This window comes from Bradyrhizobium sp. Arg816 (assembly GCF_029989365.1).
Taxonomy (GTDB): domain Bacteria; phylum Pseudomonadota; class Alphaproteobacteria; order Rhizobiales; family Xanthobacteraceae; genus Bradyrhizobium.
The window spans coordinates 55,645-111,618 of the sequence record NZ_JAPRAQ010000002.1 but is presented as its reverse complement, the minus strand read 5'-3'; the positions used below and the strand labels follow the sequence as shown (position 1 = coordinate 111,618).

56 protein-coding genes (1 of these 56 only partly in view) are annotated in these 55,974 nt (G+C 63.2%); 29 read left to right on the top strand and 27 right to left on the bottom strand.

Annotated elements, in window-relative coordinates; all coding sequences use genetic code 11:
• Window positions 1–169: 169 nt before the first annotated feature.
• On the top strand, window positions 170–514 hold the full coding sequence (locus tag OWC48_RS05555; protein WP_282519062.1) for a hypothetical protein: 345 nt from the start codon (window positions 170–172) through the stop codon (window positions 512–514).
• Window positions 459–1,004 carry a hypothetical protein gene (locus tag OWC48_RS05550; RefSeq protein ID WP_282519061.1) on the top strand — a complete coding sequence of 182 codons (546 nt, stop codon included), beginning with the start codon at window positions 459–461 and terminating at the stop codon, window positions 1,002–1,004. Before OWC48_RS05555 ends, OWC48_RS05550 begins: the two co-directional genes overlap by 56 nt.
• Window positions 1,005–1,062: 58 nt before the next feature.
• Here the strand turns inward: OWC48_RS05550 and OWC48_RS05545 are convergent, their stop codons facing one another.
• Window positions 1,063–1,461: a RidA family protein gene (locus OWC48_RS05545; protein WP_282519060.1), complete on the bottom strand. Its 399-nt coding sequence runs from the start codon at window positions 1,459–1,461 to the stop codon at window positions 1,063–1,065.
• Window positions 1,462–1,608: 147 nt separating this feature from the next.
• Between OWC48_RS05545 and OWC48_RS05540 the strand changes: the two genes are divergently transcribed.
• Window positions 1,609–2,484 (top strand): DMT family transporter, encoded by an 876-nt coding sequence (locus tag OWC48_RS05540; RefSeq protein ID WP_282519576.1) that lies wholly within the window; start codon window positions 1,609–1,611, stop codon window positions 2,482–2,484.
• Between the two features lie 205 nt (window positions 2,485–2,689).
• Entirely contained in the window at window positions 2,690–4,111 is a 1,422-nt protein-coding gene (locus OWC48_RS05535; RefSeq protein ID WP_282519059.1) for a caspase family protein, read from the top strand.
• Between the two features lie 56 nt (window positions 4,112–4,167).
• On the opposite strand, the gene OWC48_RS05530 is transcribed toward OWC48_RS05535, so the two are convergent.
• Entirely contained in the window at window positions 4,168–5,127 is a 960-nt protein-coding gene (locus OWC48_RS05530) for a LysR family transcriptional regulator (protein WP_282519058.1), read from the bottom strand.
• A 125-nt stretch (window positions 5,128–5,252) separates the two neighbouring features.
• Here OWC48_RS05530 and solA point away from each other — a divergent pair, with 125 nt between their 5' ends.
• From solA to OWC48_RS05505, 5 genes are all read left to right on the top strand, one after another.
• The gene (gene solA / locus OWC48_RS05525; RefSeq protein ID WP_282519057.1) at window positions 5,253–6,422 is read left to right on the top strand and encodes an N-methyl-L-tryptophan oxidase; all 1,170 of its coding nucleotides are present in this window, start codon (window positions 5,253–5,255) and stop codon (window positions 6,420–6,422) included.
• A gap of 76 nt (window positions 6,423–6,498) precedes the next feature.
• Entirely contained in the window at window positions 6,499–7,311 is an 813-nt protein-coding gene (locus OWC48_RS05520; RefSeq protein WP_028152112.1) for a transporter substrate-binding domain-containing protein, read from the top strand.
• 98 nt (window positions 7,312–7,409) lie between these two features.
• The gene (locus OWC48_RS05515) at window positions 7,410–8,153 is read left to right on the top strand and encodes an amino acid ABC transporter permease (RefSeq protein ID WP_282519056.1); all 744 of its coding nucleotides are present in this window, start codon (window positions 7,410–7,412) and stop codon (window positions 8,151–8,153) included.
• Window positions 8,150–8,992, top strand: coding sequence for an amino acid ABC transporter permease (locus OWC48_RS05510; RefSeq protein WP_282519055.1), 843 nt, complete (start codon window positions 8,150–8,152; stop codon window positions 8,990–8,992). Before OWC48_RS05515 ends, OWC48_RS05510 begins: the two co-directional genes overlap by 4 nt.
• Window positions 8,993–9,003: 11 nt before the next feature.
• Window positions 9,004–9,756 (top strand): amino acid ABC transporter ATP-binding protein, encoded by a 753-nt coding sequence (locus tag OWC48_RS05505; RefSeq protein ID WP_085404707.1) that lies wholly within the window; start codon window positions 9,004–9,006, stop codon window positions 9,754–9,756.
• A 25-nt stretch (window positions 9,757–9,781) separates the two neighbouring features.
• Here the strand turns inward: OWC48_RS05505 and OWC48_RS05500 are convergent, their stop codons facing one another.
• Both OWC48_RS05500 and cysK read right to left on the bottom strand, forming a co-directional pair.
• Window positions 9,782–10,021 (bottom strand): BrnA antitoxin family protein, encoded by a 240-nt coding sequence (locus OWC48_RS05500; RefSeq protein ID WP_282519054.1) that lies wholly within the window; start codon window positions 10,019–10,021, stop codon window positions 9,782–9,784.
• A gap of 3 nt (window positions 10,022–10,024) precedes the next feature.
• Entirely contained in the window at window positions 10,025–11,002 is a 978-nt protein-coding gene (gene cysK / locus OWC48_RS05495) for a cysteine synthase A (protein WP_282519053.1), read from the bottom strand.
• Between the two features lie 223 nt (window positions 11,003–11,225).
• Here cysK and OWC48_RS05490 point away from each other — a divergent pair, with 223 nt between their 5' ends.
• Window positions 11,226–11,444, top strand: a complete 219-nt coding sequence (locus tag OWC48_RS05490; protein ID WP_282519052.1) for a hypothetical protein — start codon at window positions 11,226–11,228, stop codon at window positions 11,442–11,444.
• Here the strand turns inward: OWC48_RS05490 and tgt are convergent, their stop codons facing one another.
• Entirely contained in the window at window positions 11,445–12,593 is a 1,149-nt protein-coding gene (gene tgt, locus OWC48_RS05485; protein WP_282519051.1) for a tRNA guanosine(34) transglycosylase Tgt, read from the bottom strand.
• A 243-nt stretch (window positions 12,594–12,836) separates the two neighbouring features.
• Between tgt and OWC48_RS05480 the strand changes: the two genes are divergently transcribed.
• From OWC48_RS05480 to OWC48_RS05465, 4 genes are all read left to right on the top strand, one after another.
• Window positions 12,837–13,991, top strand: coding sequence for a patatin-like phospholipase family protein (locus tag OWC48_RS05480; protein ID WP_282519050.1), 1,155 nt, complete (start codon window positions 12,837–12,839; stop codon window positions 13,989–13,991).
• A 135-nt stretch (window positions 13,992–14,126) separates the two neighbouring features.
• Window positions 14,127–14,873, top strand: a complete 747-nt coding sequence (locus OWC48_RS05475) for a TetR/AcrR family transcriptional regulator (RefSeq protein ID WP_282519049.1) — start codon at window positions 14,127–14,129, stop codon at window positions 14,871–14,873.
• Between the two features lie 252 nt (window positions 14,874–15,125).
• Window positions 15,126–15,728 (top strand): PepSY domain-containing protein, encoded by a 603-nt coding sequence (locus OWC48_RS05470; RefSeq protein WP_282519048.1) that lies wholly within the window; start codon window positions 15,126–15,128, stop codon window positions 15,726–15,728.
• Window positions 15,729–15,946: 218 nt separating this feature from the next.
• Window positions 15,947–16,984 carry an aspartate-semialdehyde dehydrogenase gene (locus OWC48_RS05465; protein WP_282519047.1) on the top strand — a complete coding sequence of 346 codons (1,038 nt, stop codon included), beginning with the start codon at window positions 15,947–15,949 and terminating at the stop codon, window positions 16,982–16,984.
• A 114-nt stretch (window positions 16,985–17,098) separates the two neighbouring features.
• Here OWC48_RS05465 and queA read toward each other — a convergent pair whose 3' ends face one another.
• The 5 genes from queA to coaD all read right to left on the bottom strand — a co-directional run bounded on the left by queA (window position 17,099) and on the right by coaD (window position 20,309).
• Window positions 17,099–18,172 (bottom strand): tRNA preQ1(34) S-adenosylmethionine ribosyltransferase-isomerase QueA, encoded by a 1,074-nt coding sequence (gene queA, locus OWC48_RS05460; protein WP_282519046.1) that lies wholly within the window; start codon window positions 18,170–18,172, stop codon window positions 17,099–17,101.
• A 145-nt stretch (window positions 18,173–18,317) separates the two neighbouring features.
• Window positions 18,318–18,782, bottom strand: coding sequence for a peptidylprolyl isomerase (locus OWC48_RS05455; protein ID WP_282519045.1), 465 nt, complete (start codon window positions 18,780–18,782; stop codon window positions 18,318–18,320).
• Entirely contained in the window at window positions 18,779–19,189 is a 411-nt protein-coding gene (locus OWC48_RS05450) for a hypothetical protein (RefSeq protein ID WP_282519044.1), read from the bottom strand. Before OWC48_RS05450 ends, OWC48_RS05455 begins: the two co-directional genes overlap by 4 nt.
• A gap of 9 nt (window positions 19,190–19,198) precedes the next feature.
• A complete protein-coding gene (locus tag OWC48_RS05445; protein ID WP_063983168.1) occupies window positions 19,199–19,774 on the bottom strand; it encodes a peptidylprolyl isomerase in 576 nt (191 codons plus the stop codon).
• A gap of 37 nt (window positions 19,775–19,811) precedes the next feature.
• Window positions 19,812–20,309 carry a pantetheine-phosphate adenylyltransferase gene (gene coaD / locus OWC48_RS05440; protein WP_014495113.1) on the bottom strand — a complete coding sequence of 166 codons (498 nt, stop codon included), beginning with the start codon at window positions 20,307–20,309 and terminating at the stop codon, window positions 19,812–19,814.
• A gap of 249 nt (window positions 20,310–20,558) precedes the next feature.
• Here coaD and OWC48_RS05435 point away from each other — a divergent pair, with 249 nt between their 5' ends.
• Together OWC48_RS05435 and OWC48_RS05430 are read left to right on the top strand one after the other, a co-directional pair.
• Window positions 20,559–20,816: a hypothetical protein gene (locus tag OWC48_RS05435; protein ID WP_014495112.1), complete on the top strand. Its 258-nt coding sequence runs from the start codon at window positions 20,559–20,561 to the stop codon at window positions 20,814–20,816.
• A 192-nt stretch (window positions 20,817–21,008) separates the two neighbouring features.
• A complete protein-coding gene (locus OWC48_RS05430; RefSeq protein ID WP_085404697.1) occupies window positions 21,009–22,862 on the top strand; it encodes a potassium transporter Kup in 1,854 nt (617 codons plus the stop codon).
• A 108-nt stretch (window positions 22,863–22,970) separates the two neighbouring features.
• Here OWC48_RS05430 and gyrA read toward each other — a convergent pair whose 3' ends face one another.
• Together gyrA and OWC48_RS05420 are read right to left on the bottom strand one after the other, a co-directional pair.
• On the bottom strand, window positions 22,971–25,718 hold the full coding sequence (gene gyrA, locus OWC48_RS05425; RefSeq protein WP_282519043.1) for a DNA gyrase subunit A: 2,748 nt from the start codon (window positions 25,716–25,718) through the stop codon (window positions 22,971–22,973).
• A 180-nt stretch (window positions 25,719–25,898) separates the two neighbouring features.
• Window positions 25,899–26,297, bottom strand: coding sequence for a DUF2306 domain-containing protein (locus OWC48_RS05420; protein ID WP_282519042.1), 399 nt, complete (start codon window positions 26,295–26,297; stop codon window positions 25,899–25,901).
• A 305-nt stretch (window positions 26,298–26,602) separates the two neighbouring features.
• On the opposite strand from OWC48_RS05420, the gene OWC48_RS05415 reads away from it, so the two are divergent.
• A complete protein-coding gene (locus tag OWC48_RS05415) occupies window positions 26,603–26,953 on the top strand; it encodes a low molecular weight protein tyrosine phosphatase family protein (RefSeq protein ID WP_282519041.1) in 351 nt (116 codons plus the stop codon).
• A gap of 253 nt (window positions 26,954–27,206) precedes the next feature.
• On the opposite strand, the gene OWC48_RS05410 is transcribed toward OWC48_RS05415, so the two are convergent.
• The 4 genes from OWC48_RS05410 to OWC48_RS05395 all read right to left on the bottom strand — a co-directional run bounded on the left by OWC48_RS05410 (window position 27,207) and on the right by OWC48_RS05395 (window position 31,356).
• Window positions 27,207–29,120: an AAA family ATPase gene (locus OWC48_RS05410; RefSeq protein WP_282519040.1), complete on the bottom strand. Its 1,914-nt coding sequence runs from the start codon at window positions 29,118–29,120 to the stop codon at window positions 27,207–27,209.
• A gap of 66 nt (window positions 29,121–29,186) precedes the next feature.
• Window positions 29,187–29,591, bottom strand: a complete 405-nt coding sequence (locus OWC48_RS05405; RefSeq protein ID WP_282519039.1) for a DUF6262 family protein — start codon at window positions 29,589–29,591, stop codon at window positions 29,187–29,189.
• A gap of 32 nt (window positions 29,592–29,623) precedes the next feature.
• Window positions 29,624–30,142, bottom strand: a complete 519-nt coding sequence (locus OWC48_RS05400) for a hypothetical protein (protein ID WP_282519038.1) — start codon at window positions 30,140–30,142, stop codon at window positions 29,624–29,626.
• Window positions 30,143–30,354: 212 nt separating this feature from the next.
• Entirely contained in the window at window positions 30,355–31,356 is a 1,002-nt protein-coding gene (locus tag OWC48_RS05395; protein WP_282519037.1) for a GSU2403 family nucleotidyltransferase fold protein, read from the bottom strand.
• A 428-nt stretch (window positions 31,357–31,784) separates the two neighbouring features.
• Here OWC48_RS05395 and OWC48_RS05390 point away from each other — a divergent pair, with 428 nt between their 5' ends.
• Window positions 31,785–32,582 (top strand): hypothetical protein, encoded by a 798-nt coding sequence (locus OWC48_RS05390; protein WP_282519036.1) that lies wholly within the window; start codon window positions 31,785–31,787, stop codon window positions 32,580–32,582.
• Window positions 32,583–32,917: 335 nt separating this feature from the next.
• On the opposite strand, the gene OWC48_RS05385 is transcribed toward OWC48_RS05390, so the two are convergent.
• Together OWC48_RS05385 and OWC48_RS05380 are read right to left on the bottom strand one after the other, a co-directional pair.
• Window positions 32,918–33,100 carry a hypothetical protein gene (locus tag OWC48_RS05385; RefSeq protein WP_282519035.1) on the bottom strand — a complete coding sequence of 61 codons (183 nt, stop codon included), beginning with the start codon at window positions 33,098–33,100 and terminating at the stop codon, window positions 32,918–32,920.
• 52 nt (window positions 33,101–33,152) lie between these two features.
• Window positions 33,153–33,344, bottom strand: a complete 192-nt coding sequence (locus tag OWC48_RS05380) for a hypothetical protein (protein ID WP_282519034.1) — start codon at window positions 33,342–33,344, stop codon at window positions 33,153–33,155.
• 252 nt (window positions 33,345–33,596) lie between these two features.
• Between OWC48_RS05380 and OWC48_RS05375 the strand changes: the two genes are divergently transcribed.
• Entirely contained in the window at window positions 33,597–33,830 is a 234-nt protein-coding gene (locus OWC48_RS05375) for a hypothetical protein (protein WP_282519033.1), read from the top strand.
• A 148-nt stretch (window positions 33,831–33,978) separates the two neighbouring features.
• Here OWC48_RS05375 and OWC48_RS05370 read toward each other — a convergent pair whose 3' ends face one another.
• From OWC48_RS05370 to OWC48_RS05355, 4 genes are all read right to left on the bottom strand, one after another.
• Window positions 33,979–35,910 (bottom strand): hypothetical protein, encoded by a 1,932-nt coding sequence (locus tag OWC48_RS05370; protein ID WP_282519032.1) that lies wholly within the window; start codon window positions 35,908–35,910, stop codon window positions 33,979–33,981.
• Complete coding sequence (locus OWC48_RS05365) at window positions 35,910–36,851, bottom strand: hypothetical protein (RefSeq protein ID WP_282519031.1); 942 nt, start codon at window positions 36,849–36,851, stop codon at window positions 35,910–35,912. The genes OWC48_RS05370 and OWC48_RS05365 overlap by 1 nt, the downstream gene beginning before the upstream one ends.
• A 592-nt stretch (window positions 36,852–37,443) precedes the next feature.
• Window positions 37,444–38,667 carry a tyrosine-type recombinase/integrase gene (locus OWC48_RS05360; protein ID WP_282519030.1) on the bottom strand — a complete coding sequence of 408 codons (1,224 nt, stop codon included), beginning with the start codon at window positions 38,665–38,667 and terminating at the stop codon, window positions 37,444–37,446.
• A 247-nt stretch (window positions 38,668–38,914) separates the two neighbouring features.
• Entirely contained in the window at window positions 38,915–39,415 is a 501-nt protein-coding gene (locus OWC48_RS05355; protein ID WP_212451249.1) for a single-stranded DNA-binding protein, read from the bottom strand.
• 448 nt (window positions 39,416–39,863) lie between these two features.
• On the opposite strand from OWC48_RS05355, the gene OWC48_RS05350 reads away from it, so the two are divergent.
• The 7 genes from OWC48_RS05350 to OWC48_RS05320 all read left to right on the top strand — a co-directional run bounded on the left by OWC48_RS05350 (window position 39,864) and on the right by OWC48_RS05320 (window position 48,040).
• Window positions 39,864–40,625, top strand: a complete 762-nt coding sequence (locus OWC48_RS05350) for an outer membrane protein (RefSeq protein WP_282519029.1) — start codon at window positions 39,864–39,866, stop codon at window positions 40,623–40,625.
• Between the two features lie 234 nt (window positions 40,626–40,859).
• Window positions 40,860–41,549: an outer membrane protein gene (locus OWC48_RS05345; protein WP_282519028.1), complete on the top strand. Its 690-nt coding sequence runs from the start codon at window positions 40,860–40,862 to the stop codon at window positions 41,547–41,549.
• A gap of 224 nt (window positions 41,550–41,773) precedes the next feature.
• Complete coding sequence (locus tag OWC48_RS05340; RefSeq protein WP_282519027.1) at window positions 41,774–42,520, top strand: outer membrane protein; 747 nt, start codon at window positions 41,774–41,776, stop codon at window positions 42,518–42,520.
• A gap of 190 nt (window positions 42,521–42,710) precedes the next feature.
• Window positions 42,711–43,475: an outer membrane protein gene (locus OWC48_RS05335; protein WP_282519026.1), complete on the top strand. Its 765-nt coding sequence runs from the start codon at window positions 42,711–42,713 to the stop codon at window positions 43,473–43,475.
• A 145-nt stretch (window positions 43,476–43,620) separates the two neighbouring features.
• Window positions 43,621–44,379 carry an outer membrane protein gene (locus OWC48_RS05330; protein WP_282519025.1) on the top strand — a complete coding sequence of 253 codons (759 nt, stop codon included), beginning with the start codon at window positions 43,621–43,623 and terminating at the stop codon, window positions 44,377–44,379.
• Window positions 44,380–44,683: 304 nt separating this feature from the next.
• Window positions 44,684–47,662 (top strand): excinuclease ABC subunit UvrA, encoded by a 2,979-nt coding sequence (gene uvrA, locus OWC48_RS05325; protein WP_282519024.1) that lies wholly within the window; start codon window positions 44,684–44,686, stop codon window positions 47,660–47,662.
• Window positions 47,663–47,707: 45 nt separating this feature from the next.
• Window positions 47,708–48,040, top strand: a complete 333-nt coding sequence (locus OWC48_RS05320; protein ID WP_282519023.1) for a hypothetical protein — start codon at window positions 47,708–47,710, stop codon at window positions 48,038–48,040.
• Between the two features lie 28 nt (window positions 48,041–48,068).
• Here the strand turns inward: OWC48_RS05320 and OWC48_RS05315 are convergent, their stop codons facing one another.
• Window positions 48,069–48,350: a DUF433 domain-containing protein gene (locus tag OWC48_RS05315; RefSeq protein WP_282519022.1), complete on the bottom strand. Its 282-nt coding sequence runs from the start codon at window positions 48,348–48,350 to the stop codon at window positions 48,069–48,071.
• Between the two features lie 11 nt (window positions 48,351–48,361).
• Here OWC48_RS05315 and OWC48_RS05310 point away from each other — a divergent pair, with 11 nt between their 5' ends.
• A complete protein-coding gene (locus OWC48_RS05310; RefSeq protein WP_282519021.1) occupies window positions 48,362–49,003 on the top strand; it encodes an HAD-IA family hydrolase in 642 nt (213 codons plus the stop codon).
• A gap of 35 nt (window positions 49,004–49,038) precedes the next feature.
• A complete protein-coding gene (locus OWC48_RS05305) occupies window positions 49,039–49,974 on the top strand; it encodes a nucleoside hydrolase (protein ID WP_282519020.1) in 936 nt (311 codons plus the stop codon).
• An 82-nt stretch (window positions 49,975–50,056) separates the two neighbouring features.
• Here OWC48_RS05305 and OWC48_RS05300 read toward each other — a convergent pair whose 3' ends face one another.
• The 3 genes from OWC48_RS05300 to OWC48_RS05290 form a co-directional block, all read right to left on the bottom strand.
• Complete coding sequence (locus OWC48_RS05300) at window positions 50,057–51,010, bottom strand: cytochrome D1 domain-containing protein (protein WP_282519019.1); 954 nt, start codon at window positions 51,008–51,010, stop codon at window positions 50,057–50,059.
• A 2-nt stretch (window positions 51,011–51,012) separates the two neighbouring features.
• On the bottom strand, window positions 51,013–51,582 hold the full coding sequence (locus OWC48_RS05295; RefSeq protein ID WP_282519018.1) for an SRPBCC family protein: 570 nt from the start codon (window positions 51,580–51,582) through the stop codon (window positions 51,013–51,015).
• 881 nt (window positions 51,583–52,463) lie between these two features.
• Window positions 52,464–53,231 carry an AAA family ATPase gene (locus tag OWC48_RS05290; RefSeq protein ID WP_282519017.1) on the bottom strand — a complete coding sequence of 256 codons (768 nt, stop codon included), beginning with the start codon at window positions 53,229–53,231 and terminating at the stop codon, window positions 52,464–52,466.
• 273 nt (window positions 53,232–53,504) lie between these two features.
• On the opposite strand from OWC48_RS05290, the gene OWC48_RS05285 reads away from it, so the two are divergent.
• Window positions 53,505–55,583: a DUF1217 domain-containing protein gene (locus OWC48_RS05285; protein ID WP_282519016.1), complete on the top strand. Its 2,079-nt coding sequence runs from the start codon at window positions 53,505–53,507 to the stop codon at window positions 55,581–55,583.
• Between the two features lie 16 nt (window positions 55,584–55,599).
• On the opposite strand, the gene OWC48_RS05280 is transcribed toward OWC48_RS05285, so the two are convergent.
• Window positions 55,600–55,974, bottom strand: the end of a protein-coding gene (locus OWC48_RS05280; protein ID WP_282519015.1) for a PCC domain-containing protein. The gene runs 486 nt beyond the window's last position; 375 of the gene's 861 nt are visible here — the last part of the coding sequence; the start codon falls outside the window, past its right edge; it ends in the stop codon at window positions 55,600–55,602.

Below are 55,974 nucleotides of genomic sequence, written 5' to 3'. Positions count from 1 at the left end.
TTACCCTTAACGTGAAGCCGCGTTGATTCTGCTTCGAAAATTGGAGCCGGAAACACAAATAAACCATTGTTTCCACAGGAACAATTTTCGCTTTGGCATTGCAACAAATTTCCGTCACATTTGGGCCGAATAAGCGTCAGCATATCAGACAGATTCAAGGACGGAATTCATGCGTTTTGGTCGCATTGCGGCATTCTGTGCCGCTTCAGTTATCACCCTCGCCGCTCCCGCTTTCGCCCAGACCCCTTATGATGGCAACTGGCACGTCACCATCGTCACCAAGAGCGGCACCTGCGAGCCGACCGCGAGCTCCATGCTGACGGTTGCCGACGGCAAGATCACCGCGCCCGGCGCTAACGTTTCCGGCACCATCGGCAGCGGGGGACTTGTGAAAGTTTCGATCAATGGTGCATATGCCAACGGTCAACTCAGCGGCAACGCCGGATCGGGGAAGTGGAATGGAGCATCTGCAGGCATACCGTGCAGTGGGCGGTGGGAAGCATCGCGCCAGTAAGAAGTTCGGGACCAGCGTCGTAAGCCGGCGGCTGCTGATCGCGGCCGCCGTTTTGTTTGCGGTGGGGATCACCAGCTCTGAGAGCAAGGCCCAGTCCAGCCCGTTCGCCCCGCTGGCGGGCAACTGGAGCGGTGCAGGCACCGTCACGCTGGATGACGGCTCGACCGAGCGGATCCGCTGCCGGGCCAGATACGCCCCGATCGGACCGACGATGGAGATGTCGCTGACCTGCGCCAGCGACGCCTACAAGTTCAATCTCGGCGCCAATGTCAGGGCCGAAGGCGGCGCCATCGCCGGCAGCTGGTCCGAGGCCAGCCGCAACATCAGCGGCTCCCTCCAGGGCCGCGGCGCTGGCGGAAACTACGAGCTGGTCGCCTCGACCGCCGGCTTCAACGCCAACATCTCGTTGAAGACGTCCGGCAACAAGCAGAACGTCACGATGCGCGCGGACAGCCAGTTCCGCGGCGCCAACATTTCGCTGTCGCGCTAAGGCGGGCCGCGTTCAAGCCAAAAGCCCCGGCGATTCCGCCGGGGCTTTTTTATGCGTTTTATGCGTTCGGCACGAACGCCGTGACCTCGATCTCGACCTTGGCGCGCTCGTCCACGAGACCGCCGATGTAGAGCAGCGTCGAGGGCGGAAAATTGCGCCCCAGCGTTTCCTTCCAGGCCGCGCCGATGCCCGCGCCCGCGGCCTCATATTCGCTGCGGCTGGTCAGGTACCAGGTCAGGCGGACGATGTGCTCCGGACCGGCACCGGCCTCGCCCAGCAGCTTGATGATGCGCTTCAGCGCGGTTGCGACCTGCGGCGCCATATCAGGCGCGTAATTGCCGGTCTCGTCGCCGCCGGTCTGCCCGGCCAGCACCACCCAACGGCCCGGCCCTTCGGCCACCACGCCGTGAGAAAAGCCCCGCGGTTTCTTCCATTCGGCCGGCTGCAAGATTTGCATGAGCGAAGATCTCCCTTTTCTTGTTGTTCAATGATGCCTTAGCACGCCGCCACGCATCGCTGCATCCGCAGTTTTGGCCGTTGCAAACGCCGGCGATGTCGCCGATACCGGCCCTCCCCTCAGGCTCGATCGCCCGCGCCAGCAATGATGACCGCGACACCGTCCAAAACGATGGCTGCACTGTGGATGGCCGGCTGGCTGGCGCTGATGCTGGTCATGGCGGTTGCCGGCCGCGAGACTACGCGCGAGCTGAACGTCTTCCAGATCATGGAAGTGCGCTCGGTGATCGGGTTCACGCTGCTGCTGCCGATCATCTACCGGGCCGGCGGTTTCGAGGCGGTCGCGACCAAACGCCTGCCCCAGCACCTCGCGCGCAACGGCGTCCATTATTTTGCGCAGCTCGGCTGGTTCTACGCACTGATGCTGATCGGGATCGGCCAGGTCGTCGCGATCGAATTCACCATGCCGATCTGGACCGCGGTGCTGGCCGCGACCTTCCTGTCCGAGCGCATGACCGTCTGGAAGATCTCCGCCATCGCGCTCGGCATCGTCGGCGTCGTCATGATCGTGCGGCCTGCCACCGGCGAGATCAATCCGGGCCAGCTGATCGCGCTGGGGGCCGCGATCGGCTTCAGCATTTCAATGATATTAGCGAAATCGCTGACGCGGACCGAGAGCGCATTGTCGATCCTGTTCTGGATGATCGTGGTGCAGATGGTCGTGGGCCTGCTGCCGACGCTCTATGTCTGGACCTGGCCGTCAACCACTCTCTGGGGGTGGCTCTTCGTCATCGGGGTCTGCGGCACATTCTCGCACTATTGCCTCGCCAGCGCGCTCCGCTACGCGGACGCAACCATCGTGGTGCCGATGGACTTCCTGCGGGTTCCGCTCACCGCGACTGTCGGCTGGCTGCTGTATTCGGAGCGGCTCGACGCCTGGACCGTGCTCGGCGCGACGCTAATCCTGTGCGGCAATCTCCTGAACCTGAAGCCGACCGCCCCGGTTCCTGCCCGCGCGCAGTGAACCCGCGCGCAGCCTCGCACGACAAAAACCAAGTGGCCGTGTGATTTGGATCACGTTGGAGGGTCCTTCCATCGTGCACATTCGGCCACACAGCAGTGGGTTGAATACGACGTACTGCCGTTTTGGTGGCGCGAAGTCGGGCACTTCGTGTAGGTTCGTTGCCAATTTGTTGCTGCCTGCAATTCGATTCTGTTGGGGATTTCAGATGCGCACTCTCACCCTGCTCGCTTCGCTGATGTGCATGGCACTGTCGGTCAGTGCCGCGAAGGCCGACCGCCGTGTCGCTTTCGTCGTCGGCAACGGCTCCTACAAGAACGTCGCACAATTGCCGAACCCGCCGATCGACGCCAAGGCGATGGCGGCGACCCTGCGCAATGTCGGCTTCGAAGTGATCGAAGGATCCAACCTCAGCCGTGATCAGATGACCGAGAAGCTGCTCGACTTCGGCCGCAAGGCGCAAGGCTCCGATGTCGCAGTGTTCTATTACGCCGGCCACGGCATCGCGGTCGGCGGCAGCAACTACCTCCTGCCTGTCGACGCCGACATCAAGTCGGAGATGGACGTCAAGCTCGGCGCAGCCATCAATATCGACCTGACGCTCGAGCAGACCATGGGCGACGCCAAGGTCAAGCTCGTCTTCCTCGATGCCTGCCGCGACAATCCGTTCGCCGCCAAGATCAAGTCGAACTCGGCAACGCGCAGCGTCAACGTGCAGAGCGGTCTTGCCGAGATGAAGTCGGGCGAAGGCACGCTGATCGCGTTCGCCACCGGCCCGGGCCAGACCGCGCTCGACGGCCAGGAGGGCAACAACAGCCCGTTCACCCGCGCGCTGATCGACAACATCACCAAGCCCGGCGTCGAGATCCAGCAGGCGATGACGTCGGTGCGTGCCCAGGTCAACGAGGAGACCCACAAGGGCCAGCTTCCCTGGGGCCACACCAACCTGATCGGCGCGGTCTATCTCAACCAGGCCCCGACGACCCAGGTTGCCAACGCCGCGCCGACGGCAGGCATCACGCCGGCGGCGACCGGCGGCAGCTCGGACGGTGTCGAGCTCGAATACTGGCGCTCGGTCAAGGAGAGCAACAAGCCGGAAGAGCTCAACGCCTATCTCTCGGCCTACCCGAACGGCCAGTTCAAGGCGCTGGCGCTGGCGCGGCTTGCCGCGATCAAGAGCGGCCCGTCGACCACGACCCGCAACCTCAACTCCGGCATCGATCCCGCGACCTTCACCGATGACGCCAGTCAGCTCACCGAGGACCAGATCGGCCTCGACAAGGGCCAGCGCCGCGACGTGCAGCGTCGCCTGACGGGACTCGGCTTCGACACCAAGGTGACCGGCGCGTTCAGCGACGACACCCGTTCGGTGCTGAAGCGCTGGCAGGCCGCGCGCGGCTACCCCTCGACCGGCTATCTCAACAAGAACCAGCACAAGGCCCTGCTCTCCGAGATCGTGGCGGGCGCACCGGCCACCGCGAGCGACGAGAGCCAAAAGCCGGCCCGGCGTGCGCCCTCCCAGGCTCAGCAGAGCGCACCGGCCCAGCATCGCGGCGGTGGCGGCGATGCCGGCGCGGCCTTCGTCGGCGGTGTCGTCGGTGGCATGATGGGCGGCATGTTCCGCCGCTGAGGCGCAAGGCCAGAGCTCAAACGGAAAAGCCCGGTGCCAGCCGGGCTTTTTCGTTGCTAGTAGTCCTGGGTGAACCACGGCACGAGCGTCCGGATCCGCGGCATCGCCTGCATCGTAATGCTCGTCCGAGCCATCTCCGCGATGCGCGGCGCCAGTGATGAGAGATCGCCACGGCGGGTCACCAGAAGCAGCTCACGAAAAAATCCGGGGCCCGGCAGAGGGAGAGCGCTGACCTGACCAGCGTGAGCGAGCCCCTGCAACAGACACAGCGGCGTGGTGATCGCCACGCCCATCCCGGTAGCGACCATGGCGACCAGGCTGTCCGAGGTGTCAAACTCGAAGGCCCGCGGCGGTCGAATGCCCAAACGGCTCAGGTGGCGCTCGACCTGAGCGCCTGCATAGGAGCGTTCGCTGTACCGGACCAGGCGATGCCGGGTCAGGATCTCCCGCAAATCAAGGTCAGCAAATTCGGCTTCCAATCCGCGCGGCACTACCAGCAGATTTGGCTCGCGGTAGAATGGGAAGCGCTCGATATCATACAGGTCATCCATCGCATCGCAGGTGATCGCCGCGTCGATCGTTCGGTGGACCAGCGCCTCGGCATGCGAGTGAGCAAGGCCAGACCAAACGGACAGACTCAGTGCGACCTCGCCCGTCATGAGCTCCTTGACGAGGTGTGCGCCAACCGTGGCAGCATAGGAGTCGATGAGGCCGAGCCTCAGATCGACACGCTCAGGCAGTTTCGCTGCGTCCCGGAGTGCACTGAGTAATGCGTCAAAGTCGCGATTCAGATCGCGAACACGGCCAGCAAGGATGCGGCCCGCCCGCGTCAGTGTAAGGGGCCTCCGGCTGCGGTTGAAGAACGCGACGCCGATCGAGGCCTCGGCCCGCCGCACAGCCTGAGAGACCGCTGATTGCGTCATCCCGAACTGACGCGACGCCTGAAGCATGCTGCCGGACTCCGCGACGGCAGCGACAATCTGCAAGCTTCGCAAGTCTGGGCTGGGTGGCGTCATATCTCCAGCTTAAGCAGAAGTCATATTAACATGCAAATTGCCTTCATTATATGAATTATCCTTGTAGGAGAGCCGCATCCGAAAGCAGACTTCGGATCGTCCTAACAATTAAGCAGTCCCGATCGATGAGCGAGAAAGCGGATATTCTGGTGATCGGCCTCGGTGCCATGGGCAGCGCGGCCCTCTATCAACTGGCCAAGCGAGGGGTAAGGGCGGTCGGCCTCGATCGCTTTGCCCCGCCCCACACGATGGGATCCAGCCATGGCGAAACCCGCATCACCAGGCAGGCGGTCGGCGAAGGCCGCGATTACGTGCCCCTGGTGCTGGATACCCACCGGATCTGGCGTGAGCTCGAGGCCGAGACGTCTGCCGAGCTGCTGAACCCATGCGGCCTCGTCGTCATGGCGCCCGGTGTCGGCGAGACGTCGCACCATGGCAAGCCGGATTTCGTCGCGCGCTCGATTGGAGCGGCGCGTGACTTCGGCATCGCGCATGAAGTGATCGACGGCCGAGAGGTGGCTCATCGCTTCCCGCAGTTCCTGAATCTCCAGGGCAACGAGAAGGCCTATTACGAGCCCGGCGGAGGGTACGTTTTTCCCGAGCGCTGCATCAAGGCGCAGCTGACGCGCGCGGAGCAGCTCGGAGCAACGATCCGCACGGGAGTTGAGGTTCTCTCGATCGCGCAGCGCGGCTCCGCCGTTCGGGTGGAAACGTCCTCGGGCACATTCGAGGCCGACCAGGTCGTGGTGTCGGCCGGCGGCTGGAATTCCCACCTGCTCGGCGCGCCGTTTGATCGCGTGCTCACGGTGAAGCGGCAGGTGCTGCATTGGTACGAGCTCGAGGATACCAGCGCGTATCGCGCCGACGCCCCTGTGTTCATCTGGATGCACGGCGCGACGGATGTCGACTACCTCTACGGCTTCCCGCCGCTGCCTGGCGATCGTCGTCTCAAGGTCGCGACCGAGCAGTACGAGACCAACACGACGGCCGACGCCATCGACCGCACCGTCGATCCCGCGGAATCGGCTGAAATGTACCGGAAGCACGTCGCGGGGCGGCTCGCCGGCGCCACGCCGCGCGTCGCGCAGGCGGCCGCCTGCATCTACACGGTGACGCCCGATCGGGGCTTCATCATCGGCCGCCATCCCGACCATGACCGGATTTGTGTCGTCTCGGCGTGCTCGGGGCACGGCTTCAAGCACTCTGCAGGTATCGGCAATGTCGTGGCCGGGATGGTGACCGACGGTCGCAGCGCGATCGACCTCAGCCCATTCTCCATCTCACGATTTTCGTGACGTTTGGCACGAGCCTTGTATCTTGAAAAAGCACGCGCAACGCGCGTCGTGATCACAATCCTGGAGGCGTCATCCGATGAGAGACATTGTCCGTTCCATGATGACAGGCATCGCGGCGCTGCTGATGCTTGGCAGTGCCCAAGCCGCCGATGGCGTCGATGCCATCAAGCAGCGCGGCACGTTGAATGTCGGCGTCAAGGCTGACTACAAGCCCTTCGGGTTCCGCGATCCCACGGGAAACGTGGTCGGCATCGAGCCGGATCTCGCCGCGGACATCGCCAAGCGCCTCGGCGTCAAACTCGAACTCGTTCCGGTCGCGGCCTCCAACAGAATCGAATTTCTTCAGCAGGGAAAAGTCGACCTGCTGATCGCGACCATGTCGGACAGGCCGGAGCGCCGTCGCGTGGTTCAAGCCATCGAACCGCTATACTACTCGGACTACGTGAACATCCTTCTCAACAAGAAGTCCGGCATCAAGGACTGGGCCGAGCTCAAGGGAAAACCCGTCTGTGCAACGTCGGGAGCCTGGTACAACAAGGACGTTGCCAAATCCTACGGCCCCGAAATCGTTGCGTTTGACGGCTCGGAGAAGCCTCTGTTCGCCATGAAGCAGGGCAACTGCATCGGCTATGTCTACGATCAGACCTTCCTGCAAGGAAAACTGCTCGAGGACGAGTGGAAGGCGGACTACGACTTGCCCCTGAAAGGTATTTTGCCATCGCCATGGATGATCGCTGTCGCGCTCGATAATGCCAGCCTTCAGAAGCTGCTCGAAGATACGACAAAGGACTGGATGAAGACCGGCTTCATCGTGGCAGCGGAAAAGAAATGGGGCATTACGCCGACCGAGTACTCGCTGCTCATGCACGAGCAATACAAGGACAAATAGACGCGCAGAGCGGAGCGCCAGATCCATCTTGCGCTCCGAACAGGTCGAGCCAATGCACTGATACGAGGCATCGCCTCAACAGTTTGGTGTCGCGCAAAATGCACGAAATCGGCGACTGGTTTCAACGGCTCTACGAAACAACGGGGCTGAATTTCTCCGTATTCTACGATGCCTACGATTGGGATCGCTATTTCGGCGGGCTCAAGATGACGTTGCTTCTGAGTGTCACGACCATCCTGCTGAGCCTCATGATCGGCGCGGTTGGCGCCTTGCTGCAGGGCAGTCCGTCGATGTTGTTGCGGTTGCCCGTCAATGCTTTCGTGGTGGTGTTCCGCAACACGCCGCCGCTGGTCCAGATCTTCTTTTTCTATTTCGGCCTCGGCACCATGCTCCCAGCGGTCGAGGCGGCGGGCATGCGCGTTCCGCTGCTGAGCAACGTCCAATGGGCCATCATTTCGCTGTCACTGTTCGCGGCCGCCTTCAACGTCGAAATCTTCCGCTCCGGTATCGAGGCGGTGCCGAGGACGACGCTGGAAGCCGCGGAAGCGCTCGGATATACGCGCCTCAAGGCTTACGTCCATATCGTCCTTCCGCTGGCCATTCGCGTCTGCCTTCCCGCACTGAACAACAACCTCGTCAACCTGCTCAAGACGACGACGCTCGCCTACGCGATCGCCGTTCCCGAGACGCTGTATGCGGTCAAGCAGATCTGGTCGGAATCGCAGAACGTCTTCGAAATGATGGTCGTATTGCTGGCGACCTACGGCATCCTTGTCGGCGTCCTCGTCTGGCTGATGCATCGCTGGGAGCGGGCGATGCGCATCCCGGGATATGCCCGATGAAAGACGCCCAGGCCGAGCACAGGCTTGCCGTCCTTCTGCCGTATCGTCCCATGCAGGCCCGGATGTCCGTTCGGATCGGCCCGCTGGCCGCAGCGATCCTCTGTTTCTGCGCCATCATGGCCGCGTCCACCGCGTGGGCGCAGACCGGACCGGCGGTGCTATCCCCGCTGCAAGTCATCGTGAAATGGTCGCCGCTGCTGCTGCGAGGGTTCGCCTTCAATATCCTGATCTCCCTGCTGGCCATGCTGCTGGGGACCATCGCCGGGCTTGGCCTGGGTCTGGGGTTGCTGTCGGAGTTTCGACCGCTCGCAACCGTCAGCTGGCTCCTGACTCAATTCTTCCGCAACGCGCCCTGGCTGGTGCTGCTGTTCTTCGTCATGTTTCTGGTGCCCTTCCAGATCACCCTCTTCAAGACGACCATCCCCTTGCCGGACTGGATCAAGGCAACGGTGGGCTTCGCATTGCCCGTGATGGCGAATGTCGCGGAGGTCGTGCGCGGTGCCGTCCGCTCCATTCCGTCGACGCAATGGGAGGCGGCGGAATCGCTCTCGTTCACGCGGCGCCAGACGATGTGGCTGATCATGCTGCCACAATGCATCAAGCGCATGCTGCCGCCCTGGATGAACGTCTATGCGCTGGTCGCGATGTCGACGGTGCTGGCATCGATCGTCGGTGTTTCGGAAATGCTCACGCTGACGGCGCAGGTGCATGCCGCCGAAGGCGGCAGGCCGGAGCTGTTCGCGCCGCTCTATGGTTTCGCGCTGCTGTGTTTCTTTCTCTACTGTTATCCGATCAACCTCTGGACCGCTCGTCTCGAGCGCCGGTTCCGCATACGCTGAGGGAGCAGAGCATGGCCACGAGCTGGACTCCGGATCAGCCCATCGTCCAATGCGTCGACGTCAGAAAGTCGTTCGGAGCTCTCGAGGTTCTGAAAGGCATCAGCCTGTCGGTCAAAAAGAGCGAGGTGATCTGTATCATCGGCCCGTCCGGATCAGGAAAATCCACGCTGATCCGCTGCATCAATGCGCTCCAGCCGATTACGTCCGGCAGCATTCAGATCGAAGGCATCGAGGTGTCCGATCCCAGGCTCGACAAGCTGGCGCTGCGCCGCAAGGTCGGGATGGTGTTTCAGCAGTACAATCTTTTCCCGCACAAGACCGCGCTCCAGAACGTGATGATGGCGCCGATCCATGTTCTCGGCCAGAAACGTGCCGAGGTCGAAGCCCGCGCCCGGGCGCTGCTTGCCAAGGTGCGGCTCGCGGGGAAGGAGGATACCTATCCCGGCGAACTCTCAGGCGGACAGCAGCAGCGCGTGGCCATCGCCCGCTCGCTGGCGATGCGACCGGACATCATGCTGTTCGACGAAGTGACGGCCGCCCTCGATCCGGAAACGGTCAAGGAGGTCCTGGTCACCATCCGGGAGCTTGCCGAGGATGGCATGACCTGCCTCCTCGTCACCCATGAAATGAACTTCGCGCGTGAGGTCGCCGATCACGTCTACTTCACCGACCGCGGTGTGATCGTCGAGCACGGGCCGCCGGAAGCCTTGTTTACGGCAGCCAAGGACGAGCGAACGCAGCGGTTTCTGTCGCAGGTCCTCTGAATTCCAGCGCCCCGGCGGCCGGCCCTTACTTCCCCGCCGCCTTGCGCAGCGCCTCGTTGATGCGGTCCTGCCAGCCCGGTCCGCCCTGCTGGAAGAACTCCAGCACGTCCTGGTCGATGCGCAGCGTGACCTGCTCCTTGATACCCGGCGCCACGTTCGGCTTCGGTGGCGCCACGGTGACCTTGGCGGTCACCTTCTTGAACGCCGCCTCGGCCTCCGACCGCGCATCGCCCAGCGTGCGCGGCCGCCTCGGTTGATCCGTCATGTCCTAGATTCCCTCAAACAGAGCCGTCGAAAGATACCGCTCGGAGAAGGACGGCACTATAGCCAGAATGGTTTTTCCCGCAGCTTCCGGCCGCTTGCCGATCTGGAGCGCAGCCGCGATCGCCGCGCCCGAGGAGATGCCGCCGGGAATGCCCTCATGCCGCGCCAGCGCCCGTGCGGTCTCGATCGCGGTCGTCGAGTTGATCTTCACGATCTCGTCAATCACCGAGCGGTCGAGGATTTCGGGCACGAAGCCGGCGCCGATGCCCTGGATCTTGTGCGGCGTGTGCTGGCCGCCTGAGAGCACCGGACTTTCCTCCGGCTCGACCGCCACCACCCGCAAGGACGGCTTGCGCGGCTTGAGCACCTGGCCGACGCCGGTGATGGTGCCGCCGGTGCCGACGCCGGCGACGAAGATATCGACGTTGCCGCCGGTGTCGTTCCAGATCTCCTCGGCGGTGGTCCGGCGGTGCACCTCGGGATTGGCGAGGTTCTTGAACTGCTGCGGCATGACCGAATTCGGCGTCGTCTTCAGGAGCTCCTCGGCGGTCGCGATCGCGCCCTTCATGCCCTGTGCCGCTGGCGTCAGCACCAGCTCTGCGCCGAGAAAGGCGAGCATCTTGCGCCGCTCGATCGACATCGATTCCGGCATCACCAGCTTGAGCCGGTAACCACGCGAGGCCGCGACGAAGGCGAGCGCGATGCCGGTGTTGCCCGAGGTCGGCTCGATCAGCACGGTGTCGGGCTTGACGATGCCGGCCTTCTCCATCGCGATGATCATGGCCGCGCCGATGCGATCCTTCACGCTCGCGGCGGGATTGAAATATTCAAGTTTTGCCAAAATCGTCGCGTTGACGCCGTGCATGCCCGGCAGCCGCTGCAAGCGCACGATCGGCGTGTCGCCAAAGGCCTCGACGATCGAAGAGTAGATCCGGCCGCGGCCGGGCTGGTGCGCTGCACCCGTGTTGGACGATGCGTCCATGATGAACTCCCTGTGACGACAATTTCTGTTTCTGCAGCGTCTCTTGCGCAGTAACGGACAGCTTGGGACGACACGCAAGCGACAATGCGGCACATGTTAAATACGCTGCATCGCAAAATCGCGTGAGCTGTAATTATCAGAAAACCAACGCATTTGTGTTGCGACCTCGTCAACTGATTCGGTCTATGTTAGACTTAGGTCTCAAAGCAGAGAGGTCACCACGATGCCAGCAGTTGCTGAAGTGTTGTCGACCGTCGCATATCACCGCGACCCGCGTTGCAGCGAGTTGCCCACCTGCCCCGTCTGCGCTGACTCGATGGTCGCCGCCGAAGCATCCGCCTACATCTCTGACCGCCTGATCAGCTATCTCTGGACTTGCGACAATTGCGGCTACGGCTTCGTGACCAAGCACGCCGTCAAGCAGCGGATCGTCTGCAATTGATTAGCGCGCGGCGATGTCGCCCCTCGCCCAGTCCTGGCGCGTACGCTGGTAGAATTCGTCGAACGTCCCGTGTGCGATCGCGTCCCTGATGCCCTGCATCAGGAACTGGTAGTAGGCGATATTGATCTCGGAGAGCAGCATGGCGCCCAGCGTCTCGCCCGCCTTGACGAGATGATGCAGGTAGGCGCGCGCGTAGTTGTGCGCCGACGGCCAGGAACTCTCTTCGTCGAGCGGGCGCGGATCATCGGCATGGCGCGCGTTGCGCAAATTGACCTGGCCGAAGCGCGTGAAGGCAACGCCATGCCGGCCATTCCGCGTCGGCATCACGCAATCGAACATGTCGATGCCGCGCTTGACCGCCTCGAGGATGTCGTCCGGCGTGCCGACGCCCATCAAATAGCGCGGCCGCTCCCTCGGCAGCATCGGTGCGGTCTCGTCGATCATCGCCAGCATCACCGCCTGCGGCTCGCCGACGGCAAGTCCGCCGATGGCATAGCCGTGGAAGCCGATTGCGACGAGGCCTTCGGCGCTGGCGTGGCGAAGCTGCGGCACGTCGCCGCCCTGCACGATGCCGAACAGCATGTAACCGTCGGGCGCACTCTCGAATGCGCGCTTGCTTCGCTCGGCCCAGCGCAGCGACAGCTGCATCGCCCGTTCGATGTCGTCCCGCTCGGCCGGCAGCCGCACGCATTCGTCCATCTGCATGGCGATGTCGGAGCCGAGGAAGCGCTGCACCTCGATCGAGCGCTCCGGTGACAGCTCGACCTTGGCGCCGTCGATATGCGAACGGAATGTGACGGCGTTCTCGGTGACCTTGCGCAGGTCCGACAGCGACATCACCTGGAAGCCGCCGGAATCCGTCAGCATCGGCCCGTTCCAGCCGGTGAACCGCTGCAGGCCGCCGAGCGCCGAGATCCGCTCGGCGCCGGGACGCAGCATCAGATGATAGGTGTTGCCGAGCACGATGTCGGCGCCGGCCTCGCGCACCTCGCGCCAGTGCATGCCCTTCATGGCGCCGGCGGTTCCGACCGGCATGAAGGCCGGCGTCCGCACCACGCCGTGCGGCGTGGTCAGGCGCCCGGTGCGCGCGGCGCCATCGGTGGCGAGCAGCTCGAAATGATTGGGTAGACCGGTGTCGGGAAGATTCATGGTCGTGCTTATTGCGTGTCGGAAGAGGCTGATCAACCCGCCCGGACCACGCCAGAGCCGGCTTGTGGTTCAGACCGGGACATATTTGACGCCGACTTGATCGCCCGGCGGGCTTGCCAAACAAAACGATACAGTGTAGTTTTTACGCGGGGCTGGACGAGATGCCGCGGTGAATAATGCCGGCGGCAGTATTTGCGTGATCGTCAGCCACCGACAATGCCCTCCGCTTCATGTTCGACCGAAATGTCCGGCCCCTCGCGCGGCTGGATCAGACAGACAGGCGTCCGCCTGACCGGATTCCTGGTTCTGGCGTGCAGCCTGGCACTCGGCGCCTGCACCTCCCTGCCCCGCACGCCCTATACGGCCGCCGAGGCCAGCACGTCGCGCGTGCTCGATATCGACGGTCTCAGGCGCTACGCCGACGAGCCCGTCACGAAATTCAGCTTCGAGAAGGACACCAGCACCGCCACGAAATCCTATCTGGCGCTCTCCGGCGGCGGCGCTGACGGCGCCTATGGCGTCGGCGTGTTGAGCGGTTGGACCGCCGCCAGAACCCGTCCCACCTTCTCGGTCGTCTCGGGCGTGAGCACCGGCGGCCTGATCGCGCCCTTTGCGTTCCTCGGCTCGCAATATGACGACACGCTGAGGGAGGTCTACACCAGCGGCATCGCCGAGAGCCTCCTGAACGATCCCAGCATCATGCGCGTGCTGTTCGGATCCGGCCTGTTCGGCAACACGCGGCTGCGCGAGCTCGTCGCCCGCTATGTCGGGCCGGAGATCATGGCACAGGTCGCGCGTGAAAATGCCAAGGGGCGAAGGCTGCTGGTGGTGACCACCGATCTCGACACCCAACGGACGGCCATCTGGGACATGGGCAAGATCGCAGCGGTCGGAACACCCGAGGCGCTCAAACTGTTTCGCGACGTGATGGCGGCCTCCGCCAGCATTCCCCTGGTGTTTCCGCCCATCATGATCGACGCCGAAGGCCAGGGCCGCAGATTTCAGGAGATGCATGTCGACGGCGGCGTGACCGCGCCGGTGCTGACGCTGCCGGAAGCCCTGCTCTCCCAGGACCGCCTGCCCGGCAACGCGCGGATGAACATCTACATCCTCGTCAACAAGAAGATCGAACGCAATTTCGAGCTCGTGTCCAACAGCACCATCGACGTCGCCTCGCGCAGCCTGTCGTCGATCACCCAGTCGCAGACGCGCTCGATCATCTTCTCGACCTATGACTTCGCCAAGCGCAACAATCTCGGCTTCCACCTCTCCTACATCGCGCGCGATTATCCCGCGCCGCCTTCGGAAGGGTTCGACACCGCCTATATGCGGGCGCTGTATCAATACGGATATGAGAAGGCTGCCTCCGGCCAGGCCTGGACTTCGAAGCTGCCGTGATCTCTCGTGACGGAACGAGACCGTGCCGAAACCGTTGACGATATGGCCAATTCGGCCAGATTCGCGATGACGCCCCCGCTCCTGCGCGATATAGAGCGAATGTCGACGATTAGAAGCGCGCAGGAATCATTGGGCATGGGATTGACTGCGACCAGGACAAAACCAGCAACGCCACGGCGCGAGGTGCCGAAATCGCGCGGCGGCCGTCCGACGAAAACCGCTGCGATCGAGCGCGATCAGCGGCTGATCGAGGTCGCCACCCGCCTGTTCCTGGATCGCGGCTTCGACGCGACCTCGCTCGACGCGGTCGCCGAAGCGGCCAGGGTCAGCAAACCCACCGTCTATTCCCGTTACGGGGACAAGCGCGGCCTGTTTGCCGCCGTGCTGAGGCGCGAAATCGCGCGCTGGCTTGCGCCGCTATCGGCAGCCGCCGAGACCCAGCTCTCCAGCGCCTCGGACATTTCGGTCGAGCAGCGGCTGGTCGAGATCGGGCGGGAGATGCTGACCTTCACCTGCGGGCCCGATGCTGTCGCATTCAGCCGCATGATGACGTCACAGGCCATCAACTTCCCCGACATCGCCAAGCTCGGCAAGGAGGAAGGCTGGCTGAAGGCCGTCGCTACCACGGCCCGCTTCTTCGACCATCTGGTGGCGCAGGGCGCACTCGACGTCGACGACACCACGATCGCGGCAGAGGTGTTCCTCGACGTCGTCGTCGGTCACACCCACCGCCTGGCGACGTTCGGAACGGCGCTGGAATTGAAGGCCGCCGAGAAGCGCATGCGCGCGGCGATCAAGCTGTTCCTGGCTGGTGCGCTGGGACCAGCAGACCGCATCCAGAGCGCCGCAAAGGGCACCCAGCGGCGGCGCCCATCCCGCTGACAATTCCGTGAGGTAGCGACGTTTCCCCTTCGAGGTTACGCCCGCGTCATTGACCAAAACAAAACGATACGGTATGGTTTAGTTATAAGCGATACGGACCGCTTTTTCACCGGCCCCAAGGTCGTCCGCACCGCCCAAGATCGCCGTGCCGGGGTACAGCCCGCTGCGACGCTCCGCGGCCGGCCGATGCCCAAGGCCGGCCGCGAATTCTTTACGATCATCCGGCACACTCGCTGGCCGAGGGTTTCGAGCATGACGACAGCCAAACGATGGATCTCGGTATTACTCGCGATCGCCTTGCCCGCGCTGCTCCTTGCCGCGCCGGCGCAGGCGACCGTGACCGGAGGCACGCCGACCGCGCTTCACGGCGACACAGATGGTGATGCCGGGGTGGACCGCCAAGCGGTCAGCCGCGAAATCGAACGATTCCGCAGCTCGTCGATCTCGATCAGCCAGGCCATGGCGATCGCGGAAGCCCGTCACGCCGGCGCCACGACGGCGGATGTGAGTTTCGACGGAGGCTCCGGCGTGCCGGTCTACCGGGTGAAGACCCTGCACAACGACCGCATCTGGCGCCACACCATCAACGCCGCGACCGGCGAGCTCGTCGGCGGCGAAGCCGCCCTCCCCCTGGCCGAACTCGATCTCGACGACCGCAGCAACCTCGCGGCGCTCGGTGCCATCAAGCACCGCCTTGCGGATGCCGTGCACGTCGCCGAACGTGCGGCCTCCGGCAAGGCGATCAGCGGCGGACTGGTGCGCGAACAGGGCCGGCTGAATTTCGCGATCGTCGTCATCAGCGGCGACAACCTCAAGGAGGTCATCCTGGAGCCGCCGGGCGCCCGGGTGAAATAGCGGCAGCCACAATCCCGCCGAAAAGCCATTGACGGGCGCAAAACTCTCCCGCATAAGTCGCCGCCATGTTCACGACCACCAAACGCACGACCAAAACCACCACGGCCTTCGGGGCCCGGGGAGGCGTGCGCGCGTAGGTCGTCGACTTAAACGCAATCCACTCTACCGAAGCTCCGACCTCTGGTCCGGGGCTTTTTTGTTGTCTTCAGCTCAATGCAATGGAGGAGAATGTGAGTAACGATCCCGTCGTCGCGATTGTCGGCGTCACCGGTGCGGTGGGCGCCGAATTCATCGCCACCATGGACAAGCGCGGCTTTCGCGTCGGCAAGCTCAAGGCGCTCGCCAGCGCCCGCTCGGCCGGCAAGACGGTGTGGTTCCGCGGGCAGAACGTCGTCATCGAAGAGCTGACCGAGCGCGCCTTCGGGGACGTCGACATCGCTCTGTTCTCCGCCGGCGGCAGCATCTCCAAGAAGTTCGCGCCTGTAGCGGTCAAGGCCGGCGCCGTCGTGGTCGACAACTCCTCGGCCTTCCGCATGGACCCGAACGTGCCGCTGGTGATCCCCGAGATCAACGCCAACCGCATCCGCGACCACAAGGGCATCATTGCCAACCCGAACTGCGCCGCGATCACCGCGCTGGTGCCGCTCTGGCCGATCCACCAGAACAACCGCATCAAGCGCGTCATCATCTCGACCTACCAGGCGGCCTCCGGCGCCGGCGCCGCCGCGATGGACGAGCTCGTCGAGTCCACCCGCGCCAATCTCAACGGGCAGGTCTATACGCCCAAGGTCATGCCGCACCCCTACGCCTTCAATCTCTTCAACCACAACACCGCCGTCGATCCCGAGACCGGCTACAACGACGAAGAGACCAAGGTCATCAAGGAAACCCGCAAGATCTTCGAGGACGACAAGATCGCGATCGGCGTCACCTGCGTCCGCGTGCCGGTGCTGCGCGCCCATTGCGAGGCCATCACCTTCGAATGCGAGAAGCCGATCACCGAGGACCAGGTCCGCGCCATCATGGCGCAGGCGCCCGGCGTGAAGCTCGTCGACGACCGCGTGAAGAACTACTTCCCGATGCCGATCGACGCTTCGGGCCAGGACGACGTCCTGGTCGGCCGCATCCGCAAGGATCTCAGCGATCCCTCAGGGCATTCGATCTCGATGTTCGTGGCGGCGGACCAGCTGCTCAAGGGCGCCGCGCTGAACGCCGTGCAGATCGCGGAGCTGTTGCCACAGCGCGTGATGGCGTAACGCAAGGTGTCGTAGGGTGGGCAAAGGCGCGCAAGCGCCGTGCCCACCACTTCCCTCGCGCATCTACGAAAGATGGTGGGCACGCTTCGCTTTGCCCACCCTACGGCGCCGAAATTAGTCGCGCGCGCGGAACAACAAGCACGCATCCCCGTACGAATAGAACCGGTAGCCTTTCGCGATCGCGTGCGCATACGCTTGCTGCATCGCTTCGAGCCCGGAGAACGCCGACACCAGCATGAACAGCGTCGACTTCGGCAAATGGAAATTGGTCAGCAGGATATCGACGGCACGGAAGCGATAGCCGGGGGTGATGAAGATCGACGTCTCGGCTGTGAACGGCTGGATGGTGCCGTCCTCGGCCGCAGAGCTTTCCAGAAGCCGCAGTGACGTCGTGCCGACGGCGATGATGCGCCCGCCGTTCCGCCGTGCGGCGTTGAGCCGCTCCGCCGTCTCGGCCGAGATCGTGCCCCATTCGGCATGCATCTTGTGGCCTTCGGTGTCCTCGACCTTGACCGGCAGGAACGTCCCTGCCCCGACATGCAGCGTGACGCGGTTGATGCCGACGCCGCGGTCGCTCAGCGCCTGCTCCAGCGCCGGAGTGAAATGCAGTCCCGCAGTTGGGGCTGCGACCGCGCCCTCGTTCGCAGCGAACATGGTCTGGTAGTCCGCGAGGTCCTGATCGTCGGGCGTGCGCTTCGAGGCGATATAGGGCGGCAGCGGCGGGCTGCCGAGATCTGATATCGCCTGGTCGAGCGCAGGACCGTGGAAACTAAACGAGAGTGTCACCTCGCCCTCCGCGCCCTTCGCCTCGACCTCGGCGTCGAGATGGCCGAGCAGGCAGACCTTGCCTTCATTGCCGAAGCGGATGCGGTCGCCTGCCACGAGCTTCTTCGCCGGCTTCACCAGCGCCTGCCAGCGCGAGCCGTCGAGGCGCTTGATCAGCGTCGCCTCGATCTTGGGCTCGGTCTCGCGGCCGATGCGGCGCCCCTTGAGCTGCGCCGCGATCACCTTGGTGTCGTTGACGACGAGCTGGTCGCCCGTCTTCAGCCATTGCGGCAGCTCGGTGATGATCTGGTCGCGCAGCGCACCACCTTCCACGACCAGCATCTTCGCAGAGTCGCGCGGGCTCGCCGGGCGCAACGCGATGCGCTCGGCGGGCAGATCGAAATCGAAGAGATCAGTGCGCATGATAGGGCCTAGCGCGACACAGCCAGACCCTCATGGTGAGGAGGCGCGCTAGCGCCGTCTCGAACCATGAAGGCCGAGCTGCAGCAGCGGGGCCTTCATCCTTCGAGACGCGCGTTCCGCGCTCCTCAGGATGAGGGTCTACCGCTTACTCCGCGTCCGCTGCCATCCGCGCCTTGACGATCTTGTCGGGGTTCTGGACGGGCTCGCCGCGCTTGATCTTGTCGACGTTCTCCATGCCCTCGGTGACCTTGCCCCACACCGTGTACTGGTTGTCGAGGAAGCGGGCGTCGTCGAAGACGATGAAGAACTGGCTATCGGCGGAGTCGGGGCTCGCTGCACGCGCCATCGAGGTGACGCCGCGCACGTGCGGTTCCTTGTTGAACTCGGCCTTCAGCTTCTTGCCGGAGCCGCCGGTGCCGGTGCCCTGCGGGCAGCCGGTCTGCGCCATGAAGCCCTCGATCACGCGGTGGAACACGATGCCGTCGTAAAAGCCCTCGCGGACCAGTTCCTTGATGCGCGCGACGTGGCCGGGCGCGAGATCGGGCCGCATCTCGATGGTAACGGGGCCCTGCGTGGTCTCGAGGATCAGGGTGTTTTCGGTGACGCTCATACTCGTCTCTCTTGCGTTGGGGGTGAAGTCTTCCGGTTACGGAACTGGATCGCGAATGGACGACCCGCGGCGGCGCCGGCCATTGCATCGGTAAATGGCATCGGCGTGCAGCGTTGCAGCGCCTCCATCACCGCGACCCGGTATTGCAGCCGGTCATTGTCGGAGGCCTCCGCGGATTCATAGGTAATCCTCGGATGGCCCAGAATGTTTCCGGCCCGGTTAAAGCTCACGACGACGGTGATGTCGATAGGGCGAGCTTTGTTGGGCGGCGGCGGCTTCCAGCAGGTCCGCAGGTGCTGGAAGATGTCCTGGATGGTGTTGACCTGCGCGTCCTCGGCGGTCGCGCCGGAAACGCCTGAAAGCAGCAGCGCGGCAGCCAGTAGAAGCCCATTGCCACAGCGCGCCATGTTCTCATCCTATTTGATGTCGGAGGCGACCTGGACCTTCACCATCTTGTCGGGATCGGTGACGGCACCGCCGGCCGAACCGGGCGGTGCCTTCTTCAGCTTGTCGACGACGTCCATGCCCTGCACGACCTCGCCGATCACAGTGTACTGGTTATCGAGGCTGCCGCCGTCCGCGAACATGATGAAGAACTGCGAGTTGGCGCTATCGACGCTGTCGCCGCGCCGCGCCATCCCGACAATGCCGCGGGCGAAATGAACCTTGGAGAATTCCTGCTTCAGGTTCGGGTATTTCGAGCCGCCGGTGCCGTTGAATTTCTCGCCGTCGCCGGTCTGCGCCATGAAGCCGTCCATGACGCGATGGAACGGCACGTTGTTGTAATAGCCCTCGCGCGCGAGCTGCTTGATGCGCTCGGCATGCTGGGGCGCGATGTCGGTCCGCAGCTTGATGACGATGCGGCCCTTGGTGGTGTCGATGACGATGGCGTTGGCCTTGTCGAGGTTCGCCGGCAGCTGCTGCGCCACCGCCGGGACCGCGCTGAAGAGCGCGGCAAAGATCGTGGCAAGAATTGCGAGACGACGGATCATGAGAACTCCGGATCAGGTAGGATGAAGAATTGCGCCGTTATCCGGCGAATTTGGCCTTGAGCAGGTTGGCGACGAGCGGCGGCACGAAGGTCGAGATATCTCCGCCCATGGCCGCGATTTGACGCACCAACGTGCCGGTAATTGGGCGGACGGCCGGGGAGGCCGGCAGGAACACGGTTTGGACGTCGGGCGCCATGGCGCCGTTCATCCCGGCGAGCTGCATCTCGTAGTCGAGGTCGGTGCCGTCGCGCAGACCTCGAATCATGACGGTCGCGCCGTGCCTGCGTGCCGCAGTGACCGCAAGATCGTCGTAGGTCACGGCATCAAGCGTGCAGCCGACCTGGGCCGCGACCGGCCCGCAGACGTCATGGAGCATCTTGAGCCGCTCCTCAGTCGAGAACAGCGGCTTCTTGCCGGGATGGACCCCGATCGCGACCACGAGCCGATCGCACAGGGGGACACTGTTCCGGACCACGTCCAGATGGCCGTTGGTGATGGGGTCAAAGGAACCCGGGTAGAAGGCAATGCGCGGCATGACCCCGTCCTACCGCGCCCGGCCCGGCCCGGCAAGCCAGACAGGTTCCCTGCCGGTTTTTCGGCGGCGCCGTGTCGGAATCCCCCGAATTGTTTCGTCCTCCGGGCGGCCATGAAACAAAACGGAGTGCGAACGAAACCATTTCGGGCGTCCGCGAAGACGTCCGGAAACTGGCCATGGTTACTAATCCGCCCAACGAATGACGGGCCGCACAACTGGGCGTAGCGGCCGCATCACAGGGGACCGTCAATGATCAAGACCATCTCGGCCATCGCCATTGCTGCGTTCGTTGCCGCCGCTCTCACCGTCCTTCCCGGTTTCGCTCCGACCGTCGAAGCGAGCGTCCCGCAGCCGCTGGCCAAGAGCGACCGCCTCGATATCCGCACCATCGGCAAGGACTGCTCGCAGCAGGCTTGGCCGAACTTCGAGGCGTCCTGCCTGCGTCAGGCCGGCACCAAGGCCAATATCCGCGAGGCGCGCCTCGTGACCGCCGACCGGACCCCGTAGTCGACGCTGTCAGCTTCGCGTCATATAAAGCCCGAGATAAATCCCATGGATATTTGCGACGTCTCGTCGCAGACTGTCTGATGCTCGCGCCCGTCGGAATGGCCCGGCGGGCGCGATCCCATCGGGGGGTCGACCTTGTCCAGTACGCCCGCAGTCGTTTCCGGCCATCACCCTGACCCTCTGCCGATTGCCATGACCATGGGCGCCCTCGGGGTGGTCTATGGCGATATCGGCACCAGCCCCCTCTACGCCCTGAAGGAAGCCGCCAAGGCGGCCGCCCATGGCGCGACGGTGACTCCCGAAGCTGTCCTGGGCGTTGCCTCGTTGATCCTCTGGGCCCTGCTGCTGATCATCTCGTTGAAGTATGCGCTGCTGATCCTGCGCGCGGACAATCGCGGCGAAGGCGGCATCGTCGCGCTGCTGGCGCTGCTGCATGCCCGCCACGCCCAGTCCGGCACCTGGCGCGCGCATCTCCTCGTCGTCGGACTCGTCGGCGCCGCCCTACTCTATGGCGACGGCGCGATCACCCCGGCGATCTCGGTGCTCTCAGCCATCGAGGGTCTCAAGGTCGACGCCCCCTCGCTCGCGCCTGTGGTGGTGCCCATCACCGTCGCGATCCTGATCGGGCTGTTCATGATCCAGAAGCAGGGCACGGGTTTCATCGGCCGCATCTTCGGGCCGGTGATGCTGGCCTGGTTCTTCGTGCTGGCCGCGCTCGGCGTCCACGGCATCGTCAAGGCGCCGGCGGTGCTCGCGGCACTGAGCCCGCTCTATGCCTTCAACTTCCTGATCCACCAGGACTTCCACATCTCCTTCGCGATCCTCGGCGCCGCCTTCCTGGCGGTGACCGGCGGTGAAGCCATGTACGCCGACATGGGGCATTTCGGACGCTTCCCGATCCGGCTTGCCTGGTTCGCGATCTGCCTGCCCGCGCTGGTGCTGAACTATTTTGGACAGGCCGCGCTGCTGATCACCGATCCCGCGATGATCGAGAACCCATTCTTCCAGCTCTGCCCGGACGCCCTGCACTATCCGCTGGTCGCCTTCTCGGCGCTCGCGACCGTGATCGCCTCGCAGGCGATCATCTCCGGCGTGTTCTCGCTGACCCAGCAATCGATCCAGCTCGGCTTCCTGCCGCGCATGCAGATCCGCCACACCACGAGCCATGCGATGGGCCAGATCTACGTGCCGCTGGTGAACTGGCTGCTCGCTGCCGCAACGCTCGGCGCGGTCCTGAGCTTCGGCACCTCGGAAGCGCTCGCCGGCGCCTATGGCATCGCGGTGTCGCTGCTGATGGCGATCACCACGCTGCTCGCGGCCCTGGTCGCGATCCAGTGGGGCTATTCGCCGTGGATCGTGGTCGCCGTCAACGGTTTCTTCTTCGTGATCGACGTGATCTTCTTCTCCGCCAATTCGATCAAGCTGTTCGAGGGCGGCTGGTTTCCGCTGCTGCTCGCGGCCCTCGTCGCCTTCATGATGCTGACCTGGCGCAGCGGCGTGAAGCTGGTCGAGGCGGCGCGCGCCAAGCTGCGCCAGCCCGAGGAGGACCTGATCGAGACCGCGGTCAACAAGTGCCGCGCCAGACTGCCCGGGACCGCCGTCTTCCTGGCATCCGCGCCGCGCGGCGTGCCGCTGGCGCTGACGCAATTCGTCAAGCACAACCACGTGCTGCATGAGCGCATCGTCCTCGTCACCGTGCTGATCGAGGAATCCCCGCACATCACCGATGAGGACCGTGCCGAGGTGATCGAGATCGTTCCCGGTATCACCCGCGTGGTCCTGCACTACGGTTTCATGCAGAATCCGACGATCTATGCGGGCCTGACGCTCGCCTGCCGCCAGGGCAAGCTGCCCGGCATCGACCTCTCCGACATCACCTACTATGTCGGCCGCGAAACCATCATCCCGAGCGAGGACATCCCGGGCATGTGGGTCTGGCGCGAAGGACTGTTCGCCTTCCTCCAGCGCAACGCCGAACGCTCCGCCGCGTTCTTCGGCGTGCCGACCAGGCAGGTGGTGGAGTTCGGCACGGAGCTGGAGATTTAGCTAGTCAGTGCAGTAGCCCGGATGGAGCGAAGCGCAATCCGGGTTTCTTGCCAAGCATGCGGAGCCCCGGATTTCGCTTACGCTCCATCCGGGCTACGGGGCCACGCGTCACTCCCCGTTTGACTCCCCATTTGCCCCATTCCCGCTCTCGGCCTCTTCCGTGATGTGCTCGACCGAGACGACGTGCTCGTCCTCGGCGGTGTCGAACACGATCACGCCCTGGGTCGAGCGGCCGGCGATGCGGATGCCTTCGACCGGGCAGCGGATCAGCTGGCCCTTGTCGGTGACCAGCATGATTTGATCAGCATCCTCCACGGGGAAGGACGCCACCAGATTGCCGTTGCGGTTGTTGACGCTCATGGCGACGATGCCTTTGCCGCCGCGGCCCGTGGTGCGGTACTCGTAGGACGAGGTCCGCTTGCCGTAGCCGTTGACGGAGACGGTGAGCACGACCTGCTCGGCCGCCGACATCTCGACATAGCGCTCCTGCGGGAGCTGGAAGCTGCCGGAGGTCGTCTCTTCGCCCTCGGCATCCGCCGGAGCCTCGTCGGCCACGGCTTCGCCGGCCACCGCACGGCGCATCTTCAAATAGGCCGAACGTTCGTCCGAGGTGGTCTCCATGTGGCGCAAGATGGCCAGCGAGATCACCTTGTCGCCTTCGGCAAGTGCAATGCCGCGCACGCCCATCGAAGTGCGGCCGGTGAACACGCGCACGTCGGGGACAGGGAAGCGGATGCACTGGCCGCCGGCGCCCGTCAGCAGCACATCGTCGCGCTCGGTGCAGATCTGCACGTCCACGATCGCTTCATTCTCGTCCAGCTTCATGGCGATGATGCCGGAGCGGCGGACGTCGACGAAATCGGACAGCTTGTTGCGCCGGACGTTGCCGCCGGTGGTGGCGAACATCACGTCGAGGTTGCCCCAGGTCGATTCATCCTCCGGCAGCGGCATGATGGTGGTGATGCGCTCGCCCTGCTCCAGCGGCAGGATGTTGATGAGCGCCTTGCCGCGCGCGTTCGGCGCAGCCATCGGCAGGCGCCAGACCTTCTCCTTGTAGACCTGGCCGCGCGACGAGAAGAACAGCACCGGCGTGTGCGTCGACGCCACGAACAGGCGGCTGACGAAATCCTCGTCGCGGGTCTGCATGCCGGCGCGGCCCTTGCCGCCGCGGCGCTGCGCCCGGTAGGCCGACAGCGGCACGCGCTTGACGTAGCCGGCGTGGGAGACGGTGACGACCATGTCCTCGCGCTGGATCAGGTCCTCGTCCTCGACCTCGCCCTCCTGCTCGATGATCACGGTGCGGCGCGGGGTCGCGAACTCGGCCTTCACTTCGGCGAGTTCGGACTTGATGATGCCCAGCACGCGGGCGCGCGAGCGCAGGATGTCGAGATAGTCGGCGATCTCGCCGGCGAGCTTGTCGAGCTCGTCGCGGATTTCGTCGCGGCCGAGTGCGGTGAGGCGCTGAAGGCGCAGGTCGAGAATGGCCCTCGCCTGTTCCATCGACAGCCGGATCGTGCCGTCCTCGCTGATGCGGTGGCGCGGATCGTCGATCAACGTGAGCATGTCCTCGACGTCCCGTGCCGGCCAGTCGCGCGACATCAGGGTGTCGCGGGCAGTGGTCGGGTCGGGCGAAGTCCGGATGACGCGGATCATCTCGTCGATATTGGCGACCGCGATCGCCAGTCCAACCAGGATGTGGGCGCGATCGCGCGCCTTGGCGAGCAGGAACTTGGTGCGTCGCGTGACGACCCGCTCGCGGAAGTCGACGAAGATCGCCAGCAGGTCCTTCAGATGCATGATCCGCGGACGGCCGCTGTCGAGCGCCACCATGTTGACGCCGAAGCTCGTCTGCAGCGGCGTGAATCGGTACAGCTGATTCAGCACCACATCCGGCACGGCGTCGCGCTTCAATTCGATGACGACACGGTAGCCGTCGCGGTCGGATTCATCGCGCAGGTCGCCGATGCCCTCGATCTTCTTTTCCTTGACCAACTCGGCGATGCGCTCGACCATCGTCGCCTTGTTCACCTGGTAGGGAATCTCGGTGATGATGATCGCCTCGCGCTCCTTGCGGATGGTCTCGATCGCGACCTTGCCGCGCATGACGATCGAGCCGCGGCCGAGGTGATAGGCGGCGCGGATGCCCGCCCGCCCGAGAATGACGCCGCCGGTCGGGAAATCCGGTCCCGGAACGATGTTGATGAGTTCGTCGATGGTAAGCGCGGGGTTGTCGATCAACGCGACGCAGGCGTCGATGACCTCGCCGAGATTGTGCGGCGGGATGTTGGTCGCCATGCCGACCGCGATGCCGCCGGCGCCGTTGACGAGGAGGTTCGGGAACTTGGCCGGCAGGACCGACGGCTCGGTTTCGTTATTGTCGTAGTTCGGCTGGAAGTCGACGGTGTCCTTGTCGATGTCGGCCAGCAGAGCCAACGCCGCCTTCGTCAGTCGCGCTTCGGTGTACCGATAGGCCGCCGGGGGATCGCCGTCGACCGAGCCGAAATTGCCCTGGCCGTCGATGAGCGGCACGCGCATCGAGAAGTCCTGCGCCATCCGGACCATGGCGTCGTAGATCGACTGGTCGCCATGCGGATGATACTTACCGATGACGTCACCGACCACGCGCGCCGACTTGACGTACTTCTTGTCGGGCGTGTGCCCCTGCTCGTTCATCGAGTAGAGGATGCGACGATGAACCGGCTTCAACCCGTCGCGCGCATCAGGCAGCGCACGCGCCACGATCACGCTCATCGCGTAATCGAGATAGGACTTTTTCATCTCCTCGTAGATGGAAACGGGGCGAATGTCCGAGGGTTGCGCCGGCTGGTCGCCGGGCTTGTTGTCGTCGTCAGCCAAGGGGAAATCCGGTGAGATTTTATCTGGGAATCATATAGCGCATCGAGCCCCTGATAACCACCCTTGCGAGGCCAAGGGAAGCGCTTTTTCCCTTCGTTTTTTCATGCACTTACCGGGTTGGCGGGAGACTGTTCGCGCGCTCCATTTCGGGTACTGGCGGGACCTCGATTTCGGCGATCGCTACGGCCCGAAAACCACGGCATGCATGATCCGTCCAGGCATGAGGGTGAACAGCCCGGCAATGACGAGCGCGCCGACGAACGTCATGATCATGATGCGCCGGTGATCGGCGACCCGATGGGTGTGCGCGCGCCACACCGCGAGCGGTAGCATCACCAGCGTGAAGATCGATAGGAGATGGATCGGGCTGAACGGCCCGACCAGGCGGATCTGGTGGATCCAGAACGACGATGCCGCCACGACCGCCATGAGCCCCAGCCAGATCCAGCCGATCGTCCGGTGCGGCAGCGTTCCCTTGGGGGCGGCAAACTGAACGAGGCCGAGCACGAAGGCGGCCATGGCGGCAAAGGCGTGCAGCGGGATCGCTGGGGCGGCCTCAAGCAGCGGCGCAACGCTCATGCAGGACTTTCTCCGATCGACGGCCGACCCATGTGAATAGAATTAACATCAAGTTAGTACTATTCACATCCCCCCTCGTCAAAGGCTTGAGGGCAGCACATGAGGCAAGCCCGGAAAAATCGAGCTTTACCCGTTAATTGGTAAGGAATCCTGCCATTTCAGGCGAGCCGACAATTTTGATAGGAGAGGCGCCCTCTCAGCCAACGCCAACGTGGGGGCGTCGAAGATTCCGCCGGCTACCAAAAGGCGTGTATCTAGACCTAGGTCGATCGGATTATCCCGGTCCCTCCCGTGGAACGGTCAGAGTGACGAACGTCCTATTCGTCTGCAGTGCCAATCGCCTCCGCAGCCCTACCGCTGAACAAGTCTTTTCGACTTGGCCGGGCATCGAGGCCGACTCGGCCGGCATCTCTAACGACGCGGACGTGTTGTTGTCGTCCGAGCAGGTCGAATGGGCTGACATCATCTTCGTCATGGAGAAGACCCACCGTAACAAGCTGAACCGGAAATTCCGCTCCAGCCTGAATAACAAGCGGGTCATCTGCCTCGACATTCCGGACGACTATGAATTCATGGATCCCGTCTTGGTCCGAATACTTGAAAGCCGAGCCGGCCGTTTCCTCTCGCGACCAGCGGCTACTGTTACCAGGCCTTAGAACGGCTCGTCTCAGAAATGAAGAATGGGGTCCGTTTTGTAACTGTGTGTGTTAGTCCGTTGATCCGACTACGAAAGCCCCCTGGTCGGTCAACGGTTTGTCAACAAAACAGTCACAAACCGACCGTATCGGGCACATGGCAGTCGAGATAGAGCGGTCGCCCGCTTCTCCACATATCTCCACATAATAGTCGCGCTTTTCACTCCGGAGACCAGGAGCCCCGGTTTTCGGTGCAGTCGAATCCTTGGATCGATCAGGACGCAGTGGTCGAGCGCGAAGGATCCAATAGCAATCCCAACGCGGTCTCTCGCCGTTCGGCGTGGGCGTCTCGGTACAGAGCCTGCTTCAAGACCTCGCCGTCGCCGACCATGACCGCCAGGTCCGTGGCACGGGTGACCGCGGTGTAGACTAGCGACCGGTCGAGCAGCCGCGTTTTCTGGATCGGGATGACGACCTTCCGGAAGCTGGAGCCCTGCGCCTTGTGCACCGTAATCGCATAGGCCAGCGCGAGATCGTCGAGCGCCGGACCGCTCAGCTCCTGCTCAGCCCCGTCGAAGTTCGCCGTGACCTTTCCGTCCTCGATCGCGGTGATACGACCGAGGCTGCCGTTGCGAAGATCACGCTGATAGTCGTTCCGCAGGAACATCACCGGCTCGCCCTCGGCCAAGCGCCTGCCTGGATGTCGGCACTTTCCCACCGCGAAGATGTCGTGGAAGCGCGCGTTCAGCGCCTCGGTGCCGGCCGGGCCGGCCTTCACGGCGCAGACAATCCGCAGGTCCTCCGCGAAGCCGCCGAGGTCGGCGACCACGTCGACGATCTGGTCGGTGGAAAGCTCGTTCGACGAGATCAGCGCGACCCCGTGGCTGGCAGCGTCGACCTTATCCGGTAAGCTGGGCAGCCGGCCGGCTCGCACCGCGCTGGCGACGGCGGGAATGCCCGTCGCCTCGGTCTGGCGGTAGACGCGGGTGAGCTCGACCGAGGGGATCTCGTTCCGCTCGACCAGCACATGCAGCACCAGGCCAAACTGGATCGGCGGGAGCTGGCCCGGGTCGCCCACCAGCAGCAGCCGGCAGCCGTCCGGCAGGGACCGCAGGATCCGGTACATGGTCGGCAGGTCGACCATCGAGGCCTCGTCGAGGACGACCAGAGATTCCGGGCCGAGCGCGATCGACCTCGCTTCGACCGCCTTCAAAAAGGCGGCGATGGTCGAGGCCGGCCAGCCCGTCGCCTCGGCGATGCGGACGGCGGCACGGCCCGCCAGAGCCATCATGTGCGTCGTCCGGCCGAACGCCGCGCACGCACTGGCAACAGCCTTCAGAACCGTGGTTTTGCCTACGCCAGCGCCCCCACGGACGATGCCGAAGCGCTCTTGGACTGCAATCCGGACGGCCTCCCGCTGCTCGTCGTCGAGCGCCACGCCCAGGTCTTGCCGATCGAGCCACGCATGGAGCTCGCCGTCGGAAACCTCGCGGGCGATCAGGTCGCCCATGGCGGGCTCGGCGAGCATCTCCCGGATCCGGTCCGCGACGTAGCGCTCCATCATGTGCGCCCCGGCGGCCTGGAAGCCGCCTCCGATCGGGATCGCCGCCCGCTGTGCGACAGCGGCCGCCAGGGCCTCCTCGGCCTTGGCCGGAAGGCACTTCAGCAGACGGCCGACCGCGGCGATGAGATCGCGATGTCCGATCCAGGTGTGGTGCTGGTCCAGCCGAGCGTAGAGCACAGCCTCCACGGCCGCGACGAGGCGCCTCGGATCGTCGGTAGAAACGCCGATCTTTCGGCCAGCGGCATCGACCATCGCCCAATCGGCCAAGGCCATCATCACGTAGGGCGATTCTCGCAGCTTGGCGGCAGCGTCTGCGCCCCACAGACGGATGATCTTCTTGGCAAGTCGTGCGTCGAACCCGTGTTCATCAAGCCAGACGACGATGTCGCCTTCGGCCAGCTTCTCCCGCCACGCCAGCACCAACCTTTCGGCTCGGTCCGCGCCCAGGACATCGGCCAGGCGCACGGCATCACCATTGCCGAGCAGTGCATAGAGATTGTCGCCGAACGACTTCCATAGCTTGGCCGCGGTCGCATAGCCGATGCCTTCGAACGCCGGCTCCTCGGCCAGATGACGCACGATGGTCTCGCCCGACTTGGCATGGCGGCCCGTGGTCTCAAACATGACGCCTCGATCCGGCTGCAACGCGACGGTCTTGCTGTTCGCAGGTCGGCTCTGAGGGACGGGACTTCATGACACGCGACGTCCCGTCGTGACCATGATGTCCTCGACCTGCTCCAGGCGACGCAACTTCTCCCGCAGGCCGGCGTTTTCGGCGCGCAGCGCGGCGTTCTGCTGCTCGAGCGAGAGGATGCGGCGATCCCGACGGTCGGACTTCGGCTCGGGCTTGGCCTCGTCGTCCTGCGCTACACCGGTGTCCAGCTTCTCGACCGCGGCTTCGAGCAGCGCCTTTGCGGCTGGATTCTTGTACAGGACCTGGCGGTCGAACCCGCAGGCGAGCGCGATGGCGGAACGGTTGGGCTCGCCGCCTCGCATGGGGAGCGGCCGGCTTTCCCGTTCGAGAGCATCGAGATAACTCTTCAAGCGATCGACGTTCTCGGCGCCGATCGCGCCGCCAGACTTGGAATCCGCCACGTCGTCCTCCGAATGCTACCCGCCCGAAGCGCTCACCGATCCTTGTCGGTCTGTCCGCGGCCGGGCTTATCGAGTTTCTCGTCGAGCTTCTTGATCGACCAGCCATTCAGATAAGCGTTGGTCTTCCAGCGCACATAACGCTCTTCAAGGGTTGCATTGGTCGCCCGCAGTTTTTGGTTCTCTTCTCTCAAGGATCGTATCTGCTTCTTGAGGACCTCTACGGTTCCGTCACCTTCCGCTTTGCGCGGTCGGCCGGCTAAGGCGCGGAGCCTCTTTTTCGTAGCCCGGAAGGCCGTCTGAAGTTTCGGATGCTTGGCGATCGCGACTCGCGTCCAGTTGCCCTTGAACTCAAGGTTCACGACCTGGACGACGGCTGCCCAGGTAATCTTGGGCTCCTTCCAGTCCTCGATGATGTCTCGAATCCGCGACTCGGTCTTCTCTTTGATGAGCAGCCGCTTCTTGCCGGCCGGCGCCGAGCGCCAGCCGTTGCGGACCGGGCGCTTGCGCCCGCGCGGCATGATCGTGTCCCAGCCCCGAGGCACCTTGCCCATCGTATCCTTCGAAGGATCAGTTGAAGGATTCGATGAGTAAACTGATTCTACCTCGGAGTGGGAATCGGGTCCCACCACACGCGTCACGGTACACCTACATCGCGATACGAAAGCACATAGCCGCGGGCCTCACGACCCTCGACGCCGATCAAGATCTTCCGCACCCCCGCATCATGGGGTGGCGATAATCAAATCCTAGAAATCTTCGGCGCCTACATCCGTGGCGCGGAAGGGAAACCGTCCTCGCCCAACAGGTCGTGGAGCGGACCAATGGTCTGAACGTGGTCCTCGATAAATGGCTCGGTCCACCGCTCGTGGACGAGCTTCACCATTGTGGCGTTGAGCTCGGCTGAGGCCTCGCGCCGGATCAGCGACATCTCCTCGACGTCGAGGGCCACAAAGCGCAGCAGGCAGTAGGCCCGCGGCTCGAGAACCGCGACCGTGGCGGCACGCCCGTTGCGGTCGACCAGCATCGAATGCATCACCGGCAGGTCGAGCGCCCACCGCACCGCCTCCGCGCCGTACGCCGAACTCTCCGCATATCGGTCGATCAGGCCGCCAAGGGTCGACATCGTGTAGAGCCGGATGCTTAGGCCTTCCTCGGTCCGAAGTTCGGCCACGGCAAGATCTTCGGAGAGGTGAGCCAAGCGCACATAGATCTTGGCGCGCCTCAGCACCGCTAGCAGCTCGTCGACCACGTCGGTCGGGTGCACGCCGGCGACCAGGAGGTCCATGCCGTCGTCCGGCAGCATCTCGCGCGGCAGGAGCGCGGCCATCTCGCATTCGTAAGCGTAGACGGCGGCCTCGCCGATGATGGTGATGTGATCGATCAGCTCGGACAGGCCTATGGCGCGCGCCACGGCGCCGACCTCTTCCGGGGCGCGGGACAGTCGCAGCGCCCGCGCCATCCTGGTCTGCTCGGCGATTGTCGGCCGCAGGGCCGAGATCTGCCGATCCAGCTCGGCCCGTTCTTTGATGAAACGGTCGTAGATCGCCTCGGTCTCGGGCGACCGGCGGCCGATCGAGGCTGCCTTCTGCTCGCCGGTGACCGGATCCCGCCGGTACCGCGTCAGGTATTCAAATTTTTTGACCTTCAGCCACTGCATGCCCCCGCCGAACTCGTCCCGCGAGCGGGCGAGCGCGGCAAACTCGAGCGTGGTGGAGCGCATGGTCTCCACCAGCCGCCGCTGCTCCCTGGTCATCGGGGTATACAAGCGTTTTTCTATCTCGTTGAAAGTGTGTTATCTGGCGATATAAACTGCCATACAACCGCCGGGAAGTCGAGGGATTTCGGCCAGCCCGGGTCGATTTCGGCGATTTGAAGAACGGAACCGGGCCCTCGTGAGGGGCATTTTCGCTTGCCGGCAGAGCAGCTACAGTCCCGTTTGCCGCGTTAACTTGACATTGAAAGGATGCGGGCGACATTAGTGTCGCGAGGAAAGGTTCGATCCGATGGGTTTTGAGGCCGGATTTCGGTACGAGGATCGCCGCCTGGAGAAAGAGATCTCCCGACGAAACGATGAAGCACGCCTTGCGCGTGGCGAGGTGAAAGCCTCAGATCTTCGCGAAGCAAATGGCTTCTTCTCCGTCCTTGACCGGTCCAAAGCGAGGCTTGTCGTACGGCGCGCCCGCATAAGGATCGATGACTGACGAGACGGACCAGCCCCGCTTCGGGGCCGCCGAAGTTATCCAGATAGCATCCAAACTGACGGTCGACGACGCCACGTTCGTGATCGGCGGGCAAGCCACGAATCTGTGGGCTTGGTACTATCGGGACAAGGATCCCGCCCTACGACAGGACCAGCCGCTTACGAGTCGCGACCTCGACTATTTCGGCTCGGTTAAAGCAGCGGAGAGCCTGGCTGCGGCACTCGGCGGCAAGGTGATCAAGGCGACGCTTGACGACATGAACACGCCGCACTCGGCCGTCGTCCTGGCGACCGTCAACGGCAAGCCTCTGAAGATCGATTTCCTCAACGGCGTCCTGGGCGTGACCCGTCGCGAACTCGAAAGGGGCGTAGCTGTCATCGAGGCCACCGCGGAAGTCGACGGAAAGGAGTGTCGGGCTCAGATCCCTGTCCTTCACCCGGTTCTTTGCCTGAAAAGCCGCATCGCAAACATGCTCCATCCGATGCTCGGCCGGCGGGACAGCTTTGCATGGGCTCAGCTCCATGCCGCCATCGCGATCGTTCGTGTCTACATTGTCGATGCGTTGGAAGAAGGTGACTGGAAGGAGGCGAAGAGCTGTCTCTCTGACGTCTTCGAGTACCTCCGGTCAGACAGGTTCGGAAAAGCCGCCAAGAACGAGCTCGGCGTCGACGTGCTGGATATTTTACGTCACTTCCAGGACGACCAGCGGATCGACGAACGCTATCGCAAGCAAAGTCTCGTGCAGATGATCGAGCAGATAGAGGACTGGCAGCGGAAGCACAGTCTTTAGAGCTATCTCACGGTTCAAAATCGACGCTGGATGGCGATGGGGCCGACGCCAAATCGGTCTGAATGTTGTGACCCACCGAAGTTTGCTCGGGCTCACACAGGGATCAGGACGTCTGCCTCCGAGCGCCTTCGTCTTCGGCCCTTCCTTGGCACCGTCGTGCTCGCCCGCAAGGGACGCTTCGCTCTTCGCCCTTGCGTGCTCCGCGCGCCGGTGCCTGCGGGACGCCTGCGACGGCGGCTCCGGGGATCAGACTGATGATGCCAGGCTTCGATTTCAGGAAGTCATGCGATGGCCAAGCCGGCTTGCAGCTTACCCCGTCCGAGTCGGCGCGTGGACTACATGGACAAGGTTTGCGATGGGGATGGACGTTCGACGAGCATCCCGTCCCGTTGTTCGACCGGCACTGCAAGAAAGCCCTTGATGGGCTCGTTGACGCGGACTGCTCCGAACCCCGCCGCTTCGAACAGCTCTTCAGCCGTGCCGGCGGTGATCTCCTGCGAGATGTTGCCGTCGGACAATCGTTTCCAAGCAAACACGACTCTGTTCCCTTCAGTGCGTCATCGGTTAACGTCAAACGCCCTCAACGCCGAGTTCCCGCGTGCGCGCCCGGTCGTCGTGGGGTACCACTTCAAAATCGTCAGAGCGATGGTTGAAATCGCCGCTCCGCAGCTCATCAAGAGTCACCCAAAACCCGTCCGGCCAAACGACGAGGTCGTCCGGATGCCGCGCATCGCTCCCCTGCGTCGCTACAACTGCCAACATGATGGTTGATCTCCTTGGCTTGTGGGATGCTAGTCCGCCGACCGGAAAAACGAAAGACTGGGCGATCAGATGTTCGAGCCAGTGCAGCATTCCAGACAAAGCGGTCGTTACTCCGGTCGTTCATGCCGGAGTCCGTGGTGGCTTCTTGCCGATGAGGTTGTCTCTTGCGCGGTCAGGCACGATGATGTCTCCAAAGGAGAGACGCATGCGTCCAAGCGGCCGACGGGCCACCCGAACCCCGGAATCCCAGTCATGAAATACAGCGAGCAACTGAAATTGGTCCGTTCTCTCGGAATGTCCATCTCCGACGACGGCGTGGCGTTCACCGTGTGCGGCGGCCAGCTCGTCAACGGCGAAGACGCGCCGCCGGAAATCCAGGACATGAACGGCTGGACCGTCGACGATGTTGCCCGCGAGGTCGCATCCCGGCGGCAAACGGACGAGAGCTGGCCGTTCGGCCCCACCGCCCCCGGACCGAAGCCGTAGGACTCGGCAGGCCGCCCGGATTATGGCGATGCTGGTGCGACAGCTTACCAAGCTACTGTGCGGCCACACGAGACCCAATCCCTTTGACCGCCTGAAAGAGCTCTTAAGCCGGTTTCCGCCTGAGCTACCGGCAGGCCACCTCAGCCCATTAGGTCTGAACCACCGTCCCGTCGGCGATAGTGGAGTCCTTATGCACCGCGATGGCCTTCCGCAGCCCATCGACCATCTTCCCGTTGTGCTCGACCCAGGGACCAGCATCGAGCTCGCCTTCGGCCATCGCCTGCCGCGCCTGATCGAGCATAGCCTCGTGCTCGGCCAGAAGCTGCTCTGTCCGCTGTAGGTGCTTTTGGTTGCCCTTGATCAACATGTGGTCGCCGCAGCCGGCCGCGCAGGCCCCGTGGGAGGCGCAGGGAGCCAGGCTCCAATCCGAAACACACATGCCAATATCGGTGGTGTGGGCGGTCGCGAACCGCGCTTTCAGGAAGTCCTCCCGCAGCCGCAGCTTCTTGACGGTGGCCACGATCGACCCTTGCATGGCCTTCGTCTTCGCCAGCTTCCGCATGACGCGGCCGAGCGGCGCCCCGCCTGTGTGGTCGTATGCCGCGTTCTGGGAGACATCCTTCCGCCCCGACCAGCGGGCGATGTCGAGATCGGAGAGGAGACCCTCGTTGGCCATGTTGTTGAGGTAATGCCTGAACCCGTGCGAAGGCACCTTAAACGGCTTGCCGCTCAAATCGAGAATCTTCAAGCGTTCGAAAATCGATTTGCAGTCTCCCCCAACAAGGAAGGCCCGCATCTGAGCCTGCGACAGGAACGTCGGAATCGAGGGGACCGCAGCCCTGCTTTGATGAAAATAGTTGTGTGGGAAGAGAAATAGATATTCCGAAAGCTTTCGGCCTTCCGGAACCTCCTTCATCACTTCTGCGATGTCCGATAGGATCGAGTCCTCGAGTTGCCCCTGATCGTACAGGGATCGATGTTTCTCCCGACGGGCGGCATGGCCGTGCACCTGCATCCAAAGCGTTGCGACACTGTGGTTCGCAAATCCCATGGCCGCAGCCACCTCCGTCGCTGTCATCGGCGTCGTCCGGTCGCGCAAGCGCCATCTCTCTGCGAGCCAAGCACGGCCGGGATGCTCTTCCATCCAGCGTGCGATCTCGCGGGACGGCTCAGTCAGCCGGATCAGGTCCTTCACCGCGCGTTCGGCAATCGGCTTCATGTCCGTCGGCACAAATTTGACGGCATCGGGGGCGTCCTTAGAGCCTTCATGAGCTATTCCGAATTTGACCGATCCGTCTGGACGCTCGTCCCAGCGCTCGCAGTCGGCGCGCACGCCAAGCAGCTCATTGATCCTCCAGGGCGCACTGACTAGGCATTCCAGGACGGCCATTCGAGCCAAATCTGGATCGGTTCCTCCGTTGCGGACCTGGATACTCGCTTCGACGACGGCGGCGATGTATTCTTCGGTCGGAAGCTTTTTGGAGCGCGCCTCGCGCGACTGGTCGTCAATCAGACGCCAAGAGTAGCCGTCAGTCCGTTCGATCGGGTTGGAAAACCTGATCGGCGACTTGCAGATCTGGTGCTTGTCGATGAATGCCGCGATGCGCTCCAGTTCCTCGCCACAGACGTACGCGCTGTGTCCATTGTATACCTTGGCTATGGTGGCGGCGGCCGAAAGAAAATCAGCCGGACGCGCCTCCACGATATCGTGGCCGCAATAAGCCAGCGTTTCGTACAGAACGCGCGCGACCATGACTGCGCGCTTATGAAGCGCCAGCGACCCTCTGGCGAAGTGCCTCATAACGATCATCGCCTTGACAAACTGGGCGAACGAATCGCGCATTTCCGTCCGCCCCTCCATCTTTCGCGAGGGCTTTTCCTGACGGACGGTGAAGTAGAGCACAGCGGTCTTGCGTGCCTGGCCGGGTTTACGGTCGAGGCAATGCGTGAGGTCCCACACTGCGTTGTCGAAGTCGACCGTCGGGCCGAACACCTGCATGTCCCGGGCTCGCTCGACCAGATTGGCTAGATTTTCACGGGCGCCGAGCGCCAGACGGTCGGGAAATGCGATGATGTTCATCACCGGCCTCCTGCCTCGCACGCGGCCACCACCTCGCCGATTGCAAGGATCGTCGCATCGTGAACGCCGACGATCTGCTTCCGTTCCCGCTCGTCACACAGCCATTGCAGGATCTCGCGATGCGGACCGTCCTTCCATGGCTGAAACTTGCGGCAGGTATAGCAGCTGATCGGCGCGAATTGACTGCACGGGCCTGACGCACAGGTGCCGAGATTGCCCGCACGCTCAGGCAGACGCCCCGCGACGCGTCGAAACCACGGAATGCGCTTGCTCGGGTCGCTCCCGTTTTCCGCCTCGGCTTCGGTCGCCACGATCTTCCCCATGAAGGCGTCGGCGAGCGGCCCCAGCTTGACCGCCATGGCGGCGTCGAGACGATCGACGATGCTGGACCTAGTCTCGAAGTAGACCTGCACATTCTGCAAATCGGTGTGGTCTATCATCGCCGCGAGCTCGGCCGGCGAGACATTCTCTTCTACGGCCCGGGTCGCAAACGTGCGCCTGAAGCGCATCGTGTTCACGTTGATGGGCTTTCCCGTCCGGTGCGAGATGACCCCAAGTTTGGCGACCGCCGCCTTCAAAGTGTCGGTAATATCTTCAGGGCTGCGATGCATGGCAAACTCATGCATCGGGCCGTTGATCAGTGCGGGCTGGGGCTCGGCTCGCCTGAACAGCGGAAAAGCACAGCCTTCCGGCCAACCGTTCTCGCGGCGAAACTCGACGTTTTCCTTGATCAGCGCCGCGATGTGCCCTCCGATCACGTGATCAGGCCGCTTGGTATGGAAGGCCGCTCGAAAGAACGGGTTGCGCTTCTTGATGCGCGGAATCCTCAGCAAGTGGTGGATCCGGTCAGCTCCGGTCTCTTTGATCGATTGGAAGTCCTGCTCGCGCAGCAGCGCGAAGGCAAGGGGATTGGATCCGAAGGTGAGCGGCAGCCACACCAATGCCCTCTCGAACGCCGATAGCACGACGGGCCCGAGCTCCTTGAGCTTGGTGACGAGTGCGATGGTCTCGAGTTCGTCGAGCGCCCCTTGCTCCGGATCGCGAGTACGGACGGCGACGCCTTGGGGTTGCCGGGGATCTTAACCTCGTCCATCTCCCCGGCAATCTCGTTGGAGAACTGCGGGAAGTCCCTTTTCGCGCACCACCGATACCAGACGCGGATGTAGTGAAGGCGCCACGCAGCGAAGTTATTCACGAGCCGCAGCTCAGAAATCAATCGCAAATCAAGTGAGCCGCCACCGGCGTCGCAATCCCGGAAGTGCTCCGACTGTTGCAGGAAGCGCAGCGTTTCGAATGTGTTCCGGACGCTGTCGACCGACGTCGTGGCGACGAGGTCAGCGATGTACTTGACGACGGCCACCAGCAGACCCGGGGACTTGATGCCGAGCTTCCGGAAGTCCAGACGGGCCGAGGAAACCGGATGGTTGAGACTCCAGACCCATCCGGACGCATCGACCGGTAGCTTGGCTCGGTCATGGATCGTACCTTGGCCCGGAAAGTCGCCGAGCGAGACCGCGGAATGATGGACTGCGGTCACTCGGCTTCTCCTTTGGTGAGCTTGTCCTGCATCACGCCGAGGATCATCGCAGCCCGCTTGCGGATATGCCGGCGGCCGTAGCGCGCACCCTGATCGGATTGACGCGTCCAGCCCATCGCGTGATTGCGAACCTGCTTCTCGACCTCCGGAGCGATCTTGATCTCTTCCGCCGCCTCTCCGAGCTTGTCGTTCCAGGTCCGGCGGTTGACGTGCGTCGAGAAATCCGCCGGGAGTCCAGGCACCTTCCTCAGTTCAAGGCACATGGCGTCGACCGCGCCGATGGACAGTGGCTTGCCCTGCTGCGAGAGGAACAGAAAGGGCGAGGTCTTCGCGTTCTCATAGGTCCGCCGATCGCCAACGATGTAGGCGTCCAGGGCGTCGTGCAGCCGGTCCGTGAACTCGACCGGGTGCGCTTTGGTTTTCGTCACCGGTTGCTGGGCGCGTGTGTCCTTCGGATCGTCGGCGTTGCGGTGGACGGTCAACCCCGGGTCGTTGCCGCCCAGGCGAACGTCGCGCGTCTTGATGACAAGCGGCTCGGACCGTCGCAGTCCGCCGTCGATGTACAACAGCCAGAGGGCCTCGTTCCGCACCTGGTTGCGCGGTTTGAACGGATTGCTGGGGTCGCCGACGGTGATCGCGCGCACCAGGATTTCGCGCTGCTCCTCGTTCAAACCCTCGAGCAGGTCGTTTTCGTAGATTGGGATGTCGCCGACGATCCATTCGTGCAGCTTGTCCACCATCAAGCGCGCTTCGAACCGCCGCGGATCCCTGATGTCGAGCCGCAGGATGACGTCGTTGACGCGCCACACCAGGTAGTCCGCGCAGGCCTGGAGCCGGTTGCGCCAATGTCCGTTGCCCACAATCTCGGGAAGGTCTTTGGTTTTGTCTCCGTTCGCCCGCTTGCGGGCGGTGCGGAGGTCGGCCCGGAAGGCGATGCGCAACGCCTCGATCTCGGGAAGTGAGAACAGGTTCAACGACTCGATCCGCTGTTCCAGCGAGATGCGTCGGACCGCACACCAGTTGAGGAGCAGACAGATCGCGTCCATCTCCTTGCGCATCGTCGAGAGCATCAGGCCGCGGCCGCGCAGCGACACCGACGCGTAGACGACCGGCCAATCGACCGGCACGCCGTCGCTGTCCACCGCCATGACGAAGCGTTCGCCCGACTCAAAGCGCACGGTCTTGGTCGTGAAGGGTCCGTTCCTGCCGAGGTCCAACATGCAGCCCCCAAATTCGAGGCCGTAAGATGGTTCTTAAATCCGAGTGACAGGAGTTACAAAATTGGCCCGCGCGCTAATTTACTAAGCGGCTGAAATCGCGCCAGAAATCATCCTCAGGTTTGCAAAACTAGGAAACCGTGTTGGATTTTCTATCGAAGTTACAAAAAGAACAAAGCGGAATCGGCATTAAGTCCTTGCACGACCTGCCGATTCCATATCTTTGTTTACATTTCGGAAAAACACAACTCTAGAACGGAATGTCGTCGTCCATGTCGCTGTTGCGGCCACCGCCGCCGCCGGCGGCCACAGCGCGGCGCGGTGCGCTGCTGACGGGACCGGAGGAGCCGAAATCGCCGCCCGGCTCGTCGCCGAAGCTGCCGCCTCCACCGCCGCCGCCGCGGCCGTCGAGCATCGTCAGGGTCGAGTTGAAGCCCTGGAGCACGACCTCGGTGGAGTACTTCTCGGCGCCGCTCTGGTCGGTCCATTTGCGGGTCTGGAGCGCACCCTCGATGTAAACCTTCGCGCCCTTCTTCAGGTACTGCTCGGCGACCTTGCAGAGCCCTTCATTGAAGATCACGACGCGATGCCACTCGGTCTTTTCCTTGCGCTCGCCGCTGTTCTTGTCGCGCCAGGTCTCCGAGGTGGCGATGCTCAAATTCGCGATCGGCCGCCCGTCCTGGGTGCGGCGGATTTCGGGATCCTTGCCGAGATTTCCAACCAGAATGACCTTGTTGACGCTTCCCGCCATCGCCGCTCTCCACTCCGAATGCCACTGAATTTTAGAAGGCCCGGGACGCGCCCGCGTCCTCTGCAACCTGTTGACGCGACCCTATACGCTTGCGCGGACGGATCGGCCCGTCACCCCTCCACTTATCCCCATATATAGCACCCCTGGCGGGTTCGTTCCAGATTTGTTCTTATGACACCCCTCACGTTGTTGCGTTGGCAAGACGACACCGCGCCGCACAAAGACGGCCTGCGCCAAATGGAATTTCCCCGAATTCCTGAGGACGGCGAAACAGCTTAACATTCATCAAGTTAGAAGCAGTTCAAATGCCGCCCGACTGTTGCATTCCGGAGACGGACTCCGCCTCCCGCCTAAGCTACGCTTGGCTCGGAATTAGATTCTTATGAGCGTCGCGCCTGATCAACCGCTTCGGGGACTTCGAAAGCGGATCGAAACTGGGGAGACTGCAATGAATAAGATTTTGATTGGTACTATTGGTGTAATCGCGTTGGGGCTGTCGGCTCCCGCAAGCGCGGCAGATCTCGCTGCCTACACCAAGGCCCCGGCACCGATGATCGCGACCATCTACGACTGGAGCGGCTTCTACATCGGCATCAACGGCGGCGGCGGCACCAGCCATAAGTGCTGGGACGCAGATTTCGGCGGCGGCGTTTTCTTTGGCGAAGGCTGCCACAACGCGACCGGCGGCACGGTCGGTGGCCAGGTCGGCTACCGCTGGCAGTCAGCCAACTGGGTGTTCGGCTTCGAAGGCCAGGGCAACTGGGCCGATTTCTCGGGTGCCAACATCAGTGCGATCACCGGCCTGCGCGATCGTTCGAAGATCAACGCCTTCGGCCTGATCACCGGTCAGGTCGGCTACGCCTGGAACAACGTCCTGCTCTACGTGAAGGGCGGCGGCGCCGTCGTCAGCGATCGCTACCGCAGCTTCGACCTCGCCAGCGGCCTCGAAGTCGACCGGGCCAACGAGACCCGTTGGGGCGGCACCGTGGGTGTGGGCGTCGAGTTCGGATTCGCGCCGAACTGGACCGTGGGCTTCGAGTACGACCACATCTTCATGGGCAGCCGCACCGTCGGCTTCACCGGATCCGGCAATTTCGGGATCGCCCCGCTCGGCGTTTCCACACGCTCCGATCGCATCAGCCAGGACGTCGATATCGGCCTCGTCCGCGTGAACTATCGCTGGGGCGGCCCGCTGATCGCAAGATACTGATATCTCTCTGAGATCGCTTGGAAATCAAAGGCCGGCCTCGCGCCGGCCTTTTTGCGTGGGCAACGGGAATTATAGGTCAGTCACCGTTACGTTTTGCGACTATTGTGGCTTTTGGGAGACACAACTTGCGGCTTTGCTGGTGTAAGCACGACATCAGTTGGACCACGGCGTCCGATGTCCTTCCGAACGCACGGAAGGCAAAAACAGAAACCGGGACTGGGATTAGGTTTGAAAATGAAGAAGGTTTTGTTGGCTTCGGCCTGTTTGTTCGCTCTCGCTGCTCCGGCTTCGGCCGCTGATCTCGCGGCGCGCCCCTACACCAAGGCTCCGGTGGCGGTGGCCTCGGTCTACAACTGGACCGGCTTCTACCTCGGTATCGTCGGTGGCGGCGCCTGGGAAAACGGTTCCGGCGACCCGAAGATGAAGGGTGGCTTCGTCGGCGGCACCGCCGGCTACAACTGGCAGACCGGCAACGTCGTGTTCGGCGTCGAGGCTGATGGTTCCTGGGCTGACGTCAGCGCTTCGGCGACCGGCGCCACTGTCGTTCCCGGATTCGGCGTTGTGACCGCAACGGCGAGCTCGAAGACCGATGCCATGGGCACCGTGCGCGGCCGTATCGGCTACGCCGTCAATCAGGTCCTGTTCTACGGCACCGGCGGCTACGCCTGGATCGACAACAAGATCACCCTCTCCGCTCTCGGCTTGACCGCGTCGGACAGCAAGTGGCACTCCGGCTGGACCGTCGGTGCGGGCGTCGAAGCGTTCTTCGCTCCGCAGTGGTCGGTCAAGGGCGAGTACCTCTATCGCAGCCTCGGCGGCGAGACCTACTTCTCGGGCGCCCTGCCCACCGGCACGCTCAACTTCCACACCGTGCAGGTCGGCGTGAACTATCACTTCGGGGCCCCGGTGGTCGCGAAGTACTGAGCTTCGCCTCCAACGCCATCGCGTTACGAAAGGCCGGCCTTGCGCCGGCCTTTTTGTTTTCGCGCGTCCAGATCCAGGCCCACCGATTCACAACGTTTTCGGGGAGAGCTGTGGCATCCCAGTGACACAACCTTCGGCTTCAATGGTGTAGAGCAATGACATCGGTTGGGTCATTGGGGCGGCTATTTTTCGCCGACAAAGAGAAACGAAACTGGGGAATTGAAATGAAGAAGGTTTTGCTGGCCTCGGCCAGTCTGTTCGCACTCAGCGCGTTGGCTCCCGCCTCGGCGGCCGATTTGGCGGCCCGCCCCTACACCAAGGCGCCCATTGCTGTGGCCTCGATCTACAACTGGTCCGGCTTCTACCTCGGCATCAACGGCGGCGGCGCTTCGAGCCGCAACTGCTGGGATGTCAACAACATCTTCGGCGTTGCGGGTCCGGACACGGCTGAAGGCTGTCACAATGCGACAGGCGGCGTCGTCGGTGGCCAGGTCGGTTATCGCTGGCAGTCGGCCAACTGGGTGTTCGGCCTTGAAGCCCAGGGCGACTGGGCCAATCTGAAGGGCTCGAATACGAGCGTGGCGCTTGCTCCGCTGGTCAACGAGACCAAGATCGACGCGATTGGCCTGTTCACCGGCCAGGTCGGCTATGCCTGGAACAATGTGCTCTGGTACGTGAAGGGTGGCGCGGCGGTCACGCATGCCAAGTACAACGGCACGGCGTTCGGCTTGGTCCTCGACAGCGCAAGCGAGACGCGCTGGGGCGGCGCGGTCGGCACCGGCCTCGAATTCGGCTTCGCGCCGAACTGGTCCGTTGCGATCGAATACGACCATCTGTTCATGGGCAAGCGCAACAACTCGTTCACGATTCTCGGCATCAACGACCGCATCGACCGTATCAAGCAGGACGTCGACATGGGCACCGTTCGCCTGAACTACACCTTCGGCGGCCCGGTCGTGGCGAAGTACTAAGCATCGTCTCCAACGCCATCGCGTTACGAAAGGCCGGCCTTGCGCCGGCCTTTTTGTTTTCGCGCGTACGGCGCGAGCGCTTGCGGACAAGTTCCATTTTTCGGCGCGCTGTGACCCTCCGGTGACAGACTGTCGCACCTCAAAGGTTGTATCGAAGATCGCAACAACTTTGGCCTTGGGGGGGTCCGTCTTGAACAAGTTTATGCTTGCCGCTGCCGGCATAGTCGCGATGACCACGTCCGTTTCGGCGGCCGATCTGGCGGCGAGGCCCTACACCAAAGCTCCTGCCCCGATGATCGGCGCGGTCTACGATTGGAGCGGCTTCTACATCGGCGCCAACGGTGGTGGCGGCTGGAGCCATAATTGCTGGGACATCGTCACCAACATCCTCGGTGCACCGGTCACTCCCCCCGCATCGGAGGGCTGCCACACCGCGACCGGCGGCGTGGCCGGCGGCCAGGCCGGCTTTCGCTGGCAAAGCGCGTCGTGGGTGTTCGGCGTGGAAGGCCAGGGCGACTGGGCTCACCTTAGCGGCTCCAATGGACCGAGCCTGGCTGCCGGCGGCGTCGGCTCAGACCGCTCGAAGATCAACGCCTTCGGCCTCGTGACCGGCCAGGTCGGCTACGCCTGGAGCAATGTGCTGTTCTACGCGAAGGGTGGTGCGATGGTTGTGAGCGACAAATACGAGGGCTTCACCACCGCCACCGGCTTCGTGTTCGACAGGGCGAATGAAACGCGCTGGGGCGGAGCGGTTGGTGCTGGCCTCGATTTCGGCGTAACGCCCAACATCGTGGTCGGCGTCGATTATGTGCACGGCTTCATGGGATCGCGCGACAACCGATTTACGTTCAACAACGGCACGTTCTCGCGCGCCGATCGGATCCGCCAGGACGTTGACATCGCAACGGCCCGCGTCAGTTACAGGTTCGCCGGCCCCCTCATCGCCAAATACTGATCTTCGTCTCCAACGCCATCGCGTCACGAAAGGCCGGCCTTGCGCCGGCCTTTTTGTTTTCGCGCGAGGGTGCACCCAACCGTCTTGGAGTCGTGAGGCGCGCGCACGGCGCCCGCGAATGGCTTTGGCGAGTTGGGGACGTGACATGAAGACGTGGATGCTGGCTGCGGTCAGCCTGTTCGCACTCGGCGCGGTCGCGCCGGCTACCGCCGCCGATCTACCGATTTACAAGGCGCCGGCGGCCGCCGTTCCCGTTTATGACTGGAGCGGCATCTATGCCGGCATCAATGGCGGCGGCGGCTTGGCCCATGCCTGCTGGGGCGTGACTCGCGCGCTCGGCATCGCTGTCGATCCGGCCGTTGGCGAAGGCTGTCACAATGCGGGCGGTGGCACGGTCGGCGGACAGCTCGGCTATCGCTGGCAGAAATCGCGCTGGGTGTTCGGCATCGAGGGCCAGGGCAACTGGGCCGACTTCAAGGGCAGCAATGTCAGCGTGGCGTTGGCGCCGATCACGAACCAGACCAAGATCGACAGCTTCGGTCTGTTCACCGGCCAGCTCGGCTACGCTGTGAACAATCTGCTGCTCTACGGCAAGGCCGGCGCAGCCGTGGCCCACGACAAATACGACACCTTCTTTCCGGGCGCGCCAGCGGCGGCGACGTTCAACAGCGTCAACCAGACCCGCTGGGGCTACACGATCGGCATCGGCGTTGAATGGGGCTTTGCCGAGAACTGGTCGGTCGGCGGCGAGTACAATCACGTGTTCCTCGGCCATCACAGCGCTGACTTCGCAACTCTCGTCGGCGGCTTCGCCCCGCGCACCGACCGGATCGGCCAGGATATCGACATGGGCCTGATCCGCATCAATTACCGCTGGGGCGGCCCGGTCGTCGCCAAATACTGAGACAAAGCTTCCCTCAGGAACCTCCAAGTCCTGATCCTGTGCGGATTGCCCCAAATCCGCATTCAAACGCGAACGAAGGGCTGGCCTCGCGCCGGCCCTTCGCATGCTCCGGGCGCCCTGCTCCTGCCAGATGCCGCCAGCGCGCCAACAATCCGTTGACGATTCGCACACGCCACTGGAAATCCGTCCCCGTTCTTCCTACGTTCGCTGGCATACCCATCGGCGCCGATCCCGGTTCCGGGCGACGCGCGCCTTTTTTGTTGGCGCGATCGCGCACCTTTGGGATTCCTTGAGGGCAACTCGGATGGATGAAGTGATCAAGGCGAAGCGCCAACAGCAGAACGCGGGATCCAGCCTGCGCGCAATTACGATCCGTGGCGCGCGCGAGCACAACCTCAAGAATGTCGACGTCGAGATTCCCCGCGACAAGCTGGTGGTGTTCACCGGGCTGTCAGGCTCCGGCAAATCCTCGCTCGCCTTCGACACCATCTATGCCGAGGGCCAGCGCCGCTACGTCGAATCGCTGTCGGCCTATGCGCGCCAGTTCCTGGAGATGATGCAGAAGCCTGATGTCGACCAGATCGACGGCCTGTCGCCGGCGATCTCGATCGAGCAGAAGACGACCTCGAAGAACCCGCGCTCGACCGTCGGCACCGTCACCGAGATCTACGACTACATGCGCCTGCTCTGGGCGCGCGTCGGCGTGCCCTATTCGCCCGCCACGGGTCTGCCGATCGAGAGCCAGACCGTCTCGCAGATGGTCGACCGCGTGCTGGCGCTGCCCGAGGGCACCCGCCTCTATCTGCTCGCCCCCGTCGTGCGCGGCCGCAAGGGCGAGTACCGCAAGGAGCTCGCCGAATGGCTCAAGAAGGGCTTTCAGCGCGTCAAGATCGACGGCACCTTCCATGAGCTCGCGGAAGCGCCGACGCTCGACAAGAAATTTCCGCACGACATCGACGTCGTGGTCGACCGCATCGTGGTGCGCGCCGACATCGGCCAGCGCCTCGCCGAAAGCTTTGAGACCGCGCTGAAGCTCGCGGAGGGCCTCGCCGTCGTCGAGTTCGCCGATGCGCCTGCAGCGGCGGCGCCCGTCGAGGAGAAGAAGAAGACCGCAAAAATTCACGACAAGAGCGGGCCTGAGCGCATCCTGTTCTCGGAAAAATTCGCTTGCCCCGTCTCCGGCTTCACGATTCCGGAGATCGAGCCGCGCCTGTTCTCGTTCAACAATCCCTACGGCGCCTGCCCGGCCTGCGGCGGCCTCGGCGTCGAGCAGCATGTCGACGAGGATCTCGTCATCCCCGACAAGGAGCTCGCCATCGGCAAGGGCGCGATCGCGCCCTGGGCCAAGTCGTCATCGCCCTACTACGTCCAGACGCTGACGGCGCTCGGCAAGCACTACAAGTTCACGCTGACCACCAAATGGAAGGATCTGCCGAAGAAGACGCAGAATGCGATCCTCCATGGCTCGGGCGAGGATGAAATCAAGTTCTCCTACGAAGACGGCGTCCGCTCCTACGACACCAAGAAGCCGTTCGAGGGCGTCATCACCAACATCAACCGCCGCTATCGCGAGACCGAGAGCGAGTGGGCGCGCGAGGAGCTCGCGAAATATTTCCACGACGTCCCGTGCGAGGGCTGCAAGGGTTTCCGGCTGAAGCCCGAGGCGCTCTGCGTCAAGATCGGCGGCAAGCATATCGGCGAGATCTCGGAGCTGTCGGTCAGGAAGGCCGGCGAATGGTTCGAGACCGTGCCCGAGGCGCTGAACACGCAGCAGAACGAGATCGCCGGCCGCATCCTCAAGGAGATCCGCGAGCGCCTCACCTTCCTGCTCGACGTCGGCCTCAATTACCTCACCCTGTCCCGCTCGTCCGGCACGCTGTCCGGCGGCGAGAGCCAGCGCATCCGCCTCGCCTCGCAGATCGGCTCGGGGCTGACGGGCGTGCTCTACGTGCTGGACGAGCCCTCGATCGGCCTGCACCAGCGCGACAACGCGCGCCTGCTCGACACCCTCAAGCGCCTGCGCGACCTCGGCAACACCGTGATCGTGGTCGAGCATGACGAGGACGCGATCCTGCTTGCCGATTACGTCCTCGACATCGGCCCCGGCGCCGGCATGCATGGCGGCAACATCGTCGCCGAAGGCACGCCCGCCGAGATCATGCGCAACCCGAAATCGCTCACCGGCAAATATCTGACCGGCGAGCTCGAGGTCGAGGTGCCGGAGCGGCGCCCGCCGAACCATCGCCGCACCATCAAGGTGGTCAACGCGCGCGGCAACAACCTCAAGAACGTCACGGCCGAAATTCCGCTCGGCCTGTTCACGGCCGTCACCGGCGTCTCCGGCGGCGGCAAGTCGACGCTGCTGATCGACACGCTCTACAAGGCCATCGCCCGCAAGCTGAACAACGCCAGCGAAGGCGCCGCACCCCACGATCGCATCGAGGGTCTCGAGCACATCGACAAGATCATCGACATCGACCAGTCGCCGATCGGCCGCACCCCGCGCTCGAATCCCGCGACCTACACCGGCGCCTTCACGCCGATCCGCGAATGGTTCGCCGGCCTGCCCGAAGCCAAGGCGCGCGGCTACGAGCCCGGCCGCTTCTCCTTCAACGTCAAGGGCGGCCGCTGCGAGGCCTGCCAGGGCGACGGCGTCATCAAGATCGAGATGCACTTCCTGCCCGACGTCTACGTCACCTGCGACGTCTGCAAGGGCAAGCGTTACAACCGCGAGACGCTGGAGGTCCTGTTCAAGGGCAAGAGCATCGCCGACGTGCTCGACATGACCGTCGAGGAAGCCGCCGACTTCTTCAAGGCGGTGCCGCGCGTGCGCGAGACGTTCCAGACCCTGCACCGCGTCGGCCTCGACTACATCCATGTCGGCCAGCAGGCCACGACCCTGTCGGGCGGCGAAGCCCAGCGCGTCAAGCTCGCCAAGGAGCTGTCCAAGCGCGCCACCGGCCGCACGCTCTACATCCTGGACGAGCCGACCACCGGTCTTCATTTCCACGACGTCAAGAAGCTGCTGGAAGTGCTGCACGAGCTGGTCGCGCAGGGCAACACGGTCGTCGTCATCGAGCACAATCTCGAAGTCATCAAGACCGCAGACTGGGTCATCGACCTCGGCCCCGAAGGCGGCGACGGCGGCGGCGAGATCGTCGCCTGGGGCCCGCCGGAGGATATCGCGAAAGCGCCGCGGAGCTACACGGGCAAGTTTCTGGACCCGGTGCTGAAGAAGGCAAGGAAGCCGAAGCGGCGGAGCACGAGCGAGGCGGCGGAGTAGAATTCACTCCGCCTCGTCCGCGGGATCATCGGGGAAAGGCTGTAAGTGTCCGCGATGCCCAGCCGCACCTACATGCTCTTCCGCAAGGCAATCCTCGCCGAGCAGCAGATGACCTGCATCTACGAGGGGCGCTATCGCGAACTTTGTCCGCATATCATCGGTACCAACAAGATCGGTGAGGAAGCCGTACTGGCTTGGCAGTTCGCCGGCGAGAGCAGCGGACCGCTGCCGCAATGGCGATGCCTGAAGCTCGCCAATATCACCAACGCCCGCACACGCGATGGTCCCTGGCACGAGGGCGGCTCTCACCGGACTACTCAAACCTGCGTCAGCAACATCGATCTCGACATCAATGTTCACGTGCGCAAATTGCGGTGACGCATTCGTCCGCGAGCCAGAGCACGATTCAGCGACAAAAGATGTCTTCCGCGGCCCAATGATCGGTCGCGAAGGCCTGGGCCGCCCGAACATCATCCGGCGTAAGCCGCGGGTGCTCCGCTATGATGGCCTCGGTGGCCATGCCAGCCTCCAGTTCGTGCAACACCAGTTCGACCGGCACGCGCGTCCCACGGATGACGGGCTTGCTCCATGATCGCAGGGTTGATTTCAATGTGCTCGTGTCGCATGACTGTCCTTGAATTGTCCTGAAATAATAGCACGCCACGTCTCGTTTTTCAGCGAACTCCAAAACCCTCCTCCATGCCCTACTCCCTCGCCATCTTCGATCTCGACGGCACGCTGGCCGACAGCTTTCCATGGTTCCTGCGGACCATCAACGATGTCGCCGACCGCTTCAATTTTCGTCGCGTCGCGGATGACGAAATCGAAGCGCTACGGCATGCTTCGAGCCGTGAGATCCTCACCCGGCTCGAGGTCCCGCTGTGGAAGCTGCCGGCGATCGCGCGACATGCGCGGCGGCTGAAGGCGGAGGCGGCTGCGGAGATTCCCCTGTTCGCGGGCGTCGAGACGATGCTGCAGACGCTCGCCAATAACGGCGTGCAGCTCGCGCTGGTGACGTCGGACAGCGAATCCAATGCGCGCGAGAAGCTTGGCGAGTCCGCCGCCCTGTTTGCGCATTTCGACTGCGCGGCATCGCTGTTCGGCAAGCCCGCAAAATTCCGGCGCGTCGTCCGGCGCGCGGGCGTGGAGCCGGGCAAGGTCATCGCCATCGGCGACGAGGTCCGCGACATCGAGGCCGCGCGGGCCGTGGGCATCGCCTGCGGCGCGGTCAGTTGGGGCTATGCCGCGCCGGCGGCGCTACAGGCGCTTGCGCCCGACCACATGTTCGCGCAGATGGAGGAGATTGCGGACGTGGTCTGCCGGATTCCGCTCAAAGCCTGATCCGCAATCGACACGCCCCGCCAAGGGAGACGGCAATGACACTCACGGACGCAGCCCGCCTCAAACTCCTGGAGCCGCCGGCGGGCAAGGTGCGCGTGGTGCTCGACACCGACACCTACAACGAGATCGACGATCAGTTCGCGCTGGTGCAGATGCTGCTGTCGAAGGACCGGTTCGACGTCGAGGCGATCTACGCCGCGCCGTTCTTCAACACACGCTCGAAAAGTCCCGGCCACGGCATGGAGCTGAGCTACCAGGAAATCCTTCGCCTGCTCGAGCGCCTCAATGTCGCGCCGGAAGGCCTGGTTCATCGCGGCGTCACCGACTATGTCGGCCCCGGCAAGACGGCGCAGGCCGCCCCCGCCGTCAACGACCTCGTGGCCCGGGCGCGCGCAGGCTCTCCGGACAATCCGCTCTACGTCATTGCCATCGGCGCCATTAGCAATGTCGCCTCGGCGCTGCTCAAGGCCCCCGACATCATCGACCGCGTGGTGGTGGTCTGGCTTGGCGGCCATGCGCTGGAATGGCCGCACACGATCGAGTTCAACCTCAAGCAGGACGTCGGCGGCGCGCAGGTGCTGTTGGACAGCGGCGTGCCGCTCGTGCTCGTGCCATGCAAGGGCGTCACCTCGCACCTTCACAGCACGGTGCCGGAGATCGAGCGCTACGTCGAACCGCATGGCAGCATCGGCGCGTTCCTCGCCATGCGCTTCAAGGAATACTCGTCTGATCATCTGGGCTGGGCCAAGGAGATCTGGGACATGGCGCCGGTCGGCTGGCTTCTCAATCCCGATTGGGCGCCGAGCGTGATCATCCCGGCCCCGGTTCTCACGGATCAGATCACGTGGAGCATCGATCGCCGGCGGCATCCGATCCGCTACGTGACCTATGTGGATCGCAACCCGATCCTGAAGGACTTTTTCCTGAAGTTGAAGGCGTTTGCCGGATCTAAAAGTGGTTTAGCGCCGTAGCCCGGATGGAGCGAAGCGCAATCCGGGAAAGTGTCCCCGCATTCCGCTTCGCTCCATGCAGGCTACAGATGCTTCACGCCCCCTACTCCGTCCGCCTGAGAAACGCCCCGAACGCCCGCGGGCCGTCGCCGGTCTTGACCTCGCCGATCACCTTCAGCTCAGTGGCATCGATGATGCTCAGAGTGTTGCTCTCCCAGCAGGCGACGATGACGCGCTTGCCGTCGGCGGTCGCATTGATGCCTTCGGGATAGTCGCCGACATTGATCCGCTTGATCGGCTTCAGCGTCGCCAGGTCGAACACGCTGACGGTGCCGCCATACTGGTCGGTGACGAAGCCGCGCCCTTGCGTCAGCGCCACGGCATAGGGACGCATCCCGACCGGCACGCGGCCGATCTCTTGGCTCGCGGCGATGTCGATCACCGAGACGTCGTTGGAGCCGACATTGGCGGTGTAGGCGCGTTTTCCCTCGGCATCGATGGTGACGCCGAACGGACGGGTGCCGACCTTGATGGTCGCTTTGCGCTCACGCGTCGCGGTATTCACCACCGAGACGCTGTCGTCGTCGCGGTCCGCCGAGAGCAGCAGCCTGCCGTCAGGCGTCACCGCAAGGCCGGACGGCGAAGCGCCGACCGCGATGCTGGCCGTGACGCTGCGCGAGGCCGTATCGATCACCCGCACCGCGGCGGCATACCAATCCGCGACGTAGAGCGTCTTGCCGTCGGGCGTCACGGCAATGCCGAGCGGCCCGCCGCCCACCTCGATCCGCCCCGAGACCTGCCGCGTTGCCGCGTCGACCACGGTCACCGCCTTGGCGTCGGGGCTGGTCACATAGGCAAAGCGCCCATCCGCGCTGACGGCCACGCCGGCCGGCTTGCCGCCGATCGGAATGGTCGCGACGCTGCGCGATGTCGCGAGGTCCACGACCATCAGATCGTCACTGAGCTGGTTGGTGACGAATGCCTCTTCAGCGGACGCGCTGCCAATACCGGCAGCGCAAAGGCTGGCGGCGAGCGCCGCCAGGACCCGCGCCCGCACAGTCAGCTTCCGCTCTCGATCTTCTTCTTCAGCGCTTCGAGGCCGGCCTGATAGAGCCCCTTCACCGCCTTCACCGCGGCCTCGTCGCTCAGCTCCGGCGGCGGATCGTTGTTGGGGAAGCCACGGTAGAACGCGCCGGCCCATTCCAGCGTCGCGCTCTTGCCGTCGGCGCTCGGCGTCACCGTCAGCGTCGAGGAATAATTGGTGACCGGCAGCACCTTCACGTCCACCTTGGTGATCCGGTAGGAATAGGTCATCGCGGCAGCGTCGAACTTGTAGAGTTCCTCATCGACGGTGGCGCCTCCCGTCAGGGTCAGCCGCCGCGTCGCTTCGATCTCATTGCCCTTTTCGCCCTCGGTCTTGGTAACAAGCGGCAGCCAGCTCATGTCCTGGAAATTGCCGATCGCGGCCCACACCTTGGCCGGGGCTGCGTTGATCTCGATGGATTCGCGCACCTTCTGCCGGGTCGGCCCATGCGCCCAGGCCGGGCCAAACGCCGCCGTCAAGGCCACCGCGCCCGCGGCAGTCAGCACCGCGCCCATGACCGTGCGCCGTCCAATCGTCACCCTCATCTCGTTTCCTCATGCGTCTCGTTGATCCTGCGCGACTTGAGGCGCGCTGAGATCATGGTAGCGCATTTTGCGGCCGAGGGGAGACCTGTTCGTGGCGGCGCTGCGGCGCGCGCTCGCGCGTCCCACTACCCCTTGCACCGCCCGGCGGGCAAAACACCCAATGGGCGGGTCAACCACCCCACGCAGAAATAATTCTCTTTATCCGTATTTCGGATTATCATATAGAAAGCCATCCCAGCCCGGCCGAGGGGCGTATCGCGATCGTCACGACACGCGGGATGGGACGTGGTGGACGCAGGCAGCGTCGGCGCGAAGGTGATTTGCAGGGCGGGCAACCGTGAGCGAACGCCGCGCGCACACGACCGGTGCAGCCTGCGTACGGTAAAACCGTGCCGTCCTGGCGCCCGGGGTCTGTGCGCCAAGTCTAGCGGTGATGTGGCGGCCCGACCGGGTCCGCAACATCAGTCATCCGCAAGGCGACGGGGGCAATAGTGCATCGCTCCCCGGGGAGAGCTCGGCATAAGCCGTCAAACCACTGCGCAGGGAAGGCCGGATGTTTGGCTTCACCTGTATGCCGCTGTGCAAACTTCGTAGCGCAATTTCCGCACAGTGGACCGCTTGTGCCAGCCGGCACCCGGCCTTCCCTGCGCCCTCGGCATCTTCGAGGGCGGCACCTGACGCAAAGCTCGGGCGGAATACGCCGCGAGAACGAGAAAGTGTGTCCGCGAGTTCAAACGCCAGTCGGAAGACGAAGCATGTCGCCCAAACCGTCATTGCGAGCACAGCGAAGCAATCCAGACTGCCGCCGCGAAGAGATTCTGGATTGCTTCGCTGCGCTCGCAATGACGACGGAGGGAGCAAGCGCTGGGTGCGTGCCTCGACTACTCCGCCAGCGTCGCCTCCACGAACCCGCGTGGATCGTCGCAGAATTCGCGCATCACCCGGTAGTGATCGGTCTGCTCCACCGTCGTCGGCTCCAGGCCGTATTTTCCGAGCCGAAGCAGTTGCGCATTTGGATAGGCCATCAGCATCGGCGCATGGGTCGCCATGATGACCTGGCAGATGCGGGAATCGTCCATGCGTCGCAAGAGCTTCAGGAATTCGATCTGACGCGCCGGCGACAGCGCCGATTCCGGCTCATCGAAGATGAAGATACCCTGGCGCTGGCAGCGTTCTTCGAAGAAGCGCAGAAAACCTTCGCCATGGGAATGCGACAGGAAGTCGGGGCCGGCCTGGCCGGCATCACGTGCGGCCTTGTCGAGATATCGCGCCACCGAGAAAAAACTCTCGGCGCGAAAAAACCAGCCGTTGGTGATCTTCGGCAGCCAGCTTGCGCGCAAGGCCCTGGAAAGCTGGCCGCCCATCTTCTCCCGCGCTTCGGAATGGTCGACGGGCATGTAGCCCTTGCCTCCACCGGCATCGTCGTAGCCGGCCAGCGCTGCAATACCCTCGAGGATCGTGGACTTCCCGGTGCCATTCTCCCCGACGATGATCGTGATGGCGGCGTCGAAGTTGAGCTCGAAATCATCCGGGAAGATGGGCAGGCAAAACGGATAGGCCTCGCGATCGTGAACCTGCGTCGGGTCGAGCCAGACCCGTTTCAGATACGGCGCCGGCAGATTGATTGTGCGATTGCTTCTTCGGCTCATGCCCGGCTTCCCCCCATTCCGACCAGTCGCTCGAACGGAACATATCAAGAACACAACCCTCGCGAAAGCCGCATCTGAGAAACATTTAGAAACAGATAGAAATAAACCCGACATGGGTCGGTTGGACACAAACCAAAACCTAAGCTTGTGGGCCGGAAACCGCCCTTGGAAAACTTAGCTGTGAGACAATTTGCTGGCATGAGGCCAGCCCACACCCGCGACCCGGCAATGATTGACGGACGACCGGGACCTTAACGCCGCGAGGAGTGCGCGATGGTATCAACGTATTTCAGCTACAACTACATTGCGCACCATCTCAAGCAGTCCCTGACGCGGGTTGAACAGCAACCCGACGTCGCGCGAGAATCCGCCTATTACAAAGCCAACATCGGCAAGGTGCGGACCGTCGATGATCTTATGAAGGATTATCGCCTGTATCATTATGCAATGAAGGCATATGGCCTGGAAGACATGGCCTACGCCAAGGCTTTCATGAAGAAGGTGCTGGAGAGCGACCTCTCCGACCCAAAGAGCTTCGTCAACAAGCTGGTAGACAAGCGCTACCGGGAGTTTGCCGCGGCATTCTCCTTCAATGGCGGTGCAACGCCGGTTGCGCAATCGGGGGACCAGACCGACGAGATGATCGGTCTGTACACGACGACCAAGAAGAACCAGGTCGATGCGCTTGCCGCCGACTCGAAGTACTACAGCGCTGAAATCGGCAAGATCAGCAGCGCTGACCAACTCCTGAACAACGACCGTCTTCGCAACTATGTCTATTCGGCATACGGGATCGATCAAAGCAAGTGGCCGCCTGACACGATCAGCCAGGTCCTGCGCAGCGATCCATCCGATCCAAATAGCTACGTCAACACCACCTTCGCTTCTCAGTTGACCGGCCTCAAAGCCAATCTTGCTCAAGCCCAAGCAGATGCCAACGCCGCCGATTTGAAGATATCCGACTACACGAAGCAACTATCGCAGCCGGGCGCCGACGTGACCCAGTTGAACATCCAGATCCTGGTCGAAAAATATCACCTGGAATTATCTACGAAGAGCATCTCCAGCCTCAGCGGCCAGATAACGACGATTAACGGGTTTGTAGACCTGGCCGGCGCGTTCGAGTTTTCGCCCGATGGGTCACTTCCGTCGGGTGTACCTGCGCAGACTTCTGCAAACATCACGCTCACGAAAAAGAAGTTCGACGACAGCAAGGCCGCCGTCTATGCGGCGGCAAGTCCGATATACGAAGCTCAGGCGATCAAGCAATTCAGAAAGGACCTCAGCAAGATCAATTCAGTCCAGGCGTTCGTATCGACACCTAGCGTGTATGATTTTGCGCTGGGCGCCGTCGGCCTCGATCCCGGAACGGTCTCGAAGGCGACAATCACGGCAGTCCTCGAAAGCGACCTCAACAACCCCAAGAGCTACGTCTATACCCTCAAGGACAATCGATACGTAGAACTCGCACGCGCCTTCAACTTCGACGCAAAAGGCAATCTGACAACCCCCTTGGTGGCTCAGGACTCGGCTCAGGTCCTCCAGATCGCGAGGGAATACGTCGTTGCTGCGCTGAAACAGGCAAGCCCTCAGGATCAGAAGGCAGTTAAGGCATTAGCCACGAAAGATGCGACGGCTTATCAAGAGGCAATCGCAGGCATCGACAGCGTTTCCGAGCTTCTCGCAAACAGGCCGATGGTCGATTTCATTCTCTTGGCCAAGGGGTTGGACCCTAAGAAGGTCAGCAACGAATTTCTCAAGAAGATCTTCGCCTCGGACCTGAGTAACCCAAAGAGCTTCGCGAACACGCAGAGCGATCCTCGCTTTGCCGACATCGTGTCGTCGTTCAACTTCGACAGCAAGGGTAACGTCGCGCGCCTCCCGATGATGGGTCCTCAGAAGCGAGATCAATTCCGGGAAACACAGGCGAACTATCTCCAGCAAAGCCTGGAGCAGCAGCAGGGGGATACGAATCCCGGCGTACGCCTTGCGCTTTATTTCCAGCGAAAGGCGGGAGCGGGAGAAATCACGTCCGCATACGACATCCTTGCCGACAAGGCTCTTTCGGAGGTGTTCAGGACCGCTTTCGATTTGCCCGATTCGATGGCCTCGATGCAGATCGATCAGCAAGCCAAGGTCGTGGACAAATTCATGAAGATCAAGGATCTTTCCGATCCGGCGAAGGTTGAAAAACTGTTGAGCCGGTTCTCCGCCATGTATGACGTCAGAAACAGCCAGAGCATCGACCAGGGTCAATCTCCCTTGCTCAACCTCTTTCAAGGATCGAGCTCAGGCTTATCTGGGATAAGTCAATCCACGTTCCTGGCCATCGCCAAGCTACGTGCTCACTGATGATCGCTCGCCGATACTAGCCCAACACCTCGAGCACCAGCTCCATGGTCATCAGCACGGGATTATCGCCGCGGACCAAGCAACCTTCGGCGATGCCCCCGGTGTAGTCGATCAGTGCAACATCGAGCGCGGCTTCCAGCCCGCCGGAAGGGCCAGGCGCGATCGCACCGGCCGTTATTGCGAGTTCGGTCGCGAACGGCTCGGTCCCCCCGCCATGGGTGAAGCGCGCGCCGATGGTCGAGCCGACGCCGCCGTGGATCTTCGCGCGGGCGATGCCGTGCGCGCGGCAAAAACCTTCGAGGCAGCCGGCAAAATCCTGGTTGGGACGCAGCCGCAGCGCGAAGGCGCTGCTCGTCGTGCGCGCGCCGGTGCTCGCGGCCGCGACCGGCCC

Bases quoted from the DNA above. Each gene is read 5' to 3' on its own strand.
- OWC48_RS05470 (WP_282519048.1), top strand. From the start codon at position 15,126: ATGACGACAGCCAAACGATGGATCTCGGTATTACTCGCGATCGCCTTG.
- OWC48_RS05370 (WP_282519032.1), bottom strand. From the start codon at position 35,910: ATGAACATCATCGCATTTCCCGACCGTCTGGCGCTCGGCGCCCGTGAA.
- OWC48_RS05490 (WP_282519052.1), top strand. From the start codon at position 11,226: ATGCCAGCAGTTGCTGAAGTGTTGTCGACCGTCGCATATCACCGCGAC.
- OWC48_RS05455 (WP_282519045.1), bottom strand. From the start codon at position 18,782: ATGAGCGTCACCGAAAACACCCTGATCCTCGAGACCACGCAGGGCCCC.
- OWC48_RS05375 (WP_282519033.1), top strand. From the start codon at position 33,597: ATGAAATACAGCGAGCAACTGAAATTGGTCCGTTCTCTCGGAATGTCC.
- tgt (WP_282519051.1), bottom strand. From the start codon at position 12,593: ATGAATCTTCCCGACACCGGTCTACCCAATCATTTCGAGCTGCTCGCC.
- OWC48_RS05465 (WP_282519047.1), top strand. From the start codon at position 15,947: ATGGAGGAGAATGTGAGTAACGATCCCGTCGTCGCGATTGTCGGCGTC.
- OWC48_RS05330 (WP_282519025.1), top strand. From the start codon at position 43,621: ATGAAGACGTGGATGCTGGCTGCGGTCAGCCTGTTCGCACTCGGCGCG.
- cysK (WP_282519053.1), bottom strand. From the start codon at position 11,002: ATGGACGCATCGTCCAACACGGGTGCAGCGCACCAGCCCGGCCGCGGC.
- OWC48_RS05555 (WP_282519062.1), top strand. From the start codon at position 170: ATGCGTTTTGGTCGCATTGCGGCATTCTGTGCCGCTTCAGTTATCACC.
- OWC48_RS05360 (WP_282519030.1), bottom strand. From the start codon at position 38,667: ATGTTGGACCTCGGCAGGAACGGACCCTTCACGACCAAGACCGTGCGC.
- OWC48_RS05285 (WP_282519016.1), top strand. From the start codon at position 53,505: ATGGTATCAACGTATTTCAGCTACAACTACATTGCGCACCATCTCAAG.
- OWC48_RS05290 (WP_282519017.1), bottom strand. From the start codon at position 53,231: ATGAGCCGAAGAAGCAATCGCACAATCAATCTGCCGGCGCCGTATCTG.
- queA (WP_282519046.1), bottom strand. From the start codon at position 18,172: ATGCGCACTGATCTCTTCGATTTCGATCTGCCCGCCGAGCGCATCGCG.
- OWC48_RS05345 (WP_282519028.1), top strand. From the start codon at position 40,860: ATGAAGAAGGTTTTGTTGGCTTCGGCCTGTTTGTTCGCTCTCGCTGCT.
- OWC48_RS05510 (WP_282519055.1), top strand. From the start codon at position 8,150: ATGAAAGACGCCCAGGCCGAGCACAGGCTTGCCGTCCTTCTGCCGTAT.
- OWC48_RS05500 (WP_282519054.1), bottom strand. From the start codon at position 10,021: ATGACGGATCAACCGAGGCGGCCGCGCACGCTGGGCGATGCGCGGTCG.
- OWC48_RS05400 (WP_282519038.1), bottom strand. From the start codon at position 30,142: ATGGGCAAGGTGCCTCGGGGCTGGGACACGATCATGCCGCGCGGGCGC.
- OWC48_RS05380 (WP_282519034.1), bottom strand. From the start codon at position 33,344: ATGTTGGCAGTTGTAGCGACGCAGGGGAGCGATGCGCGGCATCCGGAC.
- OWC48_RS05295 (WP_282519018.1), bottom strand. From the start codon at position 51,582: ATGAGGGTGACGATTGGACGGCGCACGGTCATGGGCGCGGTGCTGACT.
- solA (WP_282519057.1), top strand. From the start codon at position 5,253: ATGAGCGAGAAAGCGGATATTCTGGTGATCGGCCTCGGTGCCATGGGC.
- OWC48_RS05535 (WP_282519059.1), top strand. From the start codon at position 2,690: ATGCGCACTCTCACCCTGCTCGCTTCGCTGATGTGCATGGCACTGTCG.
- OWC48_RS05450 (WP_282519044.1), bottom strand. From the start codon at position 19,189: ATGGCGCGCTGTGGCAATGGGCTTCTACTGGCTGCCGCGCTGCTGCTT.
- OWC48_RS05530 (WP_282519058.1), bottom strand. From the start codon at position 5,127: ATGACGCCACCCAGCCCAGACTTGCGAAGCTTGCAGATTGTCGCTGCC.
- coaD (WP_014495113.1), bottom strand. From the start codon at position 20,309: ATGCCGCGCATTGCCTTCTACCCGGGTTCCTTTGACCCCATCACCAAC.
- OWC48_RS05505 (WP_085404707.1), top strand. From the start codon at position 9,004: ATGGCCACGAGCTGGACTCCGGATCAGCCCATCGTCCAATGCGTCGAC.
- OWC48_RS05390 (WP_282519036.1), top strand. From the start codon at position 31,785: ATGACTGACGAGACGGACCAGCCCCGCTTCGGGGCCGCCGAAGTTATC.
- OWC48_RS05350 (WP_282519029.1), top strand. From the start codon at position 39,864: ATGAATAAGATTTTGATTGGTACTATTGGTGTAATCGCGTTGGGGCTG.
- uvrA (WP_282519024.1), top strand. From the start codon at position 44,684: ATGGATGAAGTGATCAAGGCGAAGCGCCAACAGCAGAACGCGGGATCC.
- OWC48_RS05545 (WP_282519060.1), bottom strand. From the start codon at position 1,461: ATGCAAATCTTGCAGCCGGCCGAATGGAAGAAACCGCGGGGCTTTTCT.
- OWC48_RS05515 (WP_282519056.1), top strand. From the start codon at position 7,410: ATGCACGAAATCGGCGACTGGTTTCAACGGCTCTACGAAACAACGGGG.
- OWC48_RS05410 (WP_282519040.1), bottom strand. From the start codon at position 29,120: ATGTTTGAGACCACGGGCCGCCATGCCAAGTCGGGCGAGACCATCGTG.
- OWC48_RS05435 (WP_014495112.1), top strand. From the start codon at position 20,559: ATGATCAAGACCATCTCGGCCATCGCCATTGCTGCGTTCGTTGCCGCC.
- OWC48_RS05420 (WP_282519042.1), bottom strand. From the start codon at position 26,297: ATGAGCGTTGCGCCGCTGCTTGAGGCCGCCCCAGCGATCCCGCTGCAC.
- OWC48_RS05355 (WP_212451249.1), bottom strand. From the start codon at position 39,415: ATGGCGGGAAGCGTCAACAAGGTCATTCTGGTTGGAAATCTCGGCAAG.
- OWC48_RS05340 (WP_282519027.1), top strand. From the start codon at position 41,774: ATGAAGAAGGTTTTGCTGGCCTCGGCCAGTCTGTTCGCACTCAGCGCG.
- OWC48_RS05480 (WP_282519050.1), top strand. From the start codon at position 12,837: ATGTCCGGCCCCTCGCGCGGCTGGATCAGACAGACAGGCGTCCGCCTG.
- OWC48_RS05520 (WP_028152112.1), top strand. From the start codon at position 6,499: ATGAGAGACATTGTCCGTTCCATGATGACAGGCATCGCGGCGCTGCTG.
- OWC48_RS05445 (WP_063983168.1), bottom strand. From the start codon at position 19,774: ATGATCCGTCGTCTCGCAATTCTTGCCACGATCTTTGCCGCGCTCTTC.
- OWC48_RS05430 (WP_085404697.1), top strand. From the start codon at position 21,009: ATGACCATGGGCGCCCTCGGGGTGGTCTATGGCGATATCGGCACCAGC.
- OWC48_RS05475 (WP_282519049.1), top strand. From the start codon at position 14,127: ATGGGATTGACTGCGACCAGGACAAAACCAGCAACGCCACGGCGCGAG.
- OWC48_RS05550 (WP_282519061.1), top strand. From the start codon at position 459: ATGGAGCATCTGCAGGCATACCGTGCAGTGGGCGGTGGGAAGCATCGC.
- OWC48_RS05540 (WP_282519576.1), top strand. From the start codon at position 1,609: ATGACCGCGACACCGTCCAAAACGATGGCTGCACTGTGGATGGCCGGC.
- OWC48_RS05305 (WP_282519020.1), top strand. From the start codon at position 49,039: ATGACACTCACGGACGCAGCCCGCCTCAAACTCCTGGAGCCGCCGGCG.
- OWC48_RS05310 (WP_282519021.1), top strand. From the start codon at position 48,362: ATGCCCTACTCCCTCGCCATCTTCGATCTCGACGGCACGCTGGCCGAC.